53 protein-coding genes (2 of these 53 only partly in view) are annotated in these 55,334 nt (G+C 70.6%); 23 read left to right on the top strand and 30 right to left on the bottom strand.

Annotated features, from left to right (window positions below):
- Nucleotides 1-596: the beginning of a trypsin-like peptidase domain-containing protein gene (locus tag KGD87_RS22205; RefSeq protein ID WP_284662387.1), read on the bottom strand. 943 nt of this gene lie to the left of the window's left edge; only the first 596 of its 1,539 coding nucleotides appear in the window; the start codon lies at nucleotides 594-596; the stop codon falls past the left edge of the window.
- 117 nt (nucleotides 597-713) lie between these two features.
- Nucleotides 714-1,235, bottom strand: coding sequence for a MarR family winged helix-turn-helix transcriptional regulator (locus KGD87_RS22200; protein WP_284662386.1), 522 nt, complete (start codon nucleotides 1,233-1,235; stop codon nucleotides 714-716).
- 96 nt (nucleotides 1,236-1,331) lie between these two features.
- Here KGD87_RS22200 and modA point away from each other — a divergent pair, with 96 nt between their 5' ends.
- The 11 genes from modA to KGD87_RS22145 all read left to right on the top strand — a co-directional run bounded on the left by modA (nucleotide 1,332) and on the right by KGD87_RS22145 (nucleotide 12,912).
- Nucleotides 1,332-2,090, top strand: a complete 759-nt coding sequence (gene modA / locus KGD87_RS22195; RefSeq protein ID WP_284662385.1) for a molybdate ABC transporter substrate-binding protein — start codon at nucleotides 1,332-1,334, stop codon at nucleotides 2,088-2,090.
- A 20-nt stretch (nucleotides 2,091-2,110) separates the two neighbouring features.
- Nucleotides 2,111-2,764: a molybdate ABC transporter permease subunit gene (gene modB / locus KGD87_RS22190; RefSeq protein WP_284662384.1), complete on the top strand. Its 654-nt coding sequence runs from the start codon at nucleotides 2,111-2,113 to the stop codon at nucleotides 2,762-2,764.
- Nucleotides 2,761-3,831, top strand: coding sequence for a molybdenum ABC transporter ATP-binding protein (gene modC, locus KGD87_RS22185; RefSeq protein WP_284662382.1), 1,071 nt, complete (start codon nucleotides 2,761-2,763; stop codon nucleotides 3,829-3,831). The genes modB and modC overlap by 4 nt, the downstream gene beginning before the upstream one ends.
- A 359-nt stretch (nucleotides 3,832-4,190) precedes the next feature.
- Nucleotides 4,191-5,147, top strand: a complete 957-nt coding sequence (locus KGD87_RS22180; protein WP_284662381.1) for an HmuY family protein — start codon at nucleotides 4,191-4,193, stop codon at nucleotides 5,145-5,147.
- Nucleotides 5,144-6,688: an MXAN_6640 family putative metalloprotease gene (locus KGD87_RS22175; protein ID WP_284662380.1), complete on the top strand. Its 1,545-nt coding sequence runs from the start codon at nucleotides 5,144-5,146 to the stop codon at nucleotides 6,686-6,688. Before KGD87_RS22180 ends, KGD87_RS22175 begins: the two co-directional genes overlap by 4 nt.
- A gap of 175 nt (nucleotides 6,689-6,863) precedes the next feature.
- Nucleotides 6,864-7,946 (top strand): type III polyketide synthase, encoded by a 1,083-nt coding sequence (locus KGD87_RS22170; protein WP_176415701.1) that lies wholly within the window; start codon nucleotides 6,864-6,866, stop codon nucleotides 7,944-7,946.
- A complete protein-coding gene (locus KGD87_RS22165) occupies nucleotides 7,940-8,515 on the top strand; it encodes an isoprenylcysteine carboxyl methyltransferase family protein (protein WP_284662378.1) in 576 nt (191 codons plus the stop codon). Before KGD87_RS22170 ends, KGD87_RS22165 begins: the two co-directional genes overlap by 7 nt.
- A complete protein-coding gene (locus KGD87_RS22160) occupies nucleotides 8,508-8,789 on the top strand; it encodes an acyl carrier protein (RefSeq protein WP_176415703.1) in 282 nt (93 codons plus the stop codon). The genes KGD87_RS22165 and KGD87_RS22160 overlap by 8 nt, the downstream gene beginning before the upstream one ends.
- Entirely contained in the window at nucleotides 8,786-10,564 is a 1,779-nt protein-coding gene (locus KGD87_RS22155; protein ID WP_284662377.1) for a fatty acyl-AMP ligase, read from the top strand. Before KGD87_RS22160 ends, KGD87_RS22155 begins: the two co-directional genes overlap by 4 nt.
- 67 nt (nucleotides 10,565-10,631) lie before the next feature.
- Complete coding sequence (locus KGD87_RS22150) at nucleotides 10,632-11,729, top strand: NAD(P)/FAD-dependent oxidoreductase (protein ID WP_284662376.1); 1,098 nt, start codon at nucleotides 10,632-10,634, stop codon at nucleotides 11,727-11,729.
- Nucleotides 11,730-11,874: 145 nt separating this feature from the next.
- Nucleotides 11,875-12,912, top strand: a complete 1,038-nt coding sequence (locus tag KGD87_RS22145) for an MBL fold metallo-hydrolase (RefSeq protein WP_284662375.1) — start codon at nucleotides 11,875-11,877, stop codon at nucleotides 12,910-12,912.
- 1 nt (nucleotide 12,913) lies between these two features.
- Here KGD87_RS22145 and KGD87_RS22140 read toward each other — a convergent pair whose 3' ends face one another.
- From KGD87_RS22140 to KGD87_RS22115, 6 genes are all read right to left on the bottom strand, one after another.
- Nucleotides 12,914-14,269, bottom strand: a complete 1,356-nt coding sequence (locus tag KGD87_RS22140) for a DoxX family membrane protein (RefSeq protein WP_284662374.1) — start codon at nucleotides 14,267-14,269, stop codon at nucleotides 12,914-12,916.
- Between the two features lie 62 nt (nucleotides 14,270-14,331).
- A complete protein-coding gene (locus tag KGD87_RS22135; protein ID WP_284662373.1) occupies nucleotides 14,332-15,069 on the bottom strand; it encodes an SDR family oxidoreductase in 738 nt (245 codons plus the stop codon).
- A complete protein-coding gene (locus tag KGD87_RS22130) occupies nucleotides 15,066-16,436 on the bottom strand; it encodes an FAD-binding oxidoreductase (protein WP_176409999.1) in 1,371 nt (456 codons plus the stop codon). Before KGD87_RS22130 ends, KGD87_RS22135 begins: the two co-directional genes overlap by 4 nt.
- Nucleotides 16,437-16,449: 13 nt before the next feature.
- Nucleotides 16,450-17,895, bottom strand: a complete 1,446-nt coding sequence (locus KGD87_RS22125; RefSeq protein ID WP_284662372.1) for a UbiA family prenyltransferase — start codon at nucleotides 17,893-17,895, stop codon at nucleotides 16,450-16,452.
- 111 nt (nucleotides 17,896-18,006) lie between these two features.
- Nucleotides 18,007-19,050, bottom strand: coding sequence for a class I SAM-dependent methyltransferase (locus KGD87_RS22120; RefSeq protein WP_284662371.1), 1,044 nt, complete (start codon nucleotides 19,048-19,050; stop codon nucleotides 18,007-18,009).
- 10 nt (nucleotides 19,051-19,060) lie between these two features.
- Nucleotides 19,061-19,411 (bottom strand): MXAN_6627.5 family MYXO-CTERM protein, encoded by a 351-nt coding sequence (locus tag KGD87_RS22115; protein WP_205507593.1) that lies wholly within the window; start codon nucleotides 19,409-19,411, stop codon nucleotides 19,061-19,063.
- Nucleotides 19,412-19,525: 114 nt separating this feature from the next.
- On the opposite strand from KGD87_RS22115, the gene KGD87_RS22110 reads away from it, so the two are divergent.
- A complete protein-coding gene (locus tag KGD87_RS22110; protein WP_284662369.1) occupies nucleotides 19,526-20,845 on the top strand; it encodes a response regulator in 1,320 nt (439 codons plus the stop codon).
- 119 nt (nucleotides 20,846-20,964) lie between these two features.
- The gene (locus tag KGD87_RS22105) at nucleotides 20,965-23,493 is read left to right on the top strand and encodes a TIGR02270 family protein (RefSeq protein ID WP_284662368.1); all 2,529 of its coding nucleotides are present in this window, start codon (nucleotides 20,965-20,967) and stop codon (nucleotides 23,491-23,493) included.
- An 8-nt stretch (nucleotides 23,494-23,501) separates the two neighbouring features.
- Here the strand turns inward: KGD87_RS22105 and KGD87_RS22100 are convergent, their stop codons facing one another.
- The 6 genes from KGD87_RS22100 to KGD87_RS22075 form a co-directional block, all read right to left on the bottom strand.
- Nucleotides 23,502-24,245: an Imm49 family immunity protein gene (locus KGD87_RS22100; RefSeq protein ID WP_284662367.1), complete on the bottom strand. Its 744-nt coding sequence runs from the start codon at nucleotides 24,243-24,245 to the stop codon at nucleotides 23,502-23,504.
- Nucleotides 24,246-24,291: 46 nt separating this feature from the next.
- The gene (locus KGD87_RS22095; RefSeq protein ID WP_284662366.1) at nucleotides 24,292-24,894 is read right to left on the bottom strand and encodes an imm11 family protein; all 603 of its coding nucleotides are present in this window, start codon (nucleotides 24,892-24,894) and stop codon (nucleotides 24,292-24,294) included.
- A 149-nt stretch (nucleotides 24,895-25,043) separates the two neighbouring features.
- The gene (locus KGD87_RS22090; protein ID WP_284662365.1) at nucleotides 25,044-25,646 is read right to left on the bottom strand and encodes an imm11 family protein; all 603 of its coding nucleotides are present in this window, start codon (nucleotides 25,644-25,646) and stop codon (nucleotides 25,044-25,046) included.
- A gap of 22 nt (nucleotides 25,647-25,668) precedes the next feature.
- Nucleotides 25,669-26,349: an AHH domain-containing protein gene (locus tag KGD87_RS22085; RefSeq protein ID WP_284662364.1), complete on the bottom strand. Its 681-nt coding sequence runs from the start codon at nucleotides 26,347-26,349 to the stop codon at nucleotides 25,669-25,671.
- A gap of 17 nt (nucleotides 26,350-26,366) precedes the next feature.
- The gene (locus KGD87_RS22080) at nucleotides 26,367-26,897 is read right to left on the bottom strand and encodes a DUF6484 domain-containing protein (protein WP_284662363.1); all 531 of its coding nucleotides are present in this window, start codon (nucleotides 26,895-26,897) and stop codon (nucleotides 26,367-26,369) included.
- A gap of 130 nt (nucleotides 26,898-27,027) precedes the next feature.
- Nucleotides 27,028-27,675 (bottom strand): hypothetical protein, encoded by a 648-nt coding sequence (locus KGD87_RS22075; protein ID WP_284662362.1) that lies wholly within the window; start codon nucleotides 27,673-27,675, stop codon nucleotides 27,028-27,030.
- A 67-nt stretch (nucleotides 27,676-27,742) separates the two neighbouring features.
- Here KGD87_RS22075 and KGD87_RS22070 point away from each other — a divergent pair, with 67 nt between their 5' ends.
- The 3 genes from KGD87_RS22070 (at nucleotide 27,743) to KGD87_RS22060 (ending at nucleotide 29,874) form a co-directional block, all read left to right on the top strand.
- Nucleotides 27,743-28,243 (top strand): hypothetical protein, encoded by a 501-nt coding sequence (locus tag KGD87_RS22070; protein ID WP_284668678.1) that lies wholly within the window; start codon nucleotides 27,743-27,745, stop codon nucleotides 28,241-28,243.
- A 61-nt stretch (nucleotides 28,244-28,304) separates the two neighbouring features.
- On the top strand, nucleotides 28,305-29,069 hold the full coding sequence (bcp, locus tag KGD87_RS22065) for a thioredoxin-dependent thiol peroxidase (RefSeq protein WP_284662361.1): 765 nt from the start codon (nucleotides 28,305-28,307) through the stop codon (nucleotides 29,067-29,069).
- 313 nt (nucleotides 29,070-29,382) lie between these two features.
- Entirely contained in the window at nucleotides 29,383-29,874 is a 492-nt protein-coding gene (locus KGD87_RS22060; RefSeq protein ID WP_284662360.1) for a hypothetical protein, read from the top strand.
- Nucleotides 29,875-29,943: 69 nt separating this feature from the next.
- Here KGD87_RS22060 and nagZ read toward each other — a convergent pair whose 3' ends face one another.
- From nagZ to KGD87_RS22035, 5 genes are all read right to left on the bottom strand, one after another.
- Nucleotides 29,944-31,053, bottom strand: a complete 1,110-nt coding sequence (gene nagZ, locus KGD87_RS22055) for a beta-N-acetylhexosaminidase (RefSeq protein ID WP_284662359.1) — start codon at nucleotides 31,051-31,053, stop codon at nucleotides 29,944-29,946.
- 100 nt (nucleotides 31,054-31,153) lie between these two features.
- Complete coding sequence (locus KGD87_RS22050) at nucleotides 31,154-31,519, bottom strand: response regulator (protein WP_284662358.1); 366 nt, start codon at nucleotides 31,517-31,519, stop codon at nucleotides 31,154-31,156.
- A gap of 2 nt (nucleotides 31,520-31,521) precedes the next feature.
- On the bottom strand, nucleotides 31,522-33,021 hold the full coding sequence (locus tag KGD87_RS22045; RefSeq protein ID WP_284662357.1) for an ATPase domain-containing protein: 1,500 nt from the start codon (nucleotides 33,019-33,021) through the stop codon (nucleotides 31,522-31,524).
- A gap of 160 nt (nucleotides 33,022-33,181) precedes the next feature.
- Entirely contained in the window at nucleotides 33,182-34,108 is a 927-nt protein-coding gene (locus tag KGD87_RS22040) for a DUF6209 family protein (RefSeq protein WP_284662356.1), read from the bottom strand.
- Between the two features lie 94 nt (nucleotides 34,109-34,202).
- Entirely contained in the window at nucleotides 34,203-35,276 is a 1,074-nt protein-coding gene (locus tag KGD87_RS22035; RefSeq protein WP_284662355.1) for a glycoside hydrolase family 2 protein, read from the bottom strand.
- 191 nt (nucleotides 35,277-35,467) lie between these two features.
- Between KGD87_RS22035 and dbpA the strand changes: the two genes are divergently transcribed.
- Nucleotides 35,468-36,853, top strand: coding sequence for an ATP-dependent RNA helicase DbpA (dbpA, locus tag KGD87_RS22030; protein WP_284662354.1), 1,386 nt, complete (start codon nucleotides 35,468-35,470; stop codon nucleotides 36,851-36,853).
- Nucleotides 36,854-36,862: 9 nt separating this feature from the next.
- On the opposite strand, the gene KGD87_RS22025 is transcribed toward dbpA, so the two are convergent.
- The 4 genes from KGD87_RS22025 to KGD87_RS22010 form a co-directional block, all read right to left on the bottom strand.
- Entirely contained in the window at nucleotides 36,863-37,948 is a 1,086-nt protein-coding gene (locus KGD87_RS22025) for a YcjF family protein (protein WP_284662353.1), read from the bottom strand.
- 109 nt (nucleotides 37,949-38,057) lie between these two features.
- A complete protein-coding gene (locus KGD87_RS22020) occupies nucleotides 38,058-39,047 on the bottom strand; it encodes a sporulation-delaying protein SdpB family protein (RefSeq protein ID WP_284662352.1) in 990 nt (329 codons plus the stop codon).
- Nucleotides 39,041-39,616 (bottom strand): SdpA family antimicrobial peptide system protein, encoded by a 576-nt coding sequence (locus KGD87_RS22015; RefSeq protein WP_284662351.1) that lies wholly within the window; start codon nucleotides 39,614-39,616, stop codon nucleotides 39,041-39,043. The genes KGD87_RS22020 and KGD87_RS22015 overlap by 7 nt, the downstream gene beginning before the upstream one ends.
- 74 nt (nucleotides 39,617-39,690) lie before the next feature.
- On the bottom strand, nucleotides 39,691-40,326 hold the full coding sequence (locus KGD87_RS22010) for a sporulation delaying protein family toxin (RefSeq protein ID WP_284662350.1): 636 nt from the start codon (nucleotides 40,324-40,326) through the stop codon (nucleotides 39,691-39,693).
- A 333-nt stretch (nucleotides 40,327-40,659) separates the two neighbouring features.
- Here KGD87_RS22010 and KGD87_RS22005 point away from each other — a divergent pair, with 333 nt between their 5' ends.
- The gene (locus KGD87_RS22005) at nucleotides 40,660-41,808 is read left to right on the top strand and encodes a zinc-dependent alcohol dehydrogenase (RefSeq protein WP_284662349.1); all 1,149 of its coding nucleotides are present in this window, start codon (nucleotides 40,660-40,662) and stop codon (nucleotides 41,806-41,808) included.
- 16 nt (nucleotides 41,809-41,824) lie between these two features.
- Nucleotides 41,825-42,223 (top strand): hypothetical protein, encoded by a 399-nt coding sequence (locus KGD87_RS22000; RefSeq protein ID WP_284662348.1) that lies wholly within the window; start codon nucleotides 41,825-41,827, stop codon nucleotides 42,221-42,223.
- 6 nt (nucleotides 42,224-42,229) lie between these two features.
- Here the strand turns inward: KGD87_RS22000 and KGD87_RS21995 are convergent, their stop codons facing one another.
- Genes KGD87_RS21995 through KGD87_RS21985 form a run of 3 tightly spaced genes read right to left on the bottom strand, consistent with a single transcriptional unit; the run spans nucleotide 42,230 to nucleotide 46,247 of the window.
- On the bottom strand, nucleotides 42,230-44,329 hold the full coding sequence (locus tag KGD87_RS21995) for a BatA domain-containing protein (protein WP_284662347.1): 2,100 nt from the start codon (nucleotides 44,327-44,329) through the stop codon (nucleotides 42,230-42,232).
- Entirely contained in the window at nucleotides 44,326-45,204 is an 879-nt protein-coding gene (locus tag KGD87_RS21990) for a DUF58 domain-containing protein (protein ID WP_284662346.1), read from the bottom strand. Before KGD87_RS21990 ends, KGD87_RS21995 begins: the two co-directional genes overlap by 4 nt.
- 14 nt (nucleotides 45,205-45,218) lie before the next feature.
- Nucleotides 45,219-46,247: an AAA family ATPase gene (locus tag KGD87_RS21985; protein WP_284662345.1), complete on the bottom strand. Its 1,029-nt coding sequence runs from the start codon at nucleotides 46,245-46,247 to the stop codon at nucleotides 45,219-45,221.
- Between the two features lie 273 nt (nucleotides 46,248-46,520).
- Between KGD87_RS21985 and KGD87_RS21980 the strand changes: the two genes are divergently transcribed.
- Complete coding sequence (locus KGD87_RS21980; protein WP_350099472.1) at nucleotides 46,521-47,882, top strand: hypothetical protein; 1,362 nt, start codon at nucleotides 46,521-46,523, stop codon at nucleotides 47,880-47,882.
- Nucleotides 47,883-47,909: 27 nt separating this feature from the next.
- Nucleotides 47,910-48,701 (top strand): enoyl-CoA hydratase/isomerase family protein, encoded by a 792-nt coding sequence (locus KGD87_RS21975; protein ID WP_284662343.1) that lies wholly within the window; start codon nucleotides 47,910-47,912, stop codon nucleotides 48,699-48,701.
- Nucleotides 48,702-48,781: 80 nt separating this feature from the next.
- Here the strand turns inward: KGD87_RS21975 and mltG are convergent, their stop codons facing one another.
- The 3 genes from mltG to KGD87_RS21960 all read right to left on the bottom strand — a co-directional run bounded on the left by mltG (nucleotide 48,782) and on the right by KGD87_RS21960 (nucleotide 50,568).
- The gene (gene mltG, locus KGD87_RS21970; protein WP_284662342.1) at nucleotides 48,782-49,801 is read right to left on the bottom strand and encodes an endolytic transglycosylase MltG; all 1,020 of its coding nucleotides are present in this window, start codon (nucleotides 49,799-49,801) and stop codon (nucleotides 48,782-48,784) included.
- 87 nt (nucleotides 49,802-49,888) lie between these two features.
- A complete protein-coding gene (locus KGD87_RS21965; protein ID WP_284662341.1) occupies nucleotides 49,889-50,161 on the bottom strand; it encodes a hypothetical protein in 273 nt (90 codons plus the stop codon).
- Nucleotides 50,158-50,568: a hypothetical protein gene (locus KGD87_RS21960; protein ID WP_284662340.1), complete on the bottom strand. Its 411-nt coding sequence runs from the start codon at nucleotides 50,566-50,568 to the stop codon at nucleotides 50,158-50,160. Before KGD87_RS21960 ends, KGD87_RS21965 begins: the two co-directional genes overlap by 4 nt.
- A gap of 144 nt (nucleotides 50,569-50,712) precedes the next feature.
- Here KGD87_RS21960 and KGD87_RS21955 point away from each other — a divergent pair, with 144 nt between their 5' ends.
- Nucleotides 50,713-54,012, top strand: a complete 3,300-nt coding sequence (locus tag KGD87_RS21955) for a TIGR02266 family protein (protein WP_284662338.1) — start codon at nucleotides 50,713-50,715, stop codon at nucleotides 54,010-54,012.
- 9 nt (nucleotides 54,013-54,021) lie between these two features.
- A complete protein-coding gene (gene fliB / locus KGD87_RS21950) occupies nucleotides 54,022-55,305 on the top strand; it encodes a flagellin lysine-N-methylase (protein WP_284662337.1) in 1,284 nt (427 codons plus the stop codon).
- A gap of 3 nt (nucleotides 55,306-55,308) precedes the next feature.
- On the opposite strand, the gene KGD87_RS21945 is transcribed toward fliB, so the two are convergent.
- Nucleotides 55,309-55,334: the 3' portion of a DsbA family oxidoreductase gene (locus KGD87_RS21945; RefSeq protein ID WP_284662336.1), read on the bottom strand. Its footprint extends 595 nt past the window's final position; 26 of the gene's 621 nt are visible here — the last part of the coding sequence; the start codon falls outside the window, past its right edge; the stop codon is at nucleotides 55,309-55,311.

The following is a 55,334-nucleotide window of genomic DNA, read 5'->3' as shown; positions in this document are numbered from 1 at the left end:
TCCGAGTCTCCCAGCCGCACCACCGGCAAGGGCTTGCCGCCGTCCAGGCGTTCGAGCTGGAGCACCGCCACGTCCGTGAGCGGGTCCGAGCCCAGCACGCGCGCCTCCAGGTCACGTCCGTCCGCGAGCTGCACCTGAATCGCCTCCGCGTCCGCCACGAGGTGGTGGTTGGTGAGCACCAGCCCCTTGGCGTCAATGATGAATCCGGAGCCGATGCCCTCGCGCACCGGTGGCGCGAAGGGCGAGGGACTCTCGAAGGGAGACAGCGGGTCCTCGGGGGCGTCGCCGAAAGGGATGCCGTCGAACGGCGGACCTCCGAAAGGCGAGGGGCCACCACTCCCCCAGGGCGTGTCGGTCGTCTCGCCGGGCGTGGGCGCGCCCAGCCGCACCTCCACGTTGACGACGGCCGGACTCACGGACGCCACCAGGGGCGCGACGGAGGCGAGCGCCACGGCGCGTCCGGCGGGCAGCGCCGGAGGCTCGGGCGGCTTCGGTGCGGAGGTCGCCGTGGAGGGAGACGACTCGTCCGCGTCCTTCCGGCAGGCCATCAGGCCCAGCAGCACCCCTACCGTCACCCCGCGCGCGCGTCCCGTCATCACCTTCCACCCCCCGTCGCAAGCTGCGACCGCCGCGCGACACAGGGGGGCTGCCCCCCCGGGCAGGAAGCCTGTCAGGCTGCCAGGAGGACGGGGGCCCCGCCGGGGGCCCGGCTGTCAGCCCGTGCGCTCACGCGGCGCGGGCGTGGCCGGCGTGGGCGAGGCGCCGCCCATGCGCTTCAGCAGCTTCTCCAGGATGCGGAAGAGGGCCTTGCGGTCTCCCGCGTCGAGGATGCCCAGGAACTGGTGCATGCCATGGACGACCACGCGGTCGAGCCGCTCCCAGGTCGACTGGCCGTCCTCCGTCAGGCGGCAGTGGACGACGCGGCGGTCGGTGGCGCTGCGCTCGCGCAGCAGGTGCCCCTGGCGCTCCAGCCGGTCCACCACGCCCGTGACGGTCTTCTCCGTGACACCCAGCCGGCGCGCCAGCTCGCCCATGGTGAGCGGGCCGTCCTGACCCAGCCAGAGGATGGCGTGAACCTGAGGTGGCGTGAACTGGAGCTGCTCGCACATGCTGGCGATGGGGTCCCGGAGCGAGCTGCGCCGGCCCAGCGCGAGGAGCAGGCTCTGGAGCTTCTCCACGTCCGGGGAAACGTCTTCATCCTCTCTGTGGAATTTCCGTGACACGGAGTATCCCATACCGGCCCCGCATGGGCGGGTCAATCTGTTGTCCAGAAGGACGCTGAGCTGACGACAATGCGACACGGCCTGTCCGGACATGCGAGGTGCTACGCCATGCGTCATCTGTTCCTGCTGTGTGCCGTCTCCGCGCTGCTGGCGGGTGTGTCCGCCCAGGCCGACACGGTGCTGGTGTTCTCGGCCGTGAGCACCTCGGACGCGCTCCAGGAGCTGGCGCCGGCCTTCACCCAGGCCACGGGCCACGCGGTGGAGTTCTCCCTGGGGGCGTCCAGTGGACTCGCTCGTCAGGCCGTGGCCGGGGCGCCCGCGGACGTCTTCCTCTCCGCCGACACGGCGCAGCTGGATGTGGTGGAGAAGGCGGGACTGGTCGCACGCTCGACGCGCGTGGACCTGCTGTCCAACCGGCTGGTGGTGGTGGTGCCGGTGGACGCGAAGTCGGCCCCGTCCTCACCCGCTGGGTTGCGTGGGCTGCAGCGCTTGTCGCTGGCGGACCCGGAGGCGGTGCCCGCGGGCGTGTATGCGAAGGCCTGGCTGGTGAAGGCGGGGCTCTGGAAGGCAGTGGCGCCGAACGTCATCCCGGCGCTCGACGTGCGCGCCGCGCTGGCGGCGGTGGAGACGGGGCGCGTGGACGCGGGCGTGGTGTATTCCACGGACGCGGCGCGTTCGAAGCGCGTGCGCGTCGCCTTCCTGGTGCCCGAGCGGGACGCGCCGCGCATCGTGTATCCGGCGGCGGCGCTGACGAAGGGCGGCGCGCCGGAGGCCGGGCGGGCCTTCGTGCGCTTCCTTCAGTCGGACGCGGCCCGGAAGGTCTTCGCACGCCACGGCTTCGGCGTTCCCAGCGCGCGGGCTCCCTGATGGAGGGCGTCACGGGGTTGGTGTCCTTCACGCTCTGGGTGGCGGCGCTGGCCACGCTGCTCATCCTGCCGCCGGGGCTCGCGGTGGCGTACGCACTGGCGAGGTGGGACGGCCCGGGCAAGGGCGTGGTGGAGACGCTGCTGACGCTGCCGCTGGTGCTGCCGCCCACGGCGGTGGGGCTGGTGCTGCTGGAGCTGCTCGGACGCAACGGTCCGCTGGGGCGCGTGCTGGATGCGTGGGGCGTGGAGGTCGTCTTCACGCCCAAGGCCGTGGTGCTGGCGAGCGCGGTGATGGCGTTCCCGTTGCTGGTGCGCTCGGCGCGCGCGGGCTTCGAGGAGGTGGACCCGCGGCTGGTGGCGGTGGCGCGCACGCTGGGCGCTTCGCGCACGCGCGCCTTCTTCCGGGTGACGTTGCCGCTGGCCTGGCGCGGCGTGCTGGTGGGCGCGCTGCTGGCGTTCTCCCGCGCCTTGGGTGAGTTCGGCGCCACGGTGCTGGTGGCGGGCAACATCCCCGGCCGCACGCAGACGCTGTCCCTGGCCATCTTTCAGCGCACGCAGCTGGGGCGGGACGCGGAGGCGCTGCGACTGGCGGGCGTGGCGGCGCTGCTCGCCTTCGTGGCGGTGTTCGCGACCGAAGCGGTGACGCGGCGGCGCGGGCGACGGGTGCGCGCGTGAGCCTGGAGCTGGACATCCGGTTGCCGCTGGCGCGCTTCACGCTGGAGGTGAGGACGCGGCTGGACGGCGCGTCGGTGGCGGTGATGGGGCGCTCGGGCTCCGGGAAGACGTCGCTGCTGGAGGTGCTCGCGGGGCTGCGGCGCGGCGCCCGGGGCCGGGTGGTGCTGGAGGGCCGCGTGCTGCTGGACAGCGCTGCCCGAAGCGACGTGCCGCCCGAACAGCGCCGCATGGGCTACGTGCCCCAGGACGCGCTGCTCTTCCCGCACCTCACGGCGGAGCAGAACGTGCGCTTCGGCGCGCGGCCGGGGCGGGCCTCCCGCGTGGACGAAGCCGTGGAGCTTCTGGAGCTGGCGCCGCTGCTGCGCCGCTATCCGGCCACGCTGTCCGGGGGCGAGAAGCAGCGGGTGGCGTTGGCGCGCGCGCTGGCCACGGACCCGGCGTTGTTGCTGCTCGATGAGCCGCTCGCCGCGCTGGACGTGGCGCTGAAGGAGCGGGTGCTGCCGTACCTGCTGCGCGTGCGCGACGAGGCCCGGGTGCCGATGCTGTACGTGACGCACCAACTGGGCGAGGCGCGCGTGCTGGCGCGGGAGGCGCTGCTGCTGGACCAGGGACAGGTCCGCGCGGCCGGGCCCGCGGCCGAGGTGCTGGGCGCGGCGGCGCGAGGCCTGCTCGCCGGTGAAGGGGAAGGGGAGGAGAACATCCTCGAAGGCGTCCTGGAGCGCCCGGACGGCGGCGGGCTGCGGCTTCGGGGGCAGGGAGGGGTGTCGCTGTGGGTGCCGGACTCGCCCGCGTTGGTGCCGGGCACACGCGCGGCCTATGCCGTGCCGGCCGCGGACATCCTGCTGTCCATCCACCCGCTGACGGGCGTCTCCGCGCGCAACGTCCTGACGGGCACGGTGGTGGACGTGGAGCCCGTGGCGACGGGTGAGGACGCGGCCACCGTGGAGGTGGCGGGCGTGCGCTGGGTGGTGTGGCTCACGTCCGCGTCGGTGCGTGAGCTGGGCGTGGTGCCCGGCGCGCGGGTGTCCCTGGCGGTGAAGACGTCCGCGTGCCGGCGGCTGCGCTGACTCATCGCGCGGCTCAGGCGCGCTGGGCGACGGCGCTGCCGCGGTAGGCGAACCCTCCGGCGGCATCGCGCGGAGAAACGGCCGCCAGCGCGGGCAGGGCGCCCCACCCGGGCTGCGATGGAGCGCTCGCGCACGTCGCGCTTCGCGAATCACCGCACGAGGGGATTGGCGAGGGCCGCGGTCAATTCCGGGCTGGGCGCCCCACCCGGATGATGATTTCACGGGTCAAATATTGAATATGAGAATCGTTATCAACTATGGTGCCGCGCGTGGGGGCCGGAGTGGCACAGCGCCGTGTGCGTTTTGTCCTGGCCATCAGTGGTCTCCGGCTCCGCACCACCCGAGGGAGAGGGCCGTTGATGAAGACTCACACCGAAGAAACGATGCACACGAAGGCCGGCAAGCAGGGCCTGTGGGTGCTGGCCGCCGTGGCGATGGCGCTGGCCCTGTTGGTGAACTGTGGTTCGTCCGAAGAGGACCCCACCCCCGTGCCGGACGCCGGACAGACGGACTCCGGGACGAACCCGACGCCGGACTCTGGCACGGAGCCGGACGCGGGCACGGAGCCCGAGCCGGACGCGGGCACGGAGCCGGACGCGGGCACGGAGCCGGAGCCAGACGCGGGCACGGAGCCGGAGCCAGACGCGGGCACGGAGCCGCAGTGCCAGAGTGACGTGCCCTGCAGCGAGCAGAGCATCGACCGGCTGAACCTGCTCACGACGCCGTCGACGACGGCGATGTACGAGGAGGAGGCGCCGGAGGGTGAGTTCCGTTCGTATATCGACGCCCGCGCGGGTGGCCTCACGGTGAACCAGTCCTACACCTACGCCCGCTTCACGCCCGAGGGCCTGTCCCGGGTCAACATCGACGACCAGACGTCGCTGGGCGACCACGGCTGGGACGTCGCGTTCCGCCGTTACTACATCCGGGTGAACGGCGGCACGTCCGGCCCGTCCTGCATTGGCGTGGCGCGGCTGCCCACGGGCACCCGCTTCGAGACCGTGACGTCCGTGCCCGCGGACCTGACCTTCCAGTCGGACGCCTGGTACACCGACACGTGCGAGTTCATCCCGGACAACTCGGGCCTCTCCGGGCCGACGATGGCGCTGAGCAGCTTCTGGGCCTACCAGGGCTGCGTGAGGATGACGGGGGATGTCTTCATCATCCGCCTGGCCGACGGGCGCCACGTGAAGTTCGAGGTGACGTCCTACTACGAGCTGGCCGTGCAGGAGCACTGCAACGCGACGAATGAGCTGCCGTCGGGGACGCCGAGCGGCTCGGGGCAGCTCCGCGTGAAGTGGGCCTTCCTGCCATGAAGCTCCGGGCGCTGCTCCTGCTCATCCCTTTCGGGTGTGGACCTGTCCAGCAGGCCCCGCGTGAACCGCACGAGCGGCACGATTCGTTCGTGACGTGGGAAGCGGGACTGCAAGCGGGAGCGCGCCCCACCTCGCCCTCGGCGATGCCGCCGCGCTTCGACGAGGGCGAGGCGGTGGAGTCGGTGGTGTCCCCTGGGGGGCGCTTCCGCATCCACTTCTCCCGTTCGGGTTCCAACGCCGTGCCGGTGGCGGACGCGGACGGGAATGGTGTTCCGGACGCGGTGGAGACCGTCGCGTCCGCGTATGACCGCGTCGCCGTCTTCTATGAAGGGCTGGGCTTCCGCCTGCCGCCGGATGACGGCTGGGTGGGGAGCGACAACGGCGGTGACGGCCGCTTCGATGTGTACCTGGTGGACTTCGGTGGCATCGCGGACGGAGCCTTCCGGCTGGACGGCTGTCTGGAGGCGTCGTCGCGCTGCACCGGGCACATGCTCCAGGAGAACGACTTCGCGGGCTACAGCTACCCGTCCTACGGCGAGGCCGTGGACATCCTCGCCAGCCACGAGTTCTTCCACGCCGTGCAGGCCGCCTATCACCCGGGCCTGGGCAGCGTGGCGTCGGAGGGCACCGCGGTCTGGGCCAGTGAGCGCTACCGGCCCGCGCTGGATGACCTGGAGCGCTTCACCGCCGCGTACCTGTCGCGTCCGGACCGCACGCTGGCGCTGGACCCGGAGGGGCCGGCGGTGTCCTTCAGCTATGGCACGAGCATCTACTTCCAGTTCCTGGGCGAGCGCTTCGGGGATGGGGTGGTGCGCTCGCTGTGGGAGGAGAGCGTCGTGACGCCGTCGGTCCGCTGGCCGGTGCTGGTGGAGACGGCGCTGCAGCGCGACTGGGGCGCTGACTTCGACACCGCCTTCGCGGAGTTCGCCCTGTGGAACCTGGCCACCGGACCGCGCCGGGCACAGCGCGCGGGGTATGAGAACAGCGCGGGCTACGCGCCGCTGACCGTCGCGCCGCGCACGCTGCCGGTGTCGGAGCCGTCCGTACGGGTGGCGGCCGCGTCGACGCGCTACTTCGAGGTGGAAGGTGGAGCGTCTTCCGTCTCCGCCTCCTTCGAGCCGACGGAGGGGGAGGACGCTCCCGGCGCCCACCTGCTGGTGGCCGCCGTGACGCCGACGCAGGTGCTGCGCGTCGCGCGCGCCGACGGCGTGGGGGCGCTGGCCGCTCGCGTGGACGCCGAGGACGCCACGCACGTCATCGTCGCCGTGGTGGACGGACGGCGCGAAGGCCTGGGCCGCTATGGGCGGCTGTGCATCTCCGGGGAGGACTCCGGCGCGCCCTGCGCCACCGTGCCACCGCCCGACCCGGACGGTGGGGTCGACCTGGACGGTGGCGTGGGCGGTGAGCCGGATGGCGGTGTGGACGCAGGTCCAGGAGGAGACCTGGACGGTGGGGGCGACGAGGGCGGCTGTTCGTCGGCACCGGGCGGGCTGACGTGGGTGCTGGTCCTGTTGTGCGTGGCGGCCTTCATCCGGCGTTGAGCAGGGTTCGTTCCCCAGGGCTGCGCCGGCCGCGACGACCGTGTGCGTCATGCGCGTGACAGTCGGACAGGCGCGGTCCGTGCGGGAGGCGTCAGCTGGAACATCCCATATCGCGTTGGACGCTATCTCCGATTAAGCGTCCACTCTCCACCGACGCGAATGATTCGGGAACGTCATGCTCAGTGCCTCAGGCCAGGACCGCTCGCCCTCCATCCGTGCCGTGGGGCGGGCACTCCCGCCGCACTACGCCAGTCAGGAGCAGCTCATCGCCGCGTTCCGCGAGCTGTGGGCCACGCGCCACTTCAACCTGGAGCGGCTGGAGGACCTGCACCGCGCCGTCCAGGTGGGGGGCCGGCACCTGGCGTTGCCCCTGGAGGCCTACCCACCGCTGGTGACATTCCAGCAGCGCAATGACGCCTGGATCCGCTCGGCCACGGAGCTGGGTGAGACGGTGGTGCGCCAGGCCCTGGACGCGGCGGAGCTCACGCCCGGGGAGGTGGACCACGTCTTCTTCGTCACCGTGACGGGCATCGCCACGCCGAGCATCGACGCGCGGCTGGCCAACCGCGTGCGCTTCCGCGAGGACTTCAAGCGCACGCCGCTCTTCGGTCTGGGATGCGTGGCGGGCGCGGCGGGGGTTGCCCGTGCGGCGGACTACCTGCGCGGCTTCCCGGAGCACACCGCGCTCGTCATCGCCGTGGAGCTGTGCTCGCTCACGTTGCAGCGCGAGGACCTGTCCATTCCGAACATCATCGCGTCCGGCCTCTTCGGTGACGGCGCGGCGTGCGCGGTGCTCCGCGGCGCGGCTGCTCCGGGCGCACGAGGGCCGCGGGTGGTGGCGTCGCGCTCCGTGTTCTACCCGGACACCGAGCGCATCATGGGCTGGGACGTGGTGGACACCGGCTTCAAGGTAGTGCTGTCCGCGAAGGTGCCGGGGCTCGTGAAGGACCACATCCGGGGCAACGTGGATGGCTTCCTCGCGCAGCACGGGCTGAAGCGCGAAGACATCCGGCACTGGGTGGCGCACACCGGCGGGCCCAAGGTGCTGGAGGCCTTCGAGGAGGCGCTGGAGCTGGCGCCCTCGACGCTGGAGCGCTCGTGGGCCTCGCTGCGCGAGGTGGGCAACCTCTCCTCCGCGTCGGTGCTCTTCGTGCTCGGCGAGACGCTGGAGTCCGTCCGCGCGCGGCCGGGGGAGTGGGGCGTGATGATGGCCATGGGCCCGGGCTTCGGCGCGGAGATGGTGCTGCTGCGATGGTGACCTCCACGCAGGCCCTCTTCCTGGGCTTCATGGCCGCGCTCGTCGTGGAGCGGCTGGTGGAGCTGGTGCTCTCCAAGCGCAACGCCGCCCGGGCCTTCGCGCGCGGCGGGGTGGAGACGGGGCAGCGGCACTACCGCTTCATGGTGGTGTTCCACACGCTGTTCCTGGTGGCGTGCGTGGCGGAGGTGTTCCTGCTGCGGCGCGGCTTCCCGGGCGCGTGGGGCTGGGCGGCGCTGACGGGCGCGGTGGTGGCGCAGGGGCTGCGGTACTGGGCCATCGCCACGCTGGGCGACCGGTGGAACTCGCGCATCATCGTGGTGCCGGGGCTGGCGCCGGTGACGGGCGGGCCCTATCGCTTCCTGCGCCACCCCAACTATGTCGCGGTGGTGTTGGAGTTGGCGTGCGTGCCGCTCATCCACGGGGCATGGTGGACGGCGCTGGTCTTCTCAGTGGGCAACGCGGCGCTGCTCTACGTGCGAATCCGCGCGGAAGAGGCGGCGCTGGGTGAGGTGTACGCGCAGGCGTTCTCCCATCGCCCTCGTTTCATTCCGGAGGTGCCACGTGGCTGAACGCGAACTGGAGGTCATGACGGAGATTCACCGCATCGTCACCGAAGAGCTGGAGTGGAAGGGCGAGGTGGAGCCCTCGCAGGACCTGATACGCGACCTCCAGTTGGACAGCCTGGGCCTCACGGTGCTGGCGGTGGGGCTGGAGAACCGCTTCCGCATCCGCCTGTCCGAAGAGGACGCGCAGGGCGTGCGCACGGTGGGAGATTTGGCGAAGCTGGTGGCGCAGCGAGTCGCGGCTCCGGTGGAGCCCCTGCCGGAGGAGGCCCTGCCGTGAAGGATGCTGGCGCGCGACTGGTGGGCCCGGCGTTGCCTCCGCCCAGGCACCTGACGGTGAACGCGGCGCTCGCGGACACCGGGCGCTCGTCGCCGCTGGGGCTCACCTTCGTGGATGCGTCCGAGCGCGAGGTGTTCATGTCCTGGGCGGACGTGTCCCGACGGGCGAAGCGCACCGCCGCGGGGCTGGCACGGCTGGGCGTGCGCGAGGGCGACCGGGTGGCGTTGCTGCTGCCCACGTCGCCGGCCTTCATGGACGCCTTCTTCGGCACGTTGCTCGCCGGCGCGGTGCCGGTGCCGCTGTACCCGCCGGTGCGGCTGGGGCGGCTGGAGGAGTACCACCGGGCGACCTCGCGGATGCTCCAGGTGACGGGCTCGGTGATGGTGTTGACGGACGCTCGCGTGCGGCTGCTGCTGGGGCCCAGCGTGGAGCGCGCGCGTCCCCGGCTGGGCTGCCACACGGTGGATGACGTGTCGCGAGGAGACGACGCGCTGGAGGCCCCCGTGCGGCCCGAAGCGCTGGGGCTCATCCAGTTCTCGTCCGGCTCCACGGTGGACCCGAAGCCAGTGATGCTGACGCACGAGGCGCTGCTGGCGCAGGTCGCGGCGCTGGAGGTGGCGATGCCGCTGGGGGAGGGGGTGCCCCGGGTGGGGGTGAGCTGGCTGCCGCTGTACCACGACATGGGGCTCATCGGCTGTCTGCTGACCGCGCTGTACTACCCGGGGAGCCTGGTGCTGCTTCCCCCCGAGGTCTTCCTCGCGCGGCCCGCGCTGTGGCTCCGCGCGCTGTCGCGCCACCGGGGCTACATCTCTCCCGCGCCCAACTTCGCTTATGGCCTGTGCTTGAAGCGGGTGAAGGACGCGGAGCTGGAAGGGGTGGATTTGTCGTCGTGGCGCCACGCGCTCAACGGCGCGGAGCCGGTGTCCATGGACACGCTGCGCCGCTTCTCGGAGCGCTTCGAGCGGTGGGGCTTCTCCGCGCGGGCGCTGCGGCCCGTGTACGGACTGTCCGAGGCGTCGCTCGCCGTCACCTTCCCGCCGGAAGGACGGGGGCCGCGCGCGCTGGGCGTGGACGCGGGGCTGCTGGCGCGGGAAGGCCGGGTGACGGAGGGCTCGCGTGCGTTGGTGAGCGTGGGCATGCCCGTGGCGGGCTTCGAGGTGGAGGTGCGCGGCGAGACGGGCGAGGTGCTCGCGGAGCGGTGCGTGGGCCAGGTGTTCGCGCGGGGGCCGTCCCTGATGGCCGGCTACTTCGCGGACGCGCAGGCCACGGACCGGACGCTGACGCGGGACGGCTGGCTGGACACGGGCGACCTGGGCTTCATCGCGGAGGGGGAGCTGTTCCTCACGGGCCGGGCGAAGGACGTGGTCATCATCCGGGGCGCGAACCACGCGCCGCAGGCGTTCGAGGAGCCGCTGCAGAACGTGGCGGGCGTGCGCATGGGCTGCGCGGTGGCGCTGGGCTTCACGCCCGAAGGCGCCGAGGACGAGGCGCTCCTCATCCTCGCGGAGCGCGCGGGGCAGGACGCGGATGACGTGGTCGAGGAGCGCATCCGCGCGGCGGTGGTGGAGACGACGGGCGTGCGGCCTCACACCGTGCGGCTGCTCGTGCCAGGCACGTTGCCGCGCACGTCCAGCGGCAAGCTGCGCCGCGCCGAGGCGCTGCGCCGCTATCTGGCCGAGGAGCTGGCGCCGCCGAAGAAGGTAGGGGCCGTGGGGCTGGCGGTGGAGATGGCGCGGAGCGCGCTGGCGATGGTCCGCGCGGAGAGCGACACGTGAGGCGCGGGGCGCGGTGTTGGCGTGAGCCCCGTGCCATGAGGACGCGAGTGCCGGAGGAGTCCACGCCGTGAAGCGGTATGACGTCGCCGTGGTGGGCGGAGGGCCCGCGGGGCTGGCGGTGGCCATCACCACCACGCTGCGTGGGCTGAGCACCGTGGTGCTGGAGCGCGGCACCGCGCCGGTGGACAAGGCCTGTGGCGAAGGGCTGCTGCCTCCCGGCATGGCGGTGCTGGAGCGGCTGGGCGTCCTGCCACTGCTGGATGACCAGAGCAGCCATCCCGTCGTGGGCATCCGCTACGTCCAGGAAGATGGCAGCACGGCGGAGGGCCTGCTCCCGGGCCAGGGCGCGCTGGGCGTGCGGCGCGTGGCGCTGGCCACGGCGCTGGTGTCGCGGGCGCGCACGGTGGGCGTGGAGCTGCGCGAGCGCACGCAGGTGTTGTCCCACCAGCGGGACAGCGACGGTGTGGTGCTGCGGACGGCCGAGGGCCCGGTGGAGGCCGCCATGCTGGTGGCCGCGGACGGGCTGGCTTCACCGCTGCGCCGCGCGGAAGGCCTGGAGGTGGAGCCCACGGGACCGCGCCGCTTCGGCCTGCGACGACACTTCCAGCTCGCACCGTGGACGCCCTATGTGGAGATTCACTTCGCGCAGGGCGTGGAGGCCTACGTGACGCCCGCGGGCGCGCGGCGCGTGGGCCTGGCCTTCCTCTGGGAGGACGGCGTGGTGGAGGGGCGGGTGAGCTTCGAGACGCTGCTGGCCCGCTTCCCCAGACTGTCGGAGCGGCTCTCTGGCTCGGAGCTGGACTCCCAGCCGCGCGGCGCGGGACCGCTGGCCCGGGTGTCCCGAGCGCGCATCGCCGACCGCTTCGCGCTGGTGGGAGACGCGGCGGGCTACGTGGACGCCATCACCGGAGAGGGCCTGTCGCTGGCCTTCGTGTGCGCGGAGTCGCTGGGGAACCTGCTGCCGGAGGCGCTGGTCCATGGCGCCACGCGCGAGGCGCTGATGCCCTACGAGCAGTGTTTCCAGCGGGTCTTCCGCAAGTACTCGTGGTCGACGGGCGCGCTGCTCATGCTGGCGCGACGGCCCTGGCTCCGCCGCCCCGTGGTGCGGCTCTTGGGGAAGACGCCCTGGCTGTTCGAGCGCATCCTGCACGCCATCGTGACGTGAGCGCGGGGGCGGTGTCCGCTTCGGGCGCGTGCATTCCCGGTTGCCGGCGGGGCCTGAACCCGGTCCACTGTCGGGCTGGGACACGGACTCGGGCCCGGGCCGCGCGGGTTGTCTGCCGAGGTGTCTTGCAGGGAGCGCCGCACGCATGTCGAGGCTCGCATCGGTGTTGTTGCTGTTGGGAGTTCCCTGGCTCGGAGGGTGCCTGTTCGCCGGTCCGCGGCACCAGGGGCCGGTGACGGAGCACTTCGACGGTGAGCACTTCCAGAACCTGGAGCCCGTCAAGCGCCTGAGTCCGGACGAGGTCTTCAAGGCGCTGCGCAAGGGGCCTCGTGGCCCGTGGCGGGACTACGAGGACGCACCTCCAGGCAAGCCGCCGCCGGAGCGCGTGGGGCCGGGGCAGCTCCGGGTGACGTTCATCAACCACGCCACCGTGCTCGTCCAGGCGGACGGGCTCAACCTGCTGACGGACCCCATCTATTCGGACCGTCCGAGCCCGGTGCCCTTCCTCGGCCCCAAGCGCGTGCGGCCCCCGGGCATCCGCTTCGAGGACCTGCCGCCCATCGACGTGGTGGTGGTGAGCCACAACCACTACGACCACATGGACCTGCCGACGCTGCGGCGCCTGGAGGCGGCGCACCAGCCGCGCTTCATCGTGGGCCTGGGCAACAAGGCGCTGCTGGACGACGAGGGCTTCCGGCATGTGGTGGAGCTGGACTGGTGGAAGTCCACGGAGGTGGCACCGGGCCGCACGGTGACGGCGGTGCCGGCGCAGCACCGCTCCAATCGCGGGCTCACCGACAGCGCGGCGACGCTCTGGGCGGGCTACGTCCTCTCCACGTCCGGCGGGCCGGTGCTCTTCGCGGGCGACACGGGCTTCGGCCCCCACTTCGCGATGACGGCCGAGCGCTTCGGGCCCATGCGGCTGTCGGTGCTGCCCATTGGCGCCTACCGGCCCACGGCGTTCCGTCCGGTCCACATGGGGCCGGTGGAGGCCCTCCAGGCGCACAAGGTGCTGCGCTCGGCCACGTCGGTGGCCATGCACTACGGCACCTTCGCGCTCGCGCTGGATGGCCAGGACGAGGCGAAGTACCACCTGCTGTGGCTGCTGGCGCGCGAGCCCGTCCGGCCGCGCTTCTGGGCCCTGGGCTTCGGCGAGGGCCGCGACGTGCCCGCGCTGGATTGAGTCAGCGGTTGAAGGGGTACTCCTGAATCCAGTTGAAGCCCCGGCTGAGCAGGAGGAACTGGGACTCATCCACGCGCGTGAGGCGGACCTCGATGGCGGCCTCCTGGAGCGTGCCCTGGAGGACGAGCTGGTTCGCGTCCTGGCGTGTGTAGGCGAGCACGAACTTCTTCGCGGCGTCGTCCTGGCCGTCGATGAGGGTGAGCGTCTTCTTCGGCGCGTCCTCCTCCAGGCCGAAGGACTTCACGGTGTCATCCTGATGCTTGATGACCATCCGGCCGAAGCGGTTGACGGCCACCGTCTTCCATCGCCGGACGTCTCCAGACGTGGCCTCCAGGCGCTGCCCGTCCTGGGTGAAGGATTCAACCGTGTAGTAGCCGTAGAACGGGGGCCGCGGCGCGGAGTCCCCATACTTGCGGATGAACTCCAGCCGAAAGCCCACGAACCCGTAGGCGATGCCGCCCACCACCAGGGCCTTCATCACGAGCCCGGCGCCACTCAGCCAGCGTGACGGCGGGAAGGGCGGCTGGAGCGGGCGCGGCTGAGTGGCGCGGTTGAGCACCAGGACGTCGAGCAGGCGCCGGGCGTCGGGCAGCACCAGGAACAGCGACATCAGCAACAGGTGGGACGAATGGAGTTTGACGGGGACGTCGTAGAAGAAGTTGAGCGCCACCACGTTGACCATGACGCCCGCGACGACGAGCGCGCCCAGCGTCGTCGTCCGCCGGAAGAGCAGCAGGCAGCCGCCCAGGAACTCCGCGCCGCCCGTGAAGACGTTGTAGCCCTTCGAGAAGCCCATGAACGTCCACAGCAGGCCCATGGGGGAGAAGTCCCCCAGCGGCTGCGCCAGCCGCTCCGGGCCGGGGAAGGGAAACTGGGACTTGAAGAGCTTGGACAGCCCGTAGGACAGCATGCTCATCGCGAGCACGTACCGGACGCTCGCGTGCAGCACGTCGTGGGCCTTCACGTACTCGGTGCGGCGCCGGTCAACGACGGACCAGACGCCCGTCACCGCCACGGCGACGACGAAGAACAGCAGCACCTGCACGTAGTTGAACGTGGTGTCGCCGCTGCCGTTGGGCATCACGGTGATGTCCGTGGACAGCCGCAGCACGTGCTTGCCGACCCATTGCACCACGACCTTCCAGAGCTCGCCCTGGAACGAGGTGATGAAGTCGCCCAGGACTGGAATGATGTCCAAGGGGAACGGGAAGTTATAGAGGACCAGGTAGGCGAAGGCGAAGCGGAAGGCCAGCCGCCGCGCGAGACTCCAGGCTTCGGGCGCGGGAGGCGTCACGCCCGCTTCGGACGCGGTGGGCTGGGGCTCGGGGACGGGGGGCAGTGGGGCCGTGGCGCTCATGGTGGGCTGGCCTGTCAGTCTATCCGGAGCGCCCCAGGTGCTTTCCAGTCGCCCGCGCCTGCTCAGAGCTTCATGCGCTTGAACACCGTCTCCGGGATGGTCCGGATGATGAGCATGATGAGCGCCCAGATGCCGGGCACGTAGACTTCGTTCTTCCTCGAGTCGGCGGCGCTCAGCAGTCCGCGCGCCACCTTCTCCGGCGAGGCGAACAGCTTGTTCTTCGGCAGGTGCGCCGTCATCGGCGTGTCGACGAAGCCCGGCTTCACCGTCACCACCGCGACGTTGGACTTCATCAGCCGGTTGCGCAGGCCCTGGAGGAAGACGTTGAGCGCGCCCTTCGACGCGCCGTACACGTAGTTGCTCTGCCGGCCGCGGTCGCCCGCCACGGACGAAATCACCACCAGCGTGCCGGCCTGCTGCGCCTCGAAGCGGTTGGCCAGCACCGTCAGCAGCGACACCGCGCTCAGGAAGTTGGTGCGCAGCACCGCCTCCGTCGCCGTCCACGAGCGCTGCGCCTCCGCCTGGTCACCCAGCACGCCGTGCGCCAGCACCACGCCGTCCAGCCCGCCCAGCGCCGTGTACGCGGCCTCCACCAGCGCCTCGTGGGTGTCGAAGTCGTTCAGGTCCACCACCTGCGACGCGACGTTGGACGCGCCGCGCGTGGCGGCGTCCTTCGTCACCGCGTCGAGGTTCGCCGCGTTGCGGCCAGTCAGGTACAGCGAGGCCCCGCGCGCGGCCAACAGCCGCACCGTCGCCTGGGCAATGGCGCTGGTGGCGCCGAGGACGAGCACTTTCTTCATGGGGAGCGAATCTCGGAAAGAAGGTCAGCAGACAGGGAAGAGGGCAGGGACACCGGATTCGCCCGCCGCCAGAACGACGAGGAGAACGACGGGTCCACGTACTGCATGAAGCGCTCACGCCGCGGGAAGTACGCCGCGAAGTTCTCCGGGCTCATCCGCGCGTCCTTCGCCGGGTACACCGCGCCGCCCGCCTGCCGCGTCAGCCGGTCCAGGTCCTCCACCAGCTTCCACGTCTTCTCGCCGCGGTTGGCGAAGTCCATGGCCAGCGTCACGCCCTCGCGCGGGAAGGACAGCCACCCTGGAGAGGGAATGTCACCGAACGTCTTCAGCACCGACAGGAAGCTGGGCAGTCCGCCGCGCGAGCTGCGCTCCAGGATTTCCTTCAGCGCGTCCTTCGCGGTGGCGTAGGGCACCACGCACTGGAACTGGAGGAAGCCGCGCCGGCCATAGATGCGGTTCCACGCGTAGATGGCGTCCAGCGGGTAGAAGAACGGGTCGTAGTGCGTCAGCCGCTGCTTCGGCTTGCCGTTCTGCCGGTGGTAGTAGAGCCAGTTGAAGGCGGACACCGACAGCCGGTTGAGGCAGAAGGCCGGCATGTCCATGGGCACCGCCAGCCCCACGCCATGCGACAGGTGGCTCTTGGCCAGCGGCAGCCCGTCGAACTGCGGCGGCGCGAAGTTGCCCCGGTACAGGAGCCCCCGTCCCAGCTTCTTGCCCCGGGCCAGGCAGTCCACCCACGCCATGGTGAACTCGTAGTCCTTCTCCGACGCGCGGGCCACGTCGAGGAACCCCTCCAGGTTTCCGAAGGGCACCGTCTCCTGAAGCACGTACGGGTTGCTGATGGGCTTGAGCTGCACCTCGGCCCAGGTGACGAGCCCGGTGAGACCCAGGCCACCAATCGTCGCGCCGTACCAGTCCGGATTCTCGTCCGGCGCGCACACCCGGCGGCTGCCGTCCGAGCGCAGCAATTCGAAGCGCCGCACGTAGCGGCCGAAGGTGCCACCCCGGTGGTGGTTCTTCCCGTGCACGTCGTTGGCGATGGCGCCGCCCACCGTCACGAACTTGGTGCCCGGCGTCACCGGCAGGAACCAGCCGCGCGGCGCGGCCAGGCGCAGAATCGTGTCCAGCGACACGCCCGCCTCGCAGCGGACCACGCCCGTGGCCGGGTCGAAGGCGATGAAGCGGTCCAATCCCGTGGTGAGCAGCAGCGTGCCCTCCGCGTTGAGGCACGAGTCGCCATAGCTGCGCCCCAGGCCGTGGGGCAGCAGGCTGCCGTCCTTCGTGGGCAGCGCGTCCGTGCGCCACACCAGGGCGTGCGTCTGTTGTTCGACTTGGGGGTAACGCCCCCAGGACTCCCGTGACTTCATCGCGCCAGCCCTCTCACGTGGCGGCCCATAGCACCAACGCGCACACGAGGCCTACCGCGTAGCTCACCCGGTCCCTCAGGGCGAAGACGAGCGGGTCCTCGTTCACCAGCCCGCGGTGGGCCAGCAGCCACACCCGGCCCACCCAGTACAGCATCACCGGGCAGATGAGCCACAGCCGCTCGGGGTGGGCGTACAGCGCCGTCACTTCGTCGGAGGTGATGTAGAGCGCCAGCACCAGCACGGACACCTGTCCCGAGGCCGCGCCCAGGCTGGCGAGCTGCTCGTAGTCCTGGGCCAGGTAGCCACGGCCATGCGCGGACGTCTCGTTGGACTGCCTCAGCCGCCGGACCTCGCTCAGGCGCTTCACCAGCGCGAGCGAGAGGAAGAGGAACATGCTGAACATCATCAGCCAACTGGACGTGGGCACGTTGACCGCCAGCGCGCCGCCGAAGATGCGCACCGTGTACAGCCCGGCCAGCACCAGCACGTCCAGCATCACCACCTGCTTCAGCCGCAGCGAGTAGGCCAGCGTCAGCACGTAGTAGGTGCCCAGCAGGGCGGCGAAGGCGGGCGGCAGCAGCAGGCACACCGCGGCGCCGGCCAGCAGCAGCACGGGGGCCAGCATGACGCCGGTGCTCACCGGCAGCGTGCAGGCCGCGAAGGGGCGCTGCTTCTTCGTCGGGTGGCGCCGGTCGGAGTCCAGGTCCAGCAGGTCGTTCAGCACGTACACGCTGGAGGCGCACAGGCTGAAGGCCGCGAAGCCCAGCAGCGCCTGGAGCAGCTTGTCCGGCTCGGTGGCCTTGTGGGCGGCCAGCAGCGGCACGAAGACGAGCGCGTTCTTCGCCCACTGATGCACGCGCAGCGCCTTCACCCAGGTGCGGAGGTGGGTGGCGGGGCGCTCGAAGACGCGGTGGACTTCGCGGCCCAGGCTCCGGGCTTGCTTCAGCACCCCGGCCGGCGCGTGGACCACGACGATGCGGCGGCACTCACGCCACAAGGGCAGGTCCACCGTGTCGTTGCCCGCGTAGTCGAAGGTGCCCAGCAGCGCCTTCAGCTTCGCCAGCTTGCGCGCGCCGGACAGGTTCACCGTCGCTTCGCTGGCGACGACGTCGGAGAAGAGGCCCAGGTGCGCGGCCACGGCTTCGGCGATGCGCCGGTCCGCCGCGGTGGCCAGCACCAGCCGGCGGCCTCGGGCCTTCTCCTCGCGCAGGTACGCCAGGAGTTCGTCGTGGTAGGGCAGGCTGGCCGCGTCCAGCGCCGCGCGCCGGGCCACCTCCGCCTTGAAGAAGGCCTTGCCCTTGAGCACCCAGAAGGGGGCCAGCAGCAGCAGCCAGGGGGCACGCTTGAAGAGGACCAGCAGGTTCTCGTGCAGCGTGTCCGTGCGCACCAGCGTCCCGTCGAGGTCGACGGCGAGCGGTACGTCCGGAGAGTCCTCGGGAAGGGGCGTTTGGGGAAGCATGGGCAACGGTGTGACGGAAGCCGTCAAAGGGCGGGCAGGGTAGCGCAGACGTCTCCCGCGTGGGCAGGCCACCTCAGGGCAGGCACGCCAGAACAGCGGACGGGTGGACGCTCAGTCCAGCCGAGCCACCAAAAGCGTCTGCAAGGGCAGGTGCCGGATGGGGCGGCTGTTCTCGATGCGAAAGCCCGCATCGTCCAGGAAGCCCTCCACCTCGGCGGGCGTGTAGGCGGCCGCGCCGGAGGTGAGGAAGTAGTGCAAGCCAATCAAAGGCGCCGCGCTGGTGGGCGTGTCGACACTCTCACGCAGATACTCCAGCACCGCCAGCGTCCCCCGGGGCGCCAGCGAGGCGCGCACCCGCCGCAGCAGGGCCACGTTCTGTGCGGGGGACAGGTGGTGCATCACCTGGAAGAGCATCACCCCGTCATACGGGCCGCCCAGCTCCGCGGTGAGGATGTCGCCCTCGTGGTGGGTGACGAGGTGGCTCAGCCCCGCCGAGGCGATGATTTCCCGGCCCACGCGGGCGCTGCCTTCCAAATCCAACACCGTGGCCTTCAGGCCCCGGTTGCGCAGACACAGCTCGGCGGCGAACCAGCCGTGCGCGCCGCCCAGGTCCAACACCTGCTTCGCACCACGGGGCAGGGGGATGGCCGCCGCGACCTCCGGGGCCGCCAGCCGCGCCAACTGGTGCATGGCGTGGATGTAGTCGCGCCATCGCGCGTCGTCGGGCGCGAAGCCGTGGATGTCCACCGCCTGACCGGTGCGCACCACGCCCTCCAGCCCGTTCCACCAGTCCCACTGGGCGTAGTTGAACTCCAGGAAGGCGCCCACGTAGCGGGGCGAGCGCGGGTCCAACCAGCGCCGGGCGCGCGGGGCCAGCCGGTAGCGTCCACCGCGCTGCCGCTCCACGGCCTCGCAGGCGATCAGGGCCTCCAGCAGCGTGCGAGTGCCCTCCTGGGACAGCTTCAGCCGCTCGGCCAGCGTCTCCGCCGACACCGGCCCGTCCGTCAGGGCCTCATAGACGCCCAGCCGCGCGCCGGCCATCAGCGTGCGCGACGCCATCATCCCGAAGAAGGCCTGGGCCACCGGCTGTGGGGCCAGGTTGAACCAGTCCGCCACGCGCTCCAGCAGGTTGTCCGCCTTGAGCCCCAGCCTCATGCGTGTGCTCCTAACGCCTGCGTCTGTACCCAGCCACGGCGGCCAGGCCCACGACGACGAGCGCGGCCTGGGCACCCAGCACGCAGCCTTGCTGGTCTGCCTGGCGCACGCCAGTGTAGCGACAGCGCCCGTCATCGCAGGTGAAGCGGGGGGAGCAATCCCGGGTGCTACGGCAGGACGTATTCACCCTGCCTGTACTGTCGTCTCCCTCGGGGTTGTCCCGGTCCGCGCCGCCCTCGCCCACGGAGGCGTCGGGGAGGCCCGCGTCGAGTCCACCGTCGGATTGGGCCAGGGCCCCCAGCGGCAGCAGGAGGGGAAGGCAGGCCAGCAGGCGGCGCAGGTGGGAACGGAAGGGAGACATCGGGGCCGTCACCCTAACCGGCTGGAGTGACGGATGCATCCTCCGCGGTGGCTGGAGCACCCGGGGGCAGATTGTCTGACCCGTCCCTTCGCATCTGGTACGGTACGCCCCGCGATGGCACCCCGAATCCTCGTCGTCGATGACAATCAGGAGCTGTTGTCCCTCCTCACGCAGCTCTTCGAGGAGGCGGGCTACGAGGTCCTGGGTGCGAGCCGCGGCAAGCAGGCGGTGGAGCTGGCCAAGGCCCAGCCTCCGGCGGCGGCCGTGCTCGACATCCTGCTGCCCGACATGATGGGTTACCACCTCGCGGACGCGCTGCGGAAGGACAACCCCCAGCTCCCGCTCCTCTTCATCACCGGCGTCTTCAAGGGTGGCAAGCACGCCGTCGAGTCGCGCACCAAGTACCAGGCCGCCGGCTACTTCGAGAAGCCCTTCGAGGCCCAGAAGCTGCTCGAGGCGATGACGAAGGTGCTGCCTCCGGAGAAGCCCGCCGCTTCGGCCGCGTCGCTCCAGGACGCCTTCGAGGTGGAGCTGGACATCGATGTGGAGGAGGAGGGCCCGCAGGACGCCATGGAGCTGACCGGCCGCATCAAGGTGACGGGCGGCGGCAACATCACGGCGGAGATTCGCGGCGCCAACCTCACGGCCAGCCCCATGCAGAAGGTGCCGGCCACCCAGGTGCGCCCGCCCACGCCGGGCCGTCCGCCAGACCCGCCGCCCGTGGGCGCGCCGGGCAGCCGCCGTGGTGAAATCCGGGACAACCTGCCCTCGCTCCTCACCGCCTTCTACCTCTCCCGTGAGACGGGTGAGCTGGGCGTGCAGAAGGGCAAGGTGAAGAAGGTCGTCTACTTCGAGAAGGGCACGCCGGTGTTCGCCCTCTCCAACCTGCTCGCGGACCGCTTCGGCCAGTTCCTGGTGCGCGTGGGCAAAATCAAGCCAGAGCAGCTCCAGGACGCGTCCGCGGTGGCCGCGCAGTCCAACCGCCGCACCGGCGACGTGCTGGTGGAGCGCGGGCTGCTCAAGGACACCGAGCGCCTCTACTACGTGGGCCAGCAGGTGAAGGCCGTCATCTATTCGCTCTTCGCGTGGGATGAAGGCTCATACGTGCTGAGCTTCCGGGAGAAGGCGAGCGCGGAGTCCATCAAGCTGGACCTGCACCCGGCCAACCTCATCGTCCGGGGCATCAAGAAGCTCTACAAGCCGGAGCGCCTGCGGCGCCTGCTCCAGCCGGAGGACCGCCTCATCCCCGCCGTGGCTCCGGCCTACCAGCTCAACGAAGTGGAGCTGGAGCGGTGGGAGGCGGAGCTGCTGCCGAAGATTGACGGCAACCGCACCGTGGCGGAGCTGCTGGCCTTCGCCAACCGCCCCGAGCACGTCGTCTACGGCTTCCTGGTGGCGATGATGTCGCTGGGCATCCTGGACAAGCGCAGCTAGCCGCCGCGCTGTCCGTCCCCGCGCGGGTCCTTCTCCCCATCTGACAGCGCGCCACGATGTCACCTCCTCCCGGTCGCCCCCCTCCCTCCGAGCGGCACGACGCCTCCATTCGGATGGACATGGCCAGGGACTTCCTCGCGGACGCGGCCTTCTTCTGGACGCTGCGTGAGCAGGGGCTCCTCGCCCCCGACTATTCCCTGGAGGAGCTCCAAGCGGGGCCCGAGCAACGGCTGCTCGCGTGCCTTGATGCGTTGCAGCTCGGTGGTCCCCGGGTCACCCGGGAGTTGTTGCTGCCGGCGCTGTCGTCGGACGAGCCGGAGCAGGTGGCCTGTGCCGTCAGCGTCCTCTTGTCGCAGCCCGGACAGGAGCACCTCGGCGCCGTGCGCTCCACGCTGGCGGACGACGCCCATCCTTCGAGCCAGGGAGCCGCATGGGCGCTGGAGCTCCACCCGAGCCCTCGCGCTGTTCCCCAGCTCCTCGCCTTGCTCGACGAAGGCGCCCCCGCCGTGCAGGCGCGGGTGCTCGACATCCTGACGGCGTGGGGGACGGCGCCCTCCCGAAGCCTGGATGAGGCCGTCACGTCGAAGGACAGCGCACTGGCCCAGGCGGGGCTGCGCGCCGCACGGCGCTTCCCGTCCCGGCTGGAACGCGCCGCGCTCCAACGGGCGCTGGAGTCCAGCGACGCGGAGGTGCGCAACACGGCGCTGGAGACAGCCTTGCGTCTGGGCCACGCCTCCGCATGGACCGGTTGTGTCGATGCCGTCCGTCGCAAGGAGGCAGGCTGGGGACCTTCCGCGGCGCTCCTCGCGATGGGGGGAGACCCTCAAGAGTTGGACCTGCTCCTGAAGGCGATTGAGGATCCCGCGCTGCGCAAGGCGGCGCTCTGGGCGCTGGGGCTCAGCGGGCGCGTCGCCGCCGTGGGGCCGCTCCTGGAGGCCATGAAGGACGACGCAGTCGCACAGGTGGCCGCGGAGGCCTTTTGCGCCATCACCGGCCTCGTCCTCACCGGGCCCTTCGCTTCGGAGGCGGAGCCCTGGACCCCCGACACGCCCGAAGATGAAGAGGCGCCGCCCCTGGGCCCGGAGCACGCCCTTCCCGTGCCCGCGCCGGAAGCCGTGGCGCACTGGTGGCGGCAAGCCCAGAAGGACTTCTCGCCCCAGGTCCGCTACCTCGGCGGGAAGCCCTTTGGCGCTGAAACGCTCCTCGACGCCCTGATGACGGGCCCCCTGCGCAGACGCTCAGCGCTGGCGCTCGAGCTGGCCATCCGGAGCCAGGGCGCATTCCAGCTCCGCGTCCGCGATTGGGCCCCGAGGCAATGGAAGACACTCCAGGCCGCGAAGGCGGGCTTGCAAGGACGCTTGCCGCTGGGGCCGTTCCGCGCCTTCTCGCCCTCGGCCGTCCTGGTCGACGAGTCCCCCGTTCAAGCAGACGCGCTCTTCCAGCGCGGGGTCTTGCAGCGCCCGCCTCCACCGGGTGCGCTCGCCATCACGGGCCTCGGGATGGTGTCGTCGCTGGGCGATGGCGTGGTGGGGAGCTGCGCGGCTGCTCGCGTGGGCGTGGCCCGCCCAGACGCGCTCGAGGACCTCACCTTCGTGGACGAGGACTCGGGTGAGTCGCTCCCCGTGACGGGGCATGCCATCCCGCATCTCACGCAAGGGTACGCGGGCGTGGGGCGCCTGGTACGGCTGGGGACGGCTGCCCTGGCGGACCTCCAACACCACTCCGGCATGCAAGCGGGGCCGCGCACGGGCATCTTCCTCAACCTTCCCAGCGGCTTCCTCCTGGAGGCAGCGGAGCGCCAGGAGCGCGATGCCGCCAGCGAAGAGACGGAGCCAGACGGCGAGGCCGCGGACACCGACACCGCCTCTGATTTCGACGAAACGCCGCTGCTCGCCGAGGCGCTTCGCGAACGCTACGCCGAGACACTGCTGCCCCGGCTGCTCGCGCAGGCCGCCGTGCCAGGGGGCATCACCCAGCAAGCTGTCTTCTTTGGAGACTCGCCCGGCTTCGTCACGGCCCTCCGTGCCGCGGAACGCGCGCTGAGGTCCGGCGCGCTGGACCGATGCATCGTGGGAGGCATCGACAGCATCGTCGAACCCGAGTGGCTGGAGGCCCTGGACGCGCTCCGGATGCTGAAGACGCGCGAGCGGCCCACCGGGCTGATGCCTGGCGAGGGCGCGGCCTTCGTGCTCCTGGAGCGCGCGGACGCGGCCTCTCGCCGGGGTACGCCGGCCGTCGCCTACGTCGACGCCATGGCGGTGTCCTCCGAACCCGGACACCTGTTCGCAGGCAAGCCACACGTCGGCGTGGCCTTGGCGTCCGTCATCGCGGAGGTGCTTGGGCGCCTCGAGGACCGTGGCCAGACGACGGGGCTCGTCATCGCGGACCTCGACGGCACCGTGCCCCGAGCCCAGGACTGGGGCTACGCGCAGCTACGCCTGGACAGCGTGCCCTTGAAGGAGGCTGTCACCTGGTATCCCGCGGATGTGTGGGGAGGGCTGGGCGCAGCGACCGGTGCCTTCGCGGTCTGCATGGCGGCGCGCGGGTTCGCGAGGGGCTACCTGCCCACGTCCGGCGTCCTGACCTGGCTCTGGGGATGGAACGGGGAGCGGGCGGCCTTCCACCTGCGCCCGCCCTCCGCGCGCTGAGGCGGGCTTCAGCGCGCGAGCCGAGGGAGCATCCGGTACTCGGGGTGGGTCCGCAGTTGACGGCCCTCGGCCAGCCGGAGCAGGGCCAGGCCCTCGACGAAGAGGTGGCGCTCGGTCTGGAAGCGCTCTGGGTGGGACGGCACGCCCGCGTCCTTGAACTCCTGGGCCCGCTCGACCAGCAACTCTTCCAGCGCCAGGTCGAACGCGTCCTGGTCCGCTGAGGCGAGGGCTTCGCACACGGCGAGCCGCGTGGACCCCGTGTCGGCGGAGCACTGCTGGAAAGCGGCGAGGGCACGCTCGGCCCCCGCGGAGAGCCCCTGGGTTCCCGCGAGCAGGAGCTCGTGGAGGAAGTCCGCGTAACGGAAGTCATCCTCAAACTCGTCCTTCTCCGACCATTGGCGGGGCGAATGCCGGGCGATGTCCTGCGCCAGACCGGCCTCGCCAGCGGCGAGCGCATCGAACAGCGGCTCCATGCGGCTGGCACACGCAAACCGCCCTGGAGTCGCATCTGAACGCGCCTGGGCTTCGGCCAGCAAATCCCTGCGGGCGGTGGCGGACTGACGCAGGCACCTCCTGAAGGCGGGCACGTCCGCATCCACCAGCAAGGTGCTGATGGCGGCGATGCGAAGGTATGTGGAGAGGCGCGTCAGCAGCGTCTCTCGCTGGAGCGCGGTGAGCGGCTGCTTCAGCCCCTTCTCCAGCTCTTCGACCGCAAAAAAAGCATTCTCGCGAATGAAGTCCATCTTCAGCATCGACGAGCTCCCGCTGACTGTTCCAGCCTCAAGGTGAGAGCACGGCTCAGGCCCGCTCGCGGAACTCGGAGCCGAAGTCCTCCAGTTCCTGAATCAACACGCCCAGGCAGTCTTCGTCCACGAGTCGCTTGCCCAGGTCTCCACGAACCAGGATGAGCCTGGTCTGCTCCGCGAGCCTGAAGAGCTTCACGTCCTTGGGAATCTTCTTCTCATTGAGGACCAAGCGCCGGAAATACAGCACCTGATTCTTCAGGATGTCGTTCATGTCGAAGTCGGACTTCTTCGCATCCATGCACGCGACCGTCCCCAGCACGTTGGCGATGTAATACGGCGTGGTGAGGACTTTCCTGCGGGGCGTCCGGAGGCGAATGGGCAGGTATTCGATGGAATCCGCTGGCGTCTCCTGCTCCAGGATGCCCTTGAGCTTTTCGGAGACCACCCGCATTCCGAACGAGTTCGGGATGCTGTCCGTCAGCGTGCTGCCCCGCTCCTTCGATAAGTCGAAGACAAGGCCCTTCGGGAACCATTCCGCACAGCGGACGCCTTCCGAGAGGAGGTAGCCGCGCCCATCCAGTTCTTCCTTGCGGGAAGCGTCCAGCCACGCGAAGGACTCGTCCTCGTCGTCGTGCACCCAGGGGTAGTAGCTCACGGCAATCCGCTCCACTTCAGCGCTTCTTCGCGATGCCCAGCTTCTTCGGAGCTGATGACTCCCCACGCGTGGGGAGTCAAGCGGTGGCACTCCGAGTCGCGCGACACCGCTGGGAGGAGACGGCTCCAGCCACAAGGTGAGAGCACGGCTCAGGCCCGCCCGCGGAACTCGGAGCCGAAGTCCTCCAGTTCCTGAATCAACACGCCCAGGCAGTCTTCGTCCACGAGTCGCTTGCCCAGGTCTCCACGAACCAGGATGAGCCTGGTCTGCTCCGCGAGCCTGAAGATTTTCACGTCCTTGGGGATCTTCTTCTCATCGAGAACCAAACGCCGGAAACGCATCACCTGCGTCTTGACGATGGCACTCATTCTGAAGTCGGACTTCTTCGCATCCATACACGCGACCGTCCCCAGCACGTTGGCGATGTAATACGGCGTGGTCAGGACTTTCTTGCGGGGCGTCCGGAGACGAATGGGCAGGTATTCGATGGAATCCGCCGGTGTCTCCTGCTCCAGGATGCCCTTGAGCTTTTCGGAGACCACCCGCATCGCGAACGAGTTCGGGATGCTGTCCGTCAGCGTGCTGCCCCGCTCCTTCGACAAGTCGAAGACAAGGCCCTTCGGAAACCATTCCGCACAGCGGACGCCTTCCGAGAGGAGGTAACCGCGCTCATCCAGCTCTTCCTTGCGGGAAGCGTCCAGCCACGCGAAGGACTCATCCTCGTCATCGTTCACCCAGGGGTAGTAGCTCACGGCCATCCGCTCCACTTCAGCACTACTTCGCGAAGGCCCGCTTCTTCGGAGCGGGCTTGGTGAACAAGTTGATGTTGATGGGGCCCGCTGCGGACACCATGTCCCAGTAATCCAACTGGAGGTCCATCAGTTGCGTCTTGACGTCTTCCGGAGGATTCCACTCCTTGTGTTTCTTGTCCTTCTCCAGCGCAGTCTTCAGCAAATCGCGGACGGTGCTCATATCGTCGGACACCACCGCTGAATAGGCCGGATGACTCCCCGAGTGGTGGGGCAAGCGATGGAACTCGGAGTCGCGCGCCAACGCGGGGAGGAAGATGATGTTCTCCCCGTTGTTGATGTCGTAGTCCACGCCCAGAAGCATCCGCATCTGGTCACTGTCAAAGTACTTATCGGAGAAGGCCTCCTCCGGAAGCAGATGGTGTGCCTGGTTGATGTACGGAGACTGGCCCAGCTTGAAGTTCTGGCCGTGAACGAAGGTGTATCGGCGCGCATGCGCCAGGCTGCCAGGCTTGATTCGCTTGTCCCCTCGCACACGGGTGCCTCGCGCCTGGAGCACCTCCTGGATGATCTCTAGATTCGCGTAGATTTTGTTCCGGCCACCATTGCCCTTGATGTGCTTGTGGCCTTTCTCCCGATAGTCACGCGAACGCCTGAGCCGAGCCTTCAGCTTGCCCATTCCAGAGAGATGGTCTGCCTCCGCCATGCGTGCCCCCGTGGGACTCAGTTCAGCTCAATCTTGCCACCGCGGATGAGCTGGAGCCCCGAGGCGCGGCTCTCCACTCGAACCCCGCGAAGTAGGATGGTGCCGTCCCGGCGCAGCGTGATGCTCGCCTCGCCTACACGCAACACGATTTCCTTCTCGGCGCCGAGCACCAGCCGGTCCTCCTTCGGGGTGTCCTTCGCCTCCGGGGCCTCGGGTCGGCTCGTCACCTCGAGCAACTGCTCCAGCAGCGAAGGCGCGCTGGGGGCTTGAGCCAGTGCGATCAGCAGCGGACGTGCGGGGTCACCGTCCTCGAACAGCAGCACGACGTCCCGGCGCTCTTCCACCGCCGAACGCAGCTGCTCGGCCCCGAGCGCGACGAAGCTCCGGGCCGCGACCGGCAGGGACGTCGGATTGCCCGCGAAGTCCACCAGCGCCAACCCCTCCGGATTCACCCCCATCAACCTGCCAACGCGCGCCCCGGTGATGGGCTCCCGGTGAGCGGCGTGGAGCGTCTTCTCGGGTCTGGCGCCATCATCATTCGAGGCCATGGGCCCCCCAATCCGACGTCGTGCCGTCCTGCGTTTTGCCGTGCGGACCTTGCTCAAGGTGACGTGCATGGCCCTCATGGTGAGCCTCGCCCATCACCTGGCCACCCACGGCCAATCCTTCAATGCCCCTTCAGCCGCCGACGAGCCGCGAGCCCATCCAGAACAGGCCCAGCGCGCCGGAGCCCACGGCCACCCCGCGCTGCACCCAGCGGGTGACTTGCGCGTTCAGCCGGGCGATGCCCTCCGCGAAAATCAGCCCCACCACGCCCATGCCGATGAGGATGCCCAGCGCGAAGCCGGGCAGGTACATCCACGCGGCCATGCTCATGCTGCCGCCCACCAGCAGCGGGGGCAGGGCCAGCAGCAGCGAGCGCACGCCGCTGACGGCCATCAGCGCGCCCGCGGTGGTGCTCACCGTGTGCACGTGGTGGTGCGGCTCCCGGGTGTGGCCGGGCAGGTGCGGGTGGCCGTGGTCCAGGCTGTTGGGGAACAGCAGGGCGGCCACCGCGAGGGCCACCAGCACGGCGCCGCCGAATATCTCGGCCCAGCGCTCGAAGGTCTCCGACAGGCCCACGCCCGCCAGGATGCAGAGCGCGGCGATGCCGCCCAGCATGGCGGCGTGCCCCAGCGCGAAGCGCACGGCGGTGGCGATGGCGGCGCGGCGCCGGCCTCCCCCCAGGGTTCCAAGGGTGGCCATGGCCGCGCAGTGGTCCGGGCCCACGGCGTGGAGCATGCCTTGGGACAGGCCAAGCAGGAGGGCGAGGAGAATGGGCTGCACGACGCGGCACCCTAGCCGTGCTTCAATCGGGAGGCCAGCAGGAGAGGAGAACCGACCCTTCATGAGGATGACCACCCGACGGCTGTCCGCCGTCATGCCGCTCGCGCTCTGTCTGCTTCTGTCGCCTGGCTGCGACAAGGGGCCCGACCAGCTCCGGGACGCCGAGAAGTCCTACCGCGAGCTGATTGACCGCCGCGTGTCTCCCCTGGACCCGGCATGGGACCCCGTCATCAGTGCCTTCGAGGCGATTCCCAAGGACTCCAAGGCCCGTCCGGATGCGGAGCAGCGGATCGCCACCATCCGTCGCCTGCGGGGAAGGCTGCCGCCGCGCCCCCTGGCCACGCCGGGCGCCACGGGCCCCGGGACGTCGGAGGTGGATGCCAAACGCGCCGCGTGTGAGGCCCTGGCCATCCGGCTGGGCCAGACGCCGGAGGGCGCGGACCGGGAGCCCTTGCACCAGGCCCTGACGGACTGCCGGAAGGCGCTGGTCCGGCTGGAGGCGCACAGCCATCCTCCCGGGGAGCATGGCCATGACCATGGTGGTGAAGCGGGGCATCCCGCCCACTGACGGGGCGCTGTCGCTGGACGTTGAGTGGCGCGGGCTTTGTGATTAATGAGCCCGCATGCCCATGCCCCAAGCAGGTGACCAGGCCCCCGCGTTCCAGCTCCACGACCAGGATGGAACCCCGGTATCGCTCGCGCGGTTCGCGGGCCGGAGTGTCGTCCTCTACTTCTATCCGAAGGACAACACCCCCGGCTGCACCGTGGAGGCGTGTGGCTTTCGCGACGAGCACTCCGCGCTGGAGGCCGCGGGCGCGGTGGTGCTGGGCGTGTCCGCGGACAGCACCGCGAGCCACCGGAAGTTCGCCAGCAAGTTCAACCTGCCCTTCCCGCTACTCGCGGACGTGGACCACACGCTGGCCGAGGCCTACGGCGTCTGGGGTGAGAAGTCGCTCTATGGCCGCAAGTTCCTGGGCATCACCCGGGCCACGTTCCTCATCGGCCCGGATGGCGTGCTGAAGCAGGTGTGGCCCAAGGTGAAGGTGAACGGCCACGTCGCCGAGGTGCTGGCCGCGCTGAAGGGCAAAGCCCCGGCGGCGGACGGTGCTGAGAAGAAGCCCGCCGCGAAGAAGGCGCCCGCGGGGAAGAAGGTCGCCGCCGCGAAGAAGGCTCCGGCGGGAAAGACTGCCTCGGGGAAGACCGCCGCAGCCAGGCAGGTGCCGGCGACGACGGCGGCTCCGGCCGCCAAGGCGCCCCGCGCTGCGAAGAAGCCCGTGGCCGCGAAGAAGGCCCCCGCGGCGAAGAAGTCCGCGGCCGCGAAGAAGCCTGGCGTCGGCAAGAAGACGGCGCCCGCGAAGAAGTCCGCGGCGGCGAAGAAGGCCTCCAGGAAGTAGCGCTTCGGTCGGCGCTGGGAGGACGGCGTCCCAGACGTCCGCCATCGAGCAATCACCAGCGGGCCCGGCGGCTCCTGGCGGGGAAGAAGCCCGCGACCTCGAAGTGGGCTTCCTCGACGAAGAAGTAGCCCTCAGCGGAGCGGGCGCCGGGAGCGCTGAAGAGGGCTGCTCCCGGCCGCCGCTGGGGCTATATGTGGCGTTCGGACGGTCCATCGTCATGCGGACATGGCGTCACCCCGTGGTCTCCATGCCCGGCGTGCCCCATCTTCGGGAAGTACGAGCAACCAGATTGAAGGGACTCGGAGGAGTCGACATGCGCGAGCGGAATATTCGGCGGTGGGGTTCGGCGGCGGCATTGATGGCGGGCGCGGTTCTGGCCGTGGGCTGCCGGGGCCTTCCGGAGACGGGTGGCAGTCAGCCGGATGAGCCGCGGGGCAACTTTGCCGCCCAGCGCGGCGACCAGCCCGCTGCGATGAAGAACATGGAGGGGGGCAACACCAACACGCCGCTGCCGCCTTGGACGCTGCCGGCGAACCGGGGCTACAACGGCACCATCGACCAGATTGGCTCCAGCATCGACCCGCGCACGGCGAAGAACGACGGCACCCAGGGCCGCTCCATCATCGACGACGCCGGGAAGATGATGGGTGACCAGTACAATGTGGAGGGCGGCGCCGCGTACTCGCCCGCGGCCCAGGGCCTGGGTGGCGAGGACGGCGCGAGGCTGGGCGGCAAGCGCAGCGGCCACTACCGCGGCTACGCGCCGCTGGGCTGGCAGGACCGCAGCGGCCCCTACCGCCGCTGAAGTCCGCCCCTTCCAGCCGCTCCCGGTGCAGGGCGCCGGGAGCGCGCGTGGCACCCTGGCCCCGCGCCTTCAGCGGGAGGCCAGCATCACCTCGGTCGGGTCGCGGCCGGTGAAGGTGCTGACGAGCCCCCCGGCCAGCGCGTGGTGCTCCGGGCTCCCCAGCAGGGCGAGCCGGTCCTCCGCCGGGTGCGCGAAGCGGGCACTGAGCGCATCCAGCCGCCGGTGTGCCTGCGCGATTCGCTCCCGTGACACCCGGCCGGACTCCACCGCCTTCACCAGGGCTTCGATGGCGCGGCGCTGCACGTCCGCGTCGTGGCACACCAGGAACAGGTCCACGCCCGCGAGCGTGCCCTGCACGGTGGCCTCTTCCACGGAGTAGTGGCCGGCGATGGCCTTCATCTCCAGGTCGTCGCTGACGAGCACCCCGTCAAAGCCCAGCTCCTCGCGCAGCACGCCCTGGAGCACGCGCTGACTCATGGTGGCGGGCACCCCCGGGTCCAGCGCGTCGAAGAGGACGTGCGCCGTCATCAGGGACGCCAGCCCCGCCTGGGCGAAGGCGCGGAAGGGCACCAGCTCCACGCTGCGCAGCCGCTCCAAATCATGCGGCAGCCGCGGCAGCGTCAGGTGGCTGTCGGTGGTGGTGTCGCCGTGACCGGGGAAGTGCTTGCCACACGAAGCCACGCCGCCCGCCTCCAGGCCCCGCGCGAGCGCCACGCCCAGCCGCGCCACTTCCTCCGCCTCGCGGCTGAAGCTGCGGTCGCCAATGACGGGGTTGTCCGGGTTGGTGTCCACGTCCAGCACCGGCGCGAAGTCCCAGTCGAAGCCCAGCGCGCGCAGCTCATACGCCAGCAGCCGGCCCACGCGCTCCACCTGGGCCGCGTCGCCGCGCTGTCCCAGCTCACGCATGGGCGGCAGCGCGGTGAAGGGCTCGCCGCGAAGCCGGGCCACGCGGCCTCCCTCCTGGTCCACCGACAGGATGAAGGGCCGGCCCGCCCGTGTCTTCAACGCGTGGCACAGCGCGGCCGTGTCCGCGGCGCTGCCCACGTTGCGCTTGAAGAGGATGGCGCCGTAGATGCCGTCATCCATCAGCGCGGCCAGCTCGCTGTCGATGTGAGTGCCGGGAAAGCCCACCATGAAGAGCCGGGCACAGTCGCGGTAGAGGGTGGAGGAGGTCGTCACGGCGCGCAGTCTGGCAGAAGCCGGGGGCTGGGCGCTCGGGGGGAACACCGTTCCCCGGAAAGCGTCGGCTGCCTGTCAGGCCGCAGGGCGGTGAGGCGCGCTACTGGAGGATGGCTCCCTGGGCGAAGCGCTTCACCACCCTCATCAGGTCGTCCAGGGAGAAGGGCTTGGGCAGGAAGGCCGCGCAGCGCAGGTGCTTCCAGTAGTCCGGCGGGCTGGCGCTCATCATCACCACCGGGATGTCGCGCAGCAGGGGACTGCGCTCCATCGCCTCCAACAGGGCCGGGCCGTTCATCACCGGCATCATGTAGTCGAGCAGCACCAGGCAGGGGCGCTCCTCGGCCATCCGCTCCAAGGCCTCCTTCCCGTTGAGCGCGATGGCGGTCCGGTAGCCTTCGTCGTTCAGGAGGTCGCGCATGGCCTCGACGATGCCGAACTCGTCATCGACGATGAGGATGGGGCCCATGCCTACGTCCCCTGGCGCCCGCCGCCGGGATGCCGGGGCTCGGACCACGTGGTCGACCGTGGCAGGCCGCTCATCATCGCCTCGACATCCGTGAAGGTGTCCGCCACCTCCATCCCCGTCGTGTGGATGCGCAGCTCGCGCAGGGAGGTGTCGTGCGGGCTGTTGCGCAGCTTCAGCACCGAGATGAAGCGGCGCAGCTGGGAGTTCAGCTCCGCCTGGCGCAGGAAGAGGACGTTCTCCGCCACCATGGAGATGCCCTTCATCGGGAAGGTCACCTCCTCGCCGAACGCGGAGGTCAGCTCGACGGAGTAGAGCAGCGTCACGCCGCGCATGCGGCACTCGTTGACCAGCGCGGCCAGGAAGCGCGACACGCGGGGCTGCCGGAGGGCCGCCCTGCGGAGCGCGTCATAGCCGTCCAGGAAGAGCCGGCGCACGCCGTGGGTCCGGATGATGTCCAGCAACTGCACGCCCAGCTTGTCCAGCAGGTTCTCCGTGGGCGGCCGGAAGCTGACCTCGAAGTCCCCTCGGTCGATGAGGGGCTTCAGGTCGAGCCCGATGCCCGCCGCCTGCGTCACCATCCGCTCGGGGGAGTCGTAGAAGGCGAAGTAGTGGACGCGCTCACCGCGCCGGGCGCCTTCCGCGAGGAAGTTCAGCCCCAGCAGCGTCTTGCCGCTGCCCGACGGCCCCAGGAGGATGGTCGTCGAGCCCTGGGGCACGCCCCCGGTCAGCATCGCGTCCAGCCCGGGGATGCCGAACGCGCACTTCGCGTCCAGCGGCGGCCCCGGCGGAGGCCCGGACTCCGCGAGCGTCTCCAGGCGGGGATAGATGACGAGGCCATCCTCGGTGATGTCGAAGCTGTGCTTGCCCAGCAGATAGGGGCTGCCCCGGAACTTGCGCACCAGCAGTTCGCGCACGGCGCGCGCGCCGAACAGGCGCTGCCGGAGCAGCAGCAGCCCGTCCACCATGGTGTGCTCGGCGCGCAGCCCCTGGCCGCGGCCAGTGGTGAGGATGAGCGTCGTGCAGCCCATGAGGCCCGTCACCACCTGGAGACCGTGGATGAACTTCTTGATGGCCTGCTGCGACGGCGCCACCTCCTCCGCGGCCACCAACCCGTCCAATACGAGCAGCGTGGCCTGGTGGTTCTTCGTCTCCTTGCGGATGAGCTCCGCCAGCGCGTCCAGCCCACCCTGCTCCAGCACCGTGAAGGCGCTCAGGTAGGTGATGGCGTCGGGCAGCAGCGTGGGGTCGAAGTAGGACAGCGAGGAGAGGTTGCCGACCAGCTCCGTGTGCGACTCCGCCAGCAGCGTCAGGTACAGCACGCGCCCGCCGTGGCGCTTCACGTGGTGGAAGCTCACCTGGTTGGCGAAGATGGTCTTCCCCGAGCCCGGCAGGCCCATCAGCATGTAGGTGCGGGCCTTGCGGAAGCCGCCGTGCAGCACGGTGTCAAGGCCTGGGATGCCCGTGGATATCCGCTCCGCCACGCGTGGAGTGCCTTCGGTCATTTCGCGTTCCCTTTCCTGGGCCCGGCCCGGGTGTGGCCCCACTGGAATGATTGAGAGCAGTGCGCTCGCCGTCTCAGGGGAACACCTCTTCCCACAGCGCCTCTTCCGAGCTGCCGCTGAAGCGCACGGCCCCAGCGGCGTTCAACAGAAGTGGAGCGCCTCAGAATCCGCGCTGCACGGTCCGCGCGGTGCCGCCCGTGGGGCCAGCGCCGCTAGCGATGCGATACCAGCTCACGCCGTCCGTTGAATAGCGGAACCCGAATGCATAGGCGTTCCACGGCGTATACGCGAGCGGCTGCGCGGCGAGGTTCCAGCGGTACCGGTAGTTGTTGCCCACACGACCTTGATAGGTCAGCCAATGGTGCTGCGTGGCCGCGCCGTCCACGCTGAACGCCACCTGCGCCTGGAGGAGCTCCGGACGCGCGGTGGCGGCATCCGTCACGCCGGGCACGTACACGTCCGCGTCCACGAACTTGCAGGCGCGCTCCATGACGTAGCTGTCGATGACGATGGGGTCCGCCAGTCCGTCGCGGTGCTCGCAGTCGCGCGCGAAGCTGCCGCCCCAGTCACCGGCCCACGCCACCGCGGACGGCGACTGCGCCTCCACGGGGAAGACGTAGTTCTGGCCGTAGTTGCTGTCGTACCTCGCCGCGCAGGTGCGGCCGGAGGTGAAGAACCACGTCTCCACGCTCGTGGCGTCCGAGGGCACCGTCACCTCGAAGGGCTTGTTCACGAACGAGGTGCTGCCGGTGGCCTGCTTCACGCTGCCGCTGAAGAGCTGGCCGCTGGGGAGGAAGCGGACGGAGGCCAGCGTGTCCCACGCCTGCTGGCCGGCGTAGGTGCTGTGGTGGCAGTCCGTCATCCGGTACAAGTCGTAGTCGACGACGAGCGTGCCGCCGCGGACGATGGCGCCGTGCTGCGAGTGCGTCCAGCCATTGAGGAAGCGCACCGTGGCGGTGGGCGTGGTGAGCGGCGCCTGCCGCGCCTGCGCGGGGCCGACCGGCGTCTCCTCCTGCTGCGCGGCGCCACCACAGGCCGCCATCAGCGGCAACGCGAGGGCCAGGGACTTCCAGACAGACGTCTTCATGCCGGGTTCTCCAAAAATCGTGGACCACGCCACTTACCAGGACTGCATGTCACATGCGCTTCCGGTCGCTCGCCCTGTCAGGAGGCGTGCGGCTTCACGGCGGACTGCTGGGGGGGCGGGCGGGCTCCGCGGGCGTCAGGGGGAGGGCGGCGGAGGTGGTGGCCACCGCGAGGTTTCCGGCACCATCCCTGGCGAGCGCGTAGAGCTTGATGGCCCCGCGCACCGCTGGCATCCGCACCCGCCAGGTGCCCGGCGTGGGGCCCGGCTGGGCGTCCAGCCGGCGCACCTCGTCGCGCTCGTGCCGCGTGGCCGCGCTCCGGAAGTTGTAGGCGAAGGAGACGCCGGGGCGCTTCGGGTCGCTGTCCGCCACGTCGACGTGAACCAGCGCCCAGGTGGTGGGGCCCTCTCGCACCGCGCCCTGGACGGCCACGGCGTCAATCCGGGGCAGCGGCGTGGAGGGCTTCTGGCCCGTAAAGGCCTCGCGCACCGCCCACCAGGCGGGCCGGGTGGAGCTCCCGGACAGCATGCCCAGCCAGAGGCCTGTGTGGTCGAACGACGCGCCGAAGTTGAAGACGAACAGGCCCAGGCACCGGCCCGCCTTCACGTGGGGCGCCAGGGCGGTGTTCCACCCGTCGACGATGGCGGCGTACTTCTCCGCGTCGGTGGGCTCGCGGGGCACGCCGTGGGCGTCCCTGGGCGCGTCCCATTCTCCCTGGGCGCCGAACTCGGTGATGAACCAGGGCTTCTTCACGCCCGCCTGCGCCAGGGCCGCGGGCAGCGCGTGGATGCCGCCGCCGTAGACGTTGAGGCCATATGCGTCGAGCGACGGCACGTGCTTCTCCCACCAGGGCACCGCCAGCGTCCATGCGTCCACGGAGATGACGGGGTGGTCGGCGTCGAGCAGCAGCCGCGTCTCCGAGCCGGTGCCCCAGGTGCGCAGGGTGTTCACCCCGAGCGCCGCGAGCCGCGCGCAGTCCACGTCGTAGGCGGTGCTGTTGCCGCTGCCGCTGAAGGTGACGCCGCGCGCGATGTAGGGCCGCCCGTCCACCTGCAACTGCCATTGGCCGTCCTTCTGGAGGAGGACGGTCCGGGCCGCCGCTGCCGAGGGCAGCAGCAGGAGCGCGCCGAGCAGCATGAGTCCGAGGACGGTGGAGCGGGCGGGGGACATGGCGTGCCTCGCGACGGGGAGGGTGGGGAGAAGCGCCATTTAACCTCGAATTTCACAGAAAGTGCGGGCTGTGAGCTGGTGCGGTCGGCCAGGCGTCTTGGGCGGCTTCGCTTGTCCTTCCTTCTCCGGGTGTGACATGGGGCGTGCAGAACCCGAGGCTCCTTCCGTGCCTCCGCTCATCGAGGCTTTGGATGGACTTCTCCGCGCTCACACTTTCCCCGCCGCTGCTCCAGGTCCTGGAGGAGCTCGACTTCAAGACGGCCACGCCCATCCAGGCGCAGAGCATCCCGGTGCTGCTCCAGGGCAGGGACCTGGTCGGCCAGGCGCAGACGGGCAGCGGGAAGACGGCGGCCTTCGCGCTGCCGCTGCTCCAGAAGGTCCAACTGCAGCACCGCAAGGTGCAGGCGCTGGTGCTGTGCCCGACGCGCGAGCTGTGCGCGCAGGTGGCGGGGGAAATCCGCAGGCTGGGGCGGCGGCTGCCCGGGCTCCAGGTGCTGGTGCTCGCGGGGGGCCAGCCCATCCGTCCGCAGTTGGATGCGCTGGAGAAGGGCGCGCATCTGGCGGTGGGGACGCCGGGACGGGTGATTGACGTGCTGGACCGGGACGCGCTGGAGACGCGGCAGCTGTCCACGGTGGTGCTCGACGAGGCGGACCGGATGCTCGACATGGGCTTCCGCGAGGACATGGAGCGCATCCTCGGGGCCATGCCGCCGCGGCGGCAGACGGTGCTCTTCTCCGCCACCTTCCCGCCGGACATCGAGGCGCTGAGCCGCGACTTCCAGCGTCAACCCGTCCGCGTCACGGTGGAGACCACCACTGATGGGCCCGACATCCAGCAGGTGCGCTACGACTGCGAGCCGGCGGAGAAGCAGGCCCTGCTGCTGCGCATCCTCCGGCACTATCAGCCGGCGTCCGCCATCGTCTTCTGCAACCTCAAGGCGACGGTGGTGGAGCTGAAGAAGTCGCTCTCCGCGTCGGGCGTCAGCGTGGACGGGCTCCAGGGGGACCTGGAGCAGTTCGAGCGGGACCGGGTGATGGCGAAGTTCCGCAACCAGAGCACGCGGGTGCTCATCGCCACGGACGTGGCGGGGCGCGGCATCGACGTGGAGGCGCTGGACGCCGTCATCAACTTCGACCTGCCGATGCAGGCCGAGCCCTACGTGCACCGCATCGGCCGCACCGGACGGGCGGGGCGCGCGGGGCTGGCCGTCTCCATCGTCGCGCCGCGGGATGGCCGCAAGGTGGACGACATCCAACTGGCCACCGGGGTGAAGCTGGAGCGCGGAGACGTGGAGTCCCTGCCCTCGGCGGACCCTCGCAACGCGGTGTCCCTGGAGTCGACGTGGGACACGCTCTACATCTCCGCCGGACGCAAGGACAAGCTGCGGCCCGGGGACATCCTGGGCGCGCTCACGGGCGAGGCGGGCGGGCTGGAGGCGACCGACGTGGGCAAGATTGAAATCCAGGACCACGTGGCCTACGTCGCCGTCGCCCGGCGCGTGTCGCGGGTGGCCTTCCAGCGGCTGAGCGAGGGCCGCATCAAGGGCCGCCGGTACAAAATCGAGCGCGTGAAGTAGCCCGGACGCCTACGCGGTGCCGCGCAGGGACATCTCCTCGCGGAAGGCCTGGATGACCTCCTCCTCCGTGGGCAGCTCGCCGCGGCGCTTCTCCATCAGCTTGGAGAGGACGGCGACGTAGGCCTCGCCGAACAGCGTGGTGAGCGCGGTGGCGGTGGTGGCGGAGATGAGCGCGCCAAGCGCCGTGCCCGGGCCGGGGACGAGCTTCAGCAGTCCGGACACGATGGACTGGCCGGTGAAGGTCGCGCCCAGGCCGGTGATGCCCGCGCCCACCAGCGTGGAGAGGAAGGCCTCCGTCATTGGGAGGCCAAAGACGCTACTCACCCCCGCCAGCATTCCGACCTGCGTGGGGACGAGCAGGGCGGCGTCGGCGAAAGGGATGGGGACGGCTCCAATGAGGCCGGCGGCGGCCGCGGCGCTGGCGACGATGCCGTGGGCGCGCTTGCGCTTCTGGCCAATGCTCACGCGCTGGGCGGCGGCGAAGGCGTTGCGCTGGGCTTCTGGAACCAGCTCCATGGTGAGCTCGACGAGCTCCACCAGGCCCTTGGGCTGGAGCGTGTGGCCCTCGTCGTCCGTCTCCTGGAGCGCGCGCACGCGCATGACGTTGCGGGCCATGGGCAGCAGCTTCTGCACCTCCGCGCGGAAGCCCTGGTCGCTGCGCGCCTTCGTGACGACGACGACCACCGGCATGTGCCGCGCGAGCATCTCCGCCGCCTTCACGTCACCATCCTCCACGCGGCGCGAGTCCTCGCTGATGCACAGCCAGGCGCAGTGCAGGTGGCGCGTGGCGTCCGCCTCCCTGGCGCGCGCGGCCACCAGCTCCTCCAGCAGCTTCAGCGTCTCTTCAAAGGCGCCCAGCTCCAGGCCGCGGGTGTCGAGGATGCTGACGGGGATGCCGTCCTTCGTGTACTCGCGCGTCTCCTTCGTGACGGGGCGGCCCTGGCCGGTGTCCGCGATGCGGCCGTGGAACACCGCGTTGACCAGCGTGCTCTTGCCCACGCCGCTGCGGCCCGCGATGACGATGTTGACCCGGCCGCGCTTGCGGAAGGCCTCTTCGACCTGCTTGCGAATCTCCTCCGCCAGATGGATGTCCATGGGCTGCCGTCGCCTCCGCCGGTGAGTCCTCCCGAATCCAGGGAGGGAGCCCCAGCGTAGCGGAAAGTCTCCGCGAGGCGGCGGTGGACCGGCGAGGCACGGCGGCGCCTCACGCGCCGTCGTTGTTGGACACCGCCACCGCCTGCATCGCCACCGGCTCCAAGGCCGACGCGGCGGGAACGGGCGGGGTCCTCATGTGCCGCCGCCAGGCGCGGAGGCGCTCGAAGCGGAAGGCCTCATCGGACGGGCGCAGCAGGAGGATGAGCGCGCCGAACATGACGAGCACGAAGCTGATGAGCCCGTGGAACACGGCGATGCCCAGGTGGAAGCTCATGCCCAGGGGCAGCAGCACCCGGCGCAGGGACGGGTTCAGCAGGGGCCCCAGCGCGAGCCCCAGCTCCAGCAGCAGCACGGACCAGGTGAGCAGCGCCACCATGGGGCTGTTCAGGACAGGGAGCATCAAGCCGGCCAGCCACTCCGGTGCACCGACGCTGGGGTCCAGCAGCCAGTAGTACAGGGCCGTGCCGTCCACCCACTCCGTCACCTTGAACTTGCCGACGGAGGCGTGAAAGTAGATGCCCGCCACCTGGAGGCGGAGCATCACCCAGGCCGACCGGGCGATGAGCCGCTTCGCCTCGTCGTTCCCCGTGGACTCGCGCGGTGCGTCCCAGTGCCAGCGCCGGTCATCCGTGAGCGCCAGGGGCAGCATCAGCAGCGCCAGGATGGCGGCAATCTGGTCCCCGCCGTCCGTCAGCGTCGCGGACCACGGCATGCTGACGGCCACCCACCAGTGCACCAGCCCCGTGACGCGCGGCCGCCAGCCCGAGGCGACGATGAGCAGCAGCAGCACCGCCGTCCACCGCGCCACCTCCAGCCAGCCGGAGGGGAACGCGCAGAAGAAGGACGCCGCGCGAATGCCCTCGCAGACGGGGGCCTCGGGGATGCCCGCGACGGGCCGGAACAGCGTCGTGGCGTCGCTGAAGGCCAGCGTGCCACCCGTCCCCAGCGCGACCAGCGTGCGCGCCAGGCCGTAGACATTGCTCCAGGGGGAGGGGCCCGCCACCCAGGCGCGGGCACGGCTTCCAAGCGCGGTCAGCATTCGACGTCCAACCTCAGGACCTTCGAGGGCATGATGATGGGCTTCCCCTGGTTGGTGCGGCTCCAGGCCCAGGGAACGGCCCGCTGGAAGACGATGCCCAGTTGGCCGCAGTACGTGGGCCGCGGGCTGGTGTTGCGGAGCTTCTTGGCCACGGGCGCGCGCTCCAGGCACACGGCGGGGGCTTCCTTGCAGTCCTCCCGGGGAAGTGCCGCGGTGTCGTGGAGGAGCAACCCCAGCTCCACGCCCTGCGCCCGCGCGGCCCGGTTGATGCCGAAGGCGTTCTTCCACTGGAAGTTGGGCGTGTCGCTCCCCCAGGCCCACTGGCCGTCCGCGGTGCGGAGGTAGGGCAGCATCCGGTCATCACGCGGGTCGCGGGTGAAGAAGGCCCACCCCTCTGGCAGCAGCAGCTTGATGTTGAAGTGCTTCTCGAAGGGCAGCTCGATGGGGTTGTAGGGCAGCGCCGCGTGCAGGGCGTAGACCGTGAGCGTGGTCCAGCCCAGGATGAGTCCCAGGGCCAGCAGGCCCAGGCGGCGCGTCGGGGAGGTCTGGGGAGAGGGAGGGGTGGACACGGCCGTGCTCGGGGAAGAGGAAGAAGGGGAGTGCCCACCGGTGAGGGCGATGGACACTCCCCGGGGTGCTCCGACTACTCGGCGGCGGCGAACCGCTTCGCCAGCATGTCCACCCACACGTCACGCTGGAGCTGGCTGGACTGCGGGCCTTCCATGACCGGGGTCATGTCAATCTGGGTCAGGATGAGGATGAGCACGATGGCGACGGCCACGGCCGTCTCCACGTACAGGTACAGGCCCACCTCCACCTGCTGCAGGGCGGCGGCGTTGATTTCACCCGCCTGGCCCGCGTCCTTGCGCAGCGCGTTCGCCGCGGCAACCGTCAGCTCCCGCGTGTCCGTCAGCAACTGGTCGATGACCAGGTGGTTGCCGCTGCGCAGGTCGTTGCCGAAGCGCTCGAAGAAGGCCGGGTCCAGCGCGCTCATCTTCGCGATGACGGCCTCGGCGGCCTCTTCGCGCTTGGCCAGCGTCTCGTCGCCCAGCTTCGCCTTGATCTCCGGACGCTGCCAGAGGTCGTCGAAGTAGTGCGCCGCCGGGCCCAGGCCGAAGGCCATGCCCTTGAACAGGTTCTGCCCGGACAGGGCCTGGTTCTGCGTGATGCCGGCCGACGGGCCGCTGCTGCCATCCGCGGGACCACAGCCGATACCGAAGGTGGAGAAGGTCATGAAGGCCGTCACGGCCGAGGTCAGCTTCAGGGTGGAACGCTTCAAGGTGTGCTCCAGGGCAACGGGGTGCTTGCCCGCGAGGCGCTCCGGCCGGCCGGATGCGTCACGGGCAAGTCACGATTTTCATGTGAAGTGGATTTATCTGCAATTCAAAGAATAACTTAAAATCATACGATGGCGTATCAGTTTAATGGATATCAAGTATTCCTAAGTGAGTGCGTCTGACTGACTCAGCGGGTTTGATTCCAGCCCGTCTTCCGCGCGTCCCCGCGTCGGAGCAGCCGGCCAGGGCAGGGAGCACACACTCGGGCGCCGGCCCCGCCTTGCCGTGTCAGTGCGCGGTCCTCACTCCTTTACCCACAAAGGAGCAGAACTCGCATGCGCGCACTCAGCTACCAGGGGCCGTACCAGGTTCGGGTGAAGGACAAGCCGGACCCTCGCATCGAGCATCCGCAGGACGCGGTGCTCAAGGTCACGAAGACGGCCATTTGTGGCTCGGACCTGCACCTGTTGCACGGCCTCATCCCCGACACGCGGGTGGGCTGCACGTTCGGCCACGAGTTCGCCGGCGTCGTGGAGGAGGTGGGCCCGGGCGTCACCAACCTCAAGCCGGGCGACCGGGTGGTGGTGCCCTTCAACATCTCTTGCGGCGCTTGCTTCTATTGCAAGAAGGGCCTGACGGCGTGTTGTGAGAACTCCAACCCGTCCAGCGACGTCGCGGGCGGCGCGTTCGGCTTTTCGCACACCACGGGCGGCTACGACGGCGGGCAGGCGGAGTACGTGCGCGTGCCCTTCGCCAACGTGGGGCCCATGAAGATTCCGGAGGACATGGACGAGGAGGACGTCCTCTTCCTCAGCGACATCTTCCCCACCGGCTACATGGGGGCGGAGATGGGCGGCATCCAGCCGGGGGACACGGTGGTGGTGTTCGGCGCGGGCCCGGTGGGCCTCTTCGCCATGAAGAGCGCGTGGTTGATGGGCGCCGACCGCGTCATCGCGGTGGACCTGCAGGACTACCGGCTCGACTTCGCCCGGAAGTTCGCCCACGTGGAGACGCTGAACTTCAAGGACGTGGACATCGTCACCGCCATCAAGGAGACCACCGAGGGCCGGGGCGCCGACGTGAGCATCGAGGCGGTGGGCTGCGAGGCCGAAGGCTCGCTCCTGCAGCGCGTGCTGGGCCTGGGGCTGATGGCCGAGGCGGGCACCACCACGGCGCTCAACTGGTGCATGCACGCCACCCGCAAGGGCGGCGTCATCTCCGTGGTGGGGGTGTACGGGCCGCCGTGGAACCTGGTCGACATCGGCACGGCGATGAACAAGAACCAGACGCTGCGGTTGGGCCAGTGCAACGTGAAGCGCTACATGCCGCACCTGCTGGAGCACATCCGCAAGGGGCGCGTGGACGCCAAGGGCATCATCACCCACCGCTTCAGCCTGGAGGACGCGCCGAAGGCGTATGACCTCTTCTCCAAGAAACAGGACGGCTGCATCAAGTGCGTCCTCTCCCCGCATGCCCATGCCTGAGTGGAAGGAGCCCACCATGAACCCGAACGCGCGAAACATCCCGGGCTACGGCGTGGACGCCGACCCGAAGAACCGCCCCGGCTTCCCCAGGGAGGAGTCACCCCAATTGCGCGGCGACGCGCGGGGCACGCCGTCCCGGCAGCGGTCGGACGCGGAGGTGTTCAAGCATGGGCAGCCCGCGCGGAAGATGCCGCTGGTGTTTGGCACGGCCCAGCCGCCTCAGGGCATCTCCGGCATGCTGCGGCGGCTGGCCTACAAGTACCCGGACCACTGGACGCGGCACTGGATGATGTTGCTGCTGGCGGACCGCGTGGACGTGGCCGAGCACAAGCTGCGGAGGGGCCTTCCACGTCTCGCGGCGGGCGCGGCGGCCCTCCTCGTCGGCGGCGTCGTGATGCGCCGGCTCCGGGCCTGACGCCGGCTACTTGCGCAGCAGCGTGCCTTCGAAGAAGAACGCCAGGCACGCGGCCAGGATGAGCCAGGTCCACAGCGGCACCGTCGGCTTGTCCGCGTCACCCATGGACGCCTTCACCGTCTCTTCTCCGAAGTAGGCGGTGAGGGTGTCCATGGGCACACGGCCCAGGTCGCTCTCGGAGGGCTCGAGCACGGCGGCGAAGGACAAGTCGGGCTGCACCTTCCCGTCCGCGCCCAGCACCGAGTACACGCCCGGCTCCGTCACCGGCCCGGCCACCAGCGCGCCCTCCGGCTGCTCCTTCACGGCGACCTCGCTGCCGTCCGGCGCGCGCACCGAGGACACCTTCCGCCCGCCTTCGGGCCGCAGCGTGGCGCTTTCGCCCACGCGCACGCGCACCTCCTCGCGCTCGTCCAGGGAGCCGGTGAGGTAGGCGGCGAAGCGCTGCATCAGCGGCAGGAAGGAGGTGCGGATGGAGAAGTCGCTCCAGTCGCGGTCCACCGTGCTGGTGAGCAGCGCCACGCGCCCCTTGCCCTTGCGCGCCACGGCCACCGCCGGCGCGCCGTCCTCGTAGGTGGCCAGCACCTGGCTGGCGCCGGCCGCGCCCGGGGAGTCCGCCTCCAGCAGCATGTACTTGTAGAAGCGCGCCCCCACGAGCCCCTCCTCCGCCTGCCCCGTGAAGGGCGAGAAGAGGACGTGCTCCACGGAGACCTGCGCCAGCCGCGCGCTCTTCGAGTCCGCGTCCGGGTCGTCACGCTCCGCGCTGGTGCGCACCAGGCGCAGCGGACGCGGCAGCACCGGGCCCAGCCGCTGGTTGTAGGCCTCCGGGCTCACCCGGTCGCCCATGCTGATGAAGAGGCCGCCGCCGCTCTCCACGAAGGCCGCCAGCTTCTGGGCCTCGTCGGCGCTCGGCGCGGGCACGTTGAGCAGCAGCACCAAATCGTAGGCGGAGAAGTCCTCGCGCAGGCCCACCTCCGCGTCGCGCGTGGCCACCTCCACCGGCGAGCCCGGCGCGGTGAGGGCCGCGTCCACGAAGAAGGCCTCGTCCCGGTAGCGCGTCGCGTGGGGCGAGCCATTCACCACCAGCGCCTTCAACGCGCGGGGCACCGGCAGCACGAAGGAGCGCCGGTCATCCTCCACCAGCGCGTCCGGCGCCAGCGTCACCTGCCCCAGCACCGTGCCGCCCTGCGGGAAGCGCACGGTGAGCGCCTTCTGCGTCGTGCCGCCCGGCGGCAGGTCCACGAAGCCCTTGGCCAGCGTGGACTCGCCCACGCGCACCGCGGCCTCCAAATCCTTCACCGGCTCCGCGCCGAAGTTGCGCACCGTGAAGGTGAACTGGAACGTGCGCGGGCCGGCTTGCAGCGCGGGCTCCACCTTGAGGTCGACGATGGCGCGGTTGTTCAGCACCTCGTGGCCCTCGGCCGCGTCGCGCAGCACCACCTCCGGCTTCACGGGCGCGCCCGTGGGGCCCTTCACCGTGGGCGGCGGCGCCTCCAGGCGGAAGGCCGCGGCCGTCATGTCGGAGACCAGCACCAGCCGCTTGGCCGGCATGGGGTTCTCCTCCAGCGCGCGGGCCGCCAGGTCCAGGCAGCGCGACAGGTCCGCGGCGCCGTGCGTGGCCTTCGCTTCATCCACCAGCGAGCGCAGCCGGCCGCGGTCGAAGCCCGGCGGCGGCGGCGCGGCGGGGGACTGCGTGCACACCAGCACGGTGGCGGGCTCTTCGGGCAGCAGGTCCTTCAGCGCGTCGCGGGCCTCGTCGCGGGCGCGCTCGAAGAGCGGCGTGCCGTCCGACCAGCGCATGGACAGCGACGCGTCCAGGATGATGGCCGTGGCCGCGGGGCCCTTCACCACCTGCGCGGCGGCCGCGTCGCGCGTCAGCTCGGGGCGGGCGAGGGCGATGGGGATGGCCAGCAGGATGAGCGTGCGCAGCGCGTACAGCAGCAGGCGCTTGAGCTTGAGGCGGCTGGCGGTGCGCTTCTGGCTGCGCATCACGAAGGCCAGCGGCCCGAAGGGGTGCGGCCGGGGACGGCGCCGGTCGAACAGGTGCACCAGCAGGGGGATGAGGGCGCCCAGCGCGCCCAGCAGCATCCACGGATTGCCGAAGGTCACCGGCGCCTCCCGCGGCGCGACAGGTACCGCAGCAGCACGTCATCCAGCTTGTCGTCCGTGCGCACCAGGTCGTAGTCCACGTCCGCCTCGGCGCACGCGGCCTTCACGCTCGCCAGGAAGCCGTTGAACTCCTCCAGGTAGCTCTCCTTGATTTCGCGCGGGTTGACCTCGATGCGGCCCTGGCCCTCCATGTCGATGAAGAGCGTGGGGTCATCGAAGGGGAAGGTCAGCTCCGCCGGGTCCACCAGGTGGAACACGGACACGTCGTTCTTCCGCTGGCGCAGCGCGAGGATGCGGCGCAGCGCGTCCTGGTTCTCATCCAGCAGGTCCGACAGGACGATGACGCTGGAGCGCCGGGGCAGCACCTCCGCCAGGTGGTCCGCCGCGCTGCCCAGGTCCGTGGCACCGGTGGGCGTGGTGTGCTCCAGCGTGTCCAGCAGCACGTTGAGGTGGCCGGCCGACGCGCGCGGCGGCACGTCCTTCCACTTGCCGCCCACCATCAGCGCCAGGCCCGCCGCGTCCTGCTGGCGCACCAGCAGGTAGCACAGCGCGCCCGCCAGCGTGGTGGCCACGTCCAGCTTGCTCAGCGCGCCGCTGCGGTAGCCCATGGAGGCGGACGCATCCACCACCATGACGGCGCGCAGGTTCGTCTCGTGCTCGAAGCGCTTGACGTAGTACTTGTCGAACTTGCCGTAGGCCTTCCAGTCCAGGTGGCGGAGCTCGTCGCCCGGGGCGTACTCCTTGTGCTCCGCGAACTCCACGCTCTGCCCCTGATGGGGGCTCTTGTGGAGGCCGGACAGCACGCCCTCCATCACCGCGCGGGCGCGCAGCTTCACTCCCTGGAGGCGGGCCAGCGTCTGGGCGTCGAGCAGCATGGCGCGGGCTGGGCCTAACCCTTCACCACCGTGAGGAGCTGGTCGATGAGCTTCACGGAGGTGATGCCCTCGCTCTCCGCGGTGAAGTTGGGCAGCACGCGGTGGCGCAGCACGGGGCGGGCCAGGGCGCGCACGTCCTCGACGGTGGCGACGAAGCGGCCGTGCAGGATGGCGCGCGCCTTCGCGGCCACCACCAGGTACTGGCTGGCGCGGGGGCCGGCGCCCCAGGACGCGTTCTTCGCGATGAAGTCCAACGCGCCCGGCTCCTTGGGGCGCGTGTGGCGCACCAGCTCCACGGCGTAGCGCACCACGTGGTCCGGCACCGGCACGCGGCGCACCAGCTCCTGGAGCGCGAGGATGCGCTCGGGGGACAGAATCTTCTCCAGCTTCGGCTGCGGACCGCCGGTGGTGCTCTTGACGATCTGCACCTCTTCATCGGCGGTGGGGTAGCCCACGTCCACCAGGAACATGAAGCGGTCGAGCTGGGCCTCGGGCAGCGGATAGGTGCCCTCCTGCTCGATGGGGTTCTGCGTGGCGAAGACGAGGAAGGGCAGCTCCAGCGGGTACGTGCGGCCACCGGCGGTGATGCGGTACTCCTGCATGGCTTGCAGCAGCGCGGCCTGCGTCTTCGGCGGGGTGCGGTTCACCTCGTCCGCCAGGATGATGTTCGCGAACAGCGGACCCTGGAGGAAGCGGAAGGTGCGCCGGCCGGTGGTGCGGTCCTCTTCCAGGATGTCCGTGCCGGTGATGTCCGACGGCATCAGGTCCGGCGTGAACTGGATGCGGTTGAAGGACAGGTTGAGGACGTCCGCCAGCGTGGAGATGAGCAGCGTCTTGGCGAGGCCCGGCACGCCCACGAAGAGGCAGTGGCCGCGGCTGAAGAGGGAGATGAGCAGGTGCTCCACCACCTCGCGCTGACCGACGACGCGCTTTTCAATCTGGGCGACGATTTCGTTGCGGGCCTGGGCGAGCTCCTCGACGGCACGGAGGTCGTCGCTCGAGGCGTCGGGCACGGGCGGAGAGTCGGGGGCGGCGCTTTCCATGGAAGGGTTCTCTTAATTCGTGGGTGGCGCTGGGACCAAAGGATTCCGCCACCCTTGCGCCAGGGCGTGCGCTGGCAACCGTTCTGGGGGTGACCTATTCCGCTGCCGCACACCCCGGCACGCCGGGGCACATGGGCGCGCTGATCGCCTGCATGCTCCCCTGCCATGTGACAGTGCCCCTGGGCTGGGGGGGAATGCCGGGGGCTGGACACGCTGCTTAGGTTCCCAGGGCCTCGCTTCCGGTGGACGGGAGCAGGCTCCTTGGAGCGTGTCATGGGGTCATTTCGGCGGCGTGGTGGGCGTGGCAATCTCTGGACGGGGCTTCTTCCAGTCGCACTGCTGTGGGTGGCGGGCGGGTGCGGAGGGGACGGGGAGGCTCCGGCCGGAGCGCCGCGTGACGGGGACGAAGCCACCCCCGGGGTGTCCGTGACGCCCACGGCGCCGCAGGACTCCAGCGGGCTCCCGCAGCGTCCGATTCCGGCGGCGGCCTCGCCGTGGAGCCAGGTGGTGGGTGGACCCCAGGACGACGTCGGAACGGGCGTCGCCACGGCCCCCTCCGGAGAGGTGGCGGTGGTGGTGTCCAGCACGCCCCGCCAGGACGGTGAGCGCGAGCCCGTGGAAGGCGAGAAGCTGGCGCTGACGCTCTCGCGCTCCGCGGCGGATGGGACGCCGCGCTGGTCGCGTGAGTGGGTGCGCAACCGCTTCTCCGACACGCGCGTGGCGGCGAGCGACGCGGCGACGTTCCTGTCGGGCAACGCGTTCCTCTACTCGGCGGACTTCGGACTGGGCGAGGCGCAGGACGGCTTCCTGGTGAAGTTCGACGCGGAGGGCACGCCTGTCTGGCAGCACCGCGTGGGGCAGAAGGTCTACGACATCGCCGCGGACGCGCGGGGCGGCGTGCTGGCCGCGGGCGAGGAGTGGGAGGGGGAGTTCATCGAGGACCCCGTGCTCACGCGCTACGCCGCGGACGGCTCCGTGCTGTGGACGCGGCGCTTCCACGGCGCCAACATGGACAACGCGCTGCACGCGACGGCGCTGGCGCCTTCGGGGCAGTCGATTCTGGCCGGACAGCTCGTGGACACGCTGGAGGTGGACGGCCAGACGTTCGGCGCGCCCGGCGTACGTGGCTTCGTGCTGCTGACGTTCGATGCGTCCGGCCGCCTGCTCTGGGGCAAGGAGCTGCCGGGCGTGAAGGGCCGCATCACCTCGGTGACGGTGGCGGCGGATGGCACGCTCGTGGCGGCGGGTGACTTCATGGGCCTGCTGGTGTGGGGCGAGGCGTCGCTCGGCTCCTCGGGGGCCTTCGTGCTGACGGCGGGCGCGGATGGCAGCGCGGGTTGGGTGCGCCAGCCCGTGTGCGGGCCGGTGACCGAGCCAGGCGCGTCCGTCGCGGTGGAGGACTCGGGCGGCGTCGCGGTGACGTGTGGCAGCGTGCTGACGCGCTACGCGGCTTCAGGGGCGTGGCTGGGGGAGCAGACGCTGGAGGCGCAGCCCTGCGCCAGCGGGGTGTGCTCGCTGACCACCGCGGGCGTGGCCACCGTGCCGGGCCGCGGGCTCGCCGTCACCGGCTGGCAGCGTGATGGGGCGGGCGACACCTGGAACCAGGACGCCTTCCTTCGCCTCGTGGTGCCGTAGCGGCCAGGGCCGCTACAGTGCGCGGCCATGTCCGCTCCCGCCGCAGAGGTCCTTCTCGAGGTGGAGGGTGCCGTCGCCACCCTCACCCTCAACGACACCGCCCGACGCAACGTGATGACGCCCGAGCTGGGAGACGCGCTGTCCGCGCGTGTCGAGACGCTGAAGGGGCGTGACGAGGTCCGGGCGGTGGTGCTCACCGGGGCGGGAGGCGCGTTCTCCGCCGGTGGGGACCTGAAGATGCTGGAGCGGCTGCGCCAGGCGTCCTTCGAGGAGGCGCGCACGTTCATGCTCGGCTTCTATGCGCGCTACCTCAGCGTGCTGGAGCTTCCCGTACCGGTCATCGCCGCGGTGGACGGGCCTGCGATTGGCGCGGGGCTGTGCGTGGCGCTGGCGTGTGACGTGTGCCTCGTGGCCGAGGACTCCAAGCTGGCGCTCAACTTCGTCCAACTGGGCCTGCATCCGGGCATGGGCGCCACGTACCTGGCGCCGCGCCGGGCGGGGGCGCAGGCCGCCGCGGAGCTGCTGCTCACCGGCCGCCGCTTCGATGGCAGGGAAGCGGTGAAGCTGGGACTGGCGCTGGAGGCGGCGCCCGCGGGACAGGTGCTCACGCGGGCCCAGGAACTCGCGGGGCGGATTGCCGCGAACGCGCCGCTGGCCGTGCGTGCGCTGAAGCAGCGGCTGGGGCTCGACAGGGCCGAGCTTCAGCGCGCGTTGGAGGAGGAGGCGCGCTTCCAGGCGGAGAGCTACGGCAGCCAGGACCTGGGCGAGGGGCTGGCTGCCGCCGCCGCGCGCCGCGCCCCCGTGTTCCAGGGGCGCTGAGTCCGCGCTGCCCGTGCCTTCGCGGCGCGGGGCCCTGCTGTTGAAGCAGGGCGCGCCCCGTGCGAAGGGGCGCGTCAGCCTCAGTACACGTTGTACTTGCGGCGGAGCGCCTCGTGCTCCTCCGCGTTGCGCGACGGGCGGAGGATGCGCTGCGCGTCGTGCAGGTAGTACCAGTACTCGCTCGGCTTGGGCGCCATCGCGGCCTGGAGCGAGGCCACGGTGGGCGCGCCGATGGGGCCGGGCGGCAGGCCCTTCTTGTGCCGCGTGTTGTACGGGTCCTGCGGGTCCCGCAGGCGCTTGAGGAAGGCGATGCGGTCATTCCACCGCGCCAGCTCGTAGCGCGACGTGGCGTCCACGCCGAGCGGGTAGCCCTTGTCCACGCGCTTCCACAGGATGCCGGCGACCAGGGGGCGCTGCTCGGGCAGCGGCTCCTCGCGCTCCAGCATGGAGGCCATCACCACCACCTCGTGCAGCGTGCGTCCGCTCTTCGTGAGGGCCTCGCGGTTGGGCGCATAGAAGCGCTGCGCGAAGGCATCCAGTTGACGCTGGATGAGCGCCTCCACTTCGAACTTGCCCGGAATCACGCCGTAGGTCTCCGGGTAGAGGTAGCCCTCCAGCGTGCCGGTGGAGGGCAGGGGGAAGGGCGCGGTGAAGCGCTTGGGCTGGCTGGCCGCGGCGATGTACGCGCCCGGCTCGATGAAGCCCGCGGCCACGAGCGCCGCGTCCGTGTCGCGCAGGCGCCAGCCCTCGACGACGACGAACGGGACGTCCTCTGGAATGGGGTTGCCTTCCAGCTCCGTGGCCAGCTCGGCCAGCGTCATCGACGCGCTGACTTCATGACGGCCCGCCTTGGGGGCGAAGCTGCCGCGCCGGTACAGGTGCCAGCGCCACACCCGCGTGTCACGGATGAGGCCCTGCGATTCGAGCAGTGTGCCCAGGCCGCGCCCGGACGTCCCCTTGGGCACGGTGAACTCCACCACGTCCGCGCCAGGCGGCGCCGCGGCCGAGTGTGCCTGCTGCTCAATCCAGAAGAAGGCGCCCGCGCCGGACGCCACCAGCAGCACGAAGGCTGCACCCAGGACCCAGAGAATCCGCTTCATTCGCGGCGCACGCTATCACCGGATTCGGGCCGCGCCTGGGGTTCCGGCATCCAGATGTCGCCTCCTGGGCGCCAGGCGGGCCGGAGGTCAGGCGGCCGGTGCCGGCTCGAGCTTCAAGTCCCGGTTCAACCCGCTGTCCCGGCTCACGCGCCAGATTTTTTGATCCAGGTAGTAATGGTGGAGCGCGAAGCCCCAGATGAAGCACTCCATCAGGTTGCGCAGCGTCAGCCCCGCGCCCAGGGGCACCTTCAGGTCGAAGCCGCCGCAGCCCGGGTGCGCGCCGAAGCCGCAGCCCAGGCCCCGGTACAGCAGCGTGAAGACGACGCCGCACCCCGCGTAGAGGATGAAGCGCTGGCTCACCTTCGGCGCCCAGCGTAGTGCTGCCGCACCACGTGCCAGTAGGCCCAGAGCGCCGCCGCCGTCATGAAGAGGGCGAAGGGCAGCTTCGTGCCCAGCAGCGCCGACAGTCCGAATGACGCCGGGCCCACCGCGAACCACGCCAGGCTGCCCAGCAGCAGGCGCCGCCGCGTCCGCCATTCCTTCGCGTCCAGATAGGTCCGCGACACCGTGGCGAACAGGTGCGGCCCATCCAGTGCCAGCACCCACGCCCACCACAACACCAGGCTGCTGACGCCGCCCCAGACATGGAGTCCGACCAGCGCCAGACTCACCCCGAGGCCGCCCCCGGTGGAAATCAGGTCGTGCCGCCGGTCGACGAGCCAGCCCGCGCGTGCGGGGACTGGGACTGGGAGAGGGATGGCGCTCATGAGGGCTCCCGAGGGACGCCGCCGAGGATATGGGAAGGTGCAGGTAGGCAGTCTGCCCACCTGTCAGCGCCCATTCGCCGAGCAGGGGACCAAGGGGTCAAAACCTACTTGAGCGGCGGGTCGCGTACCGCGATTGTCCTCGCCATGGATCAAGGCAGGCGCACCACGGACAGGAAGGCAGTTGGCCTGCTGGTGAAGCTGAAGCATGAGAGCGTGGGGAGCTTCGCGGAGGAGTTCGCCACCAACTTGAGCCCGGGTGGGATGTTCATCCGCTCGCGCACCCCGCAGGCGGTGGGGACCCCCGTCAAGTTCGAGGTGCAGATTGCCGGAGGCGTGCGGGTGCTGCGTGGCTCCGCGCTGGTCCGCTGGGTGCGCGAAGTCGGTGACCCCGCGGGGCCTCCGGGCATGGGCCTGCAGTTCGAGGAGCTGGACACGGCGAGCCGCGCGCTCGTCGACATGATGTTGATGCGGAAGACCGTCGCGGATTCCAACGCGCCCGCCGTCCAGCCCCTGCCCGCGATTGCGCCGTCCGTGGCGCCCGCGATTGCCCCGTCCATCGCGCCCATGGCGCAGGCCCGTCCCGCGCCGCCGGTCCAGGCCCGTCCCGTGCCCCCTGTGCAAGCGCGCCCCGCCGCCGCGCCCGCGGAGGTGGGTGGCATCGCGCTCGACTCCCTGTTCGATGACCTGGAGCCGGAGGGTGGTTCCTCCGCGCCGGTCCTGGACGAGCCGTTCGACCTGAGCCCGTCGGTGGTGGAGGAGCCGAGGACACCGCCTCCGAGCCGCGTGCCTGTCTCCTATTCGCCGCCGCCTCCGGTGGCCGCTGACGATGTGGACATTCCGCTCGACGAGCTCATCGCGAGCACGCCGCCTCCGCCCGTGGGCGCGCTGGACATCGACGAGCCACTGCCGGGCTTCGAATTTGAAATCGAGAGCCCGGCGGGGGATGTGCCCGTGGCCATGGGCGCGCCGCTCGACGAGCCTCCCATCGAGGTCGGAATCTCCCTGGAGGTCGAGCCGGCGTCGTCCACACCGGTGGGTGATGGTGGGTCCTTCGAGTTCGAGCTGGACCTGGGGGACGCCGTCGCGGAGCCGCCGCGTGCGCCCGCGATTCCGCCCGCGCGCGCGGCACCTCCGCCAGCACCTGTCTCCAGTGGCGGCAGCTTCGAGTTCGACCTGGACCTGAGCGAGGCGGAGGCTGCGCCCTCGCCGCCGCGTGCGCCTGTGGCACCGAAGGCCCCGTCGGCTCCGGCCGCGTCCCCCGCTGCTGGCATCGAGTTCGACTTCGACCTGAGTGAGGTCGAGGCCGCGCCCTCGTCGCCGCCCCGCGCCCCGGTGGCACCCAAGCCGCCGCCGGCTCCGGCCGCGTCTCCCGCTGCTGGCATCGAGTTCGACTTCGACCTGACCGAGGATGTGAGCCCCTCGCCGCCGCCGCGCGCACCGGCAGCGCCTCCTCCGCCGCCGCGCGCACCTGCTCCGGCGAGCACGGGTGGAGGCAGCATCGAGTTCGACCTCGACCTGTCCGAGGATATGGAGGAGGTCCCTCCCGTCGCGCCGCCACCGCCTCCACGCGCGGCGCCCGTTCCTCCGCCCGCGGCGTTCCGTCCTCCGCCTCCGCCGCCCGTGGCACCGCCGCCTCCGCAGGGGCTTCCCCAGGTGCGCCGGGAGGCGCCTCGGGCACCGGAGCAGCCGGTGGCACCCTCGGTGCTCGCGCCCGCCGTGGCGAAGGCCGCCGCGCAGGCGCCCGCGTTGGATGAGCACGGCCTGCCAAAGACGGTGTTCCTGCCTCCGCCGGGGCCGCTCAGCGGCACGGGGCCCGTCATCGGCATCGACCTGGGCACCACGAACTCGTGCGTGGCGTTGCTCTCCAACGGCCGGCCGCTCGTGCTGCGCTCGCGCGAGGGCTACAACACCATTCCCTCCGTCATCTCGCTCAACGCGCAGAACAAGCTGCTGGTCAGCCACCGCGCGAAGAATCAGCTGGTGCTGCGTCCCCAGCACACCATCTACGGCGCGAAGCGGCTCGTCGGCCGTCCCTACGACAGCGCCGTGGTGAACCAGGTCCGCGAGCGCTTCCACTACGACATCGTCCCCGACTCCGCCGGCCGCGCCGCCGTGCGGCTGGCGGACACGGCCCTGTCGCTGGAAGAGGTGCAGGCCATCATCCTCCGCGAGTGCAAGGAGATGGCGGAGGCCCACCTCAACCAGAAGGTGGAGCGCGCGGTGGTGACGGTGCCCGCGTACTACTCCGAGCCGCAGCGTGAGGCCGTGCGCAAGTCCGGTATCCTCGCGGGCCTCAAGGTGGAGCGCATCCTCAACGAGCCCACCTCCGCGGCGCTCGCCTACGGCCTCAACCGCGAGCTCAACAAGAAGGTCCTCGTCTACGACCTGGGCGGCGGCACCTTCGACGCCACGATTCTGAAAATCGAGAAGAACGTCTTCGAGGTGCTCGGCACCGGCGGCGACATCTTCCTGGGCGGCATCGACTTCGACAACCTCATCGTCGACTACCTGCTGGCGCGCTTCCAGGAGAAGGAAGGCATCGCCTTCACGGGGGACGGCATCGCCCTGTCGCGCGTGAGCGACGCGGCCGAGCGCGCGAAGATGGGGCTGTCCGAGCGCAGCACCTTCGAGGTCCACATCCCCATGCTGATGATGGACGACACGGGCAAGCCGCGTGACTTGCGCGTCGTCCTCAGCCGGCAGGAGCTGGAGAAGATCTGCGAGCCGCTGCTCAGCCGCACCATCGACGTGGTGCGCGACGTGCTCCTGGACGCGAAGCTGAAGGCCGCCGAGGTGGACGACATCATCCTCGTGGGCGGCATGAGCCGCATGCCGCTGGTGCGCGACAAGCTCAAGGGGCTCTTCGGCAAGGGCCCGCAGGCCAGCGTCAACGCGGACGAAGCCGTGGCCCTGGGCGCGGCGCTCTACTCCGGCTCCGTGGACAAGGTGAGCAGCGTGGTGCTCATCGACGTGCTGCCGATGACGGTGGGCGTGGCCATGCCCGGCGGCGCCTTCAAGCGCGTCATCGAGCGCAACAGCCCGCTGCCCGCGCAGCGCTCCTTCGCCATCAACACGACGAAGGACAATGAGGCCTTCCTGGAGCTGTCCATCTTCCAGGGCGAGGACAACCACATCTCCGCCAACGAGTACCTGGGCACCGTGCGCATCGAAGGCCTGCCCAAGGGGCCCAAGGGCTCGGTGCGCGTGGCGGTGACGCTCAAGCTGGACTCCGAATGCGTGCTGCACGTGGAGGCGCGTGAGTACTCCACGCGCAAGGAAGTGAAGGCCACGCTGGCCACGCGCTACTCGCCGGAGGAGCTCCAGAAGCAGCTCCAGGTCAGCAAGGAGTCCGTGAAGGCCGCCGAGGACCGCCGTGGCGCCGACCTCAAGGAGCGCGCGGGCGGCTTCTGGGGCTTCGTGAAGAAGGCGCTGGGCCGGAAGTAACGTGTCGCCATGACGGCCACCGCGCCCCGGTACATGACGCGCTTCAGGTGCCTCGCGGACGCCTGCGAGGACACCTGCTGCGCGGGGCTCGTCGTGCTCGTCAGCGAGCCGCGCTTACAGCGCTTGAAGCAAGCGGTGGCGGGCGGCCCGGACGCGGAGCGGGTGGAGGCCTTCATCCAGCCGGAGCCCGGCGCCAGCCCCGGCGATGAGGCCGTCATCGCGAAGCGCGAGGACGGGCACTGCGTGTTCCTGGATGCGCGGAAGACGTGCTCGCTGCACCGCGCCTATGGCGAGGCCGCGCTGCCGGACGCGTGCGCCACCTTCCCGCGCGTCGCCACGCGCTGGGGACACGGGCTGGAGGTGACCGGCTCGCTCGCGTGTCCAGAGGTGGCTCGCCTGTGTCTGCTGGCGGAGGACGCCGTCGACACCGTGCCCGTGTCCGAGGACCTCGCGCTGCGTCCCGAGATGGCGCGCTCCCTGGGCGGCGGCGCTTTCGAGGACGCGTGGACGCGGCACGCGGAGGCCGTGCGCTCCACCGCGCTGTCGGTGCTCCAGCGTCGCGAGCTGCCCTTCGCCGCGAGGCTCTTCGCGCTGGGGCAGCTGGGCCTGCGGCTGGACGGCTTCTACTTCCGGAGCACGGAGGTGTTCCACGGCGACGCGCGTGAAGGCGCGGAGGCCCTGCTGGCGGAGGTGCTGCGGGCCTTCTCCCTGCCGGAGACGCTGACGACGCTGCACGGTGGCTTCGCGGCGCTGGCGCTGCCGGGAGGCCCGTGGGTGGGCATCTGCGCCGCGGTGTTGAAGTCCCGCCTGGGCGCGGTCCGGAGCGAGCGGTTCCACACGCTGGTGGAGCGGGTGCTGGAGTCCTACGGCGGCGCGGACCTGTTGCCTGACGACGCGTGGCACCGCTACGCGGAGCGCCGTGAGCGGCTGTCACTCGGGCTGTCACAGCGGGTGGAGCAGTACCTGCGCCACCACGCGGTGAACCACTGGCTGCGCCACCCCTTCACCGACGCGCCGCGCGTGCTGGACTACGTGTTCCGCATGGCGCTGCGCGAGGCGGTCCTCTGCTGGACGCTCTTCGGCCACCCCACGGTGGTGGCGCTCTGCGCGGAGGGCGCGGCGGACACGGCCGAAGCACGGGCCCGGCTCGACGCCGCCGCGGTGGAGTGCTTCCAGCTCATCGCGAAGCACGTCGAGCAGGCGCCCCAGCTCCACGCCCTGGCCCAGGGGCTGGCGGGGAGCGGGGGCGACGAGACGCTCGGCCGGATGCTCGTGCTGCTCAAGGGGCTCTGACGCTCAGGGCCGCGCGCGGGGCGTCGCGC

Source organism: Myxococcus sp. SDU36 (assembly GCF_030168875.1).
GTDB classification, from domain to species: domain Bacteria; phylum Myxococcota; class Myxococcia; order Myxococcales; family Myxococcaceae; genus Myxococcus; species Myxococcus vastator.
Note: the sequence above shows the minus strand (reverse complement) of the source record. Positions and strands in the feature narration are given on the sequence as shown.

What these genes read in the sequence shown, in the direction of transcription:
- mltG (WP_284662342.1), bottom strand. Translation starts at nt 49,801, where the DNA reads ATGAAGCGGATTCTCTGGGTCCTGGGTGCAGCCTTCGTGCTGCTGGTG.
- KGD87_RS22115 (WP_205507593.1), bottom strand. Translation starts at nt 19,411, where the DNA reads ATGTCTCCCTTCCGTTCCCACCTGCGCCGCCTGCTGGCCTGCCTTCCC.
- KGD87_RS22005 (WP_284662349.1), top strand. Translation starts at nt 40,660, where the DNA reads ATGCGCGCACTCAGCTACCAGGGGCCGTACCAGGTTCGGGTGAAGGAC.
- KGD87_RS22050 (WP_284662358.1), bottom strand. Translation starts at nt 31,519, where the DNA reads ATGGGCCCCATCCTCATCGTCGATGACGAGTTCGGCATCGTCGAGGCC.
- KGD87_RS22130 (WP_176409999.1), bottom strand. Translation starts at nt 16,436, where the DNA reads ATGAAGTCACGGGAGTCCTGGGGGCGTTACCCCCAAGTCGAACAACAG.
- KGD87_RS22180 (WP_284662381.1), top strand. Translation starts at nt 4,191, where the DNA reads ATGAAGACTCACACCGAAGAAACGATGCACACGAAGGCCGGCAAGCAG.
- KGD87_RS21980 (WP_350099472.1), top strand. Translation starts at nt 46,521, where the DNA reads ATGGGGTCATTTCGGCGGCGTGGTGGGCGTGGCAATCTCTGGACGGGG.
- KGD87_RS21960 (WP_284662340.1), bottom strand. Translation starts at nt 50,568, where the DNA reads ATGAGCGCCATCCCTCTCCCAGTCCCAGTCCCCGCACGCGCGGGCTGG.
- KGD87_RS21985 (WP_284662345.1), bottom strand. Translation starts at nt 46,247, where the DNA reads ATGGAAAGCGCCGCCCCCGACTCTCCGCCCGTGCCCGACGCCTCGAGC.
- KGD87_RS22140 (WP_284662374.1), bottom strand. Translation starts at nt 14,269, where the DNA reads ATGAGCGCCACGGCCCCACTGCCCCCCGTCCCCGAGCCCCAGCCCACC.
- KGD87_RS21955 (WP_284662338.1), top strand. Translation starts at nt 50,713, where the DNA reads ATGGATCAAGGCAGGCGCACCACGGACAGGAAGGCAGTTGGCCTGCTG.
- KGD87_RS22200 (WP_284662386.1), bottom strand. Translation starts at nt 1,235, where the DNA reads ATGGGATACTCCGTGTCACGGAAATTCCACAGAGAGGATGAAGACGTT.
- KGD87_RS22025 (WP_284662353.1), bottom strand. Translation starts at nt 37,948, where the DNA reads ATGGACATCCATCTGGCGGAGGAGATTCGCAAGCAGGTCGAAGAGGCC.
- KGD87_RS22105 (WP_284662368.1), top strand. Translation starts at nt 20,965, where the DNA reads ATGGCCAGGGACTTCCTCGCGGACGCGGCCTTCTTCTGGACGCTGCGT.
- KGD87_RS22165 (WP_284662378.1), top strand. Translation starts at nt 7,940, where the DNA reads ATGGTGACCTCCACGCAGGCCCTCTTCCTGGGCTTCATGGCCGCGCTC.
- modA (WP_284662385.1), top strand. Translation starts at nt 1,332, where the DNA reads ATGCGTCATCTGTTCCTGCTGTGTGCCGTCTCCGCGCTGCTGGCGGGT.
- KGD87_RS22145 (WP_284662375.1), top strand. Translation starts at nt 11,875, where the DNA reads ATGTCGAGGCTCGCATCGGTGTTGTTGCTGTTGGGAGTTCCCTGGCTC.
- KGD87_RS22100 (WP_284662367.1), bottom strand. Translation starts at nt 24,245, where the DNA reads ATGCTGAAGATGGACTTCATTCGCGAGAATGCTTTTTTTGCGGTCGAA.
- fliB (WP_284662337.1), top strand. Translation starts at nt 54,022, where the DNA reads ATGACGGCCACCGCGCCCCGGTACATGACGCGCTTCAGGTGCCTCGCG.
- KGD87_RS22120 (WP_284662371.1), bottom strand. Translation starts at nt 19,050, where the DNA reads ATGAGGCTGGGGCTCAAGGCGGACAACCTGCTGGAGCGCGTGGCGGAC.
- KGD87_RS22125 (WP_284662372.1), bottom strand. Translation starts at nt 17,895, where the DNA reads ATGCTTCCCCAAACGCCCCTTCCCGAGGACTCTCCGGACGTACCGCTC.
- KGD87_RS22000 (WP_284662348.1), top strand. Translation starts at nt 41,825, where the DNA reads ATGAACCCGAACGCGCGAAACATCCCGGGCTACGGCGTGGACGCCGAC.
- dbpA (WP_284662354.1), top strand. Translation starts at nt 35,468, where the DNA reads ATGGACTTCTCCGCGCTCACACTTTCCCCGCCGCTGCTCCAGGTCCTG.
- bcp (WP_284662361.1), top strand. Translation starts at nt 28,305, where the DNA reads ATGCCCCAAGCAGGTGACCAGGCCCCCGCGTTCCAGCTCCACGACCAG.
- KGD87_RS22110 (WP_284662369.1), top strand. Translation starts at nt 19,526, where the DNA reads ATGGCACCCCGAATCCTCGTCGTCGATGACAATCAGGAGCTGTTGTCC.
- KGD87_RS22060 (WP_284662360.1), top strand. Translation starts at nt 29,383, where the DNA reads ATGCGCGAGCGGAATATTCGGCGGTGGGGTTCGGCGGCGGCATTGATG.
- KGD87_RS22085 (WP_284662364.1), bottom strand. Translation starts at nt 26,349, where the DNA reads ATGGCGGAGGCAGACCATCTCTCTGGAATGGGCAAGCTGAAGGCTCGG.
- KGD87_RS22070 (WP_284668678.1), top strand. Translation starts at nt 27,743, where the DNA reads ATGACCACCCGACGGCTGTCCGCCGTCATGCCGCTCGCGCTCTGTCTG.
- KGD87_RS21975 (WP_284662343.1), top strand. Translation starts at nt 47,910, where the DNA reads ATGTCCGCTCCCGCCGCAGAGGTCCTTCTCGAGGTGGAGGGTGCCGTC.
- KGD87_RS22045 (WP_284662357.1), bottom strand. Translation starts at nt 33,021, where the DNA reads ATGACCGAAGGCACTCCACGCGTGGCGGAGCGGATATCCACGGGCATC.
- KGD87_RS22035 (WP_284662355.1), bottom strand. Translation starts at nt 35,276, where the DNA reads ATGTCCCCCGCCCGCTCCACCGTCCTCGGACTCATGCTGCTCGGCGCG.
- KGD87_RS22080 (WP_284662363.1), bottom strand. Translation starts at nt 26,897, where the DNA reads ATGGCCTCGAATGATGATGGCGCCAGACCCGAGAAGACGCTCCACGCC.
- KGD87_RS22135 (WP_284662373.1), bottom strand. Translation starts at nt 15,069, where the DNA reads ATGAAGAAAGTGCTCGTCCTCGGCGCCACCAGCGCCATTGCCCAGGCG.
- KGD87_RS22020 (WP_284662352.1), bottom strand. Translation starts at nt 39,047, where the DNA reads ATGCTGACCGCGCTTGGAAGCCGTGCCCGCGCCTGGGTGGCGGGCCCC.
- KGD87_RS22175 (WP_284662380.1), top strand. Translation starts at nt 5,144, where the DNA reads ATGAAGCTCCGGGCGCTGCTCCTGCTCATCCCTTTCGGGTGTGGACCT.
- KGD87_RS21990 (WP_284662346.1), bottom strand. Translation starts at nt 45,204, where the DNA reads ATGCTGCTCGACGCCCAGACGCTGGCCCGCCTCCAGGGAGTGAAGCTG.
- KGD87_RS22170 (WP_176415701.1), top strand. Translation starts at nt 6,864, where the DNA reads ATGCTCAGTGCCTCAGGCCAGGACCGCTCGCCCTCCATCCGTGCCGTG.
- KGD87_RS22040 (WP_284662356.1), bottom strand. Translation starts at nt 34,108, where the DNA reads ATGAAGACGTCTGTCTGGAAGTCCCTGGCCCTCGCGTTGCCGCTGATG.